Source organism: Saccharospirillum sp. (genome assembly GCF_039982735.1).
Classification (GTDB): domain Bacteria; phylum Pseudomonadota; class Gammaproteobacteria; order Pseudomonadales; family Natronospirillaceae; genus Saccharospirillum.
On the sequence record NZ_JBDWXV010000022.1, the window covers coordinates 56,524 to 99,678 of the forward strand.

Sequence of the window (43,155 nt, forward strand, 5' to 3'; positions counted from 1 at the left end):
GCCAGCGCGACCAACTGGTGCGACAGCTGCAGCAAGTGCAGGGCGAGCGCCGCAATGCCTTTATCGAGCGGTACCAGCCGATGATGGCGCAAGCTATAGAAACGGCCGTCGACGGCCAGGAATATGATGTGATCCTGGACAAGGGCGCCGTGGTCTACCATCGTAATTCACTGGATATTACCGAAGCGGTACTGGAAGAATTCAATGCGCTGTACCAGGCGCAACAATAAGCTGACGAGTCAGACGGATGATCACAGCCCGACAGTTGGCCGAACAGCTCGATGCGCAGCTGGGCGGTAATGAACAGGCCTGGGATATGCCTCTGGAGCGGGTGTCTGCTCTGGATAAGGCCCAGTCCGGGAGCCTGACGTTCCTGGCATCCCGACAGTATCTGGCAGACCTGCCAGACAGCCAGGCCACGGCCATCGTCCTGAAACCGGATATGGCCGACCAGGCTCCGGGTGTTGCCGCCCTGATTCTGGTGGCGGACCCCTACTTGAGCTATGCCCGTATATCCCACCACTTCAGCCGTGAGCCAGCACCAACCGGCCACATTGACCTCAGTGCCGTGGTGGCCGAAGATGCAGTGATCGGCGTGGGAGTGACCATTGGCCCCGGAGCGGTCATCGGCTCTGGCGTGAGCATTGGCGAGGGCAGTCAGATCGGTGCTGGGGCGGTACTCGATGCCGGTGCACGGGTTGGGCGGAACACCCTTATCATGGCGAACGTAACGCTTTGCCACGGGGTGGTGATGGGCGACGATTGTCGGGTGCAGCCGGGAACGGTAATCGGCTCCGATGGGTTCGGGTTTGCACCGGATCAGGGGCAATGGCAGCGTATTGCCCAGCTGGGCACTGTCCGTATCGGCAACCGGGTCGATATCGGTGCCAATGTGAGCATCGACCGCGGGGCCATCGAAGATACCTGCATTGAAGACGATGTCATCATCGATAATCTGGTTCAAGTTGCACACAATGTTGTGATCGGAAAAGCCACGGCACTGGCCGGGCAGGTCGGTATCGCTGGCAGTACCACCCTGGGCGCCGGCTGCACTGTAGGGGGACAGGCCGGGTTTGCCGGCCATATTGATATTGCTGCCGGCACCCATTTTACCGGCCAGACCATGGTGACTAAAAGCATCTCAGACGCTGGACTCTATTCCTCGGGCTGGCCGGCACAGCCCAGTCGGGAATGGCGTCGTACCGTTGCACGCTTGCGCCAGTTAGACCAGTATGAACAGCGATTGAAGTCATTGGAGAAGGCGCTGGCAATGCGTCCCGCCGCTCCGGAATCTGAGGACTCGGAATGAGCATTGAACTGCCCCTGGATCATGAAGCCATCAAGCAATTGTTGCCGCACCGGTATCCATTTTTGCTGGTTGACCGTATTACCGAACTGACCCCGGGTGAAGCTATTGCCGGGTTCAAGAATGTCACGGGCAATGAAGAGCTATTCAACGGGCACTTCCCGGGTCAATCCATCTTTCCCGGTGTGCTGATGTGTGAGGCCATGGCTCAGGTTTCGGCTATTCTGGGTTTTGCGACATCAGGCAACCGCCCAAGCGAAGGCTATCTGTATTTGTTTGCCGGGCTCGATAACGTTAAATTCAAGCGGCAGGTCGTGCCCGGTGACCGGCTGGATCTGTTCAGTACGCTGGTGTCTGAACGCCGGGGTATTTTTAAATTCAACTGCCGGGCGGAAGTGGACGGCCAGTTAGCGGCCACTGCCGATATTGTGTGCGCTGAGCGGAAGTCAACCTCGTGATTCACCCTACTGCACTGGTCGATCAAACAGCACGTATTGCCGATGGGGCCAGTATTGGTCCATTCACCGTTATTGGTCCGGATGTTGAAATTGGCGAAGGCTGCTGGATCGGGCCGCATGTGGTCATCAACGGACCAACAACCATTGGACGGCACAATAAGATTTACCAGTTTGCCAGCGTTGGTGAAGCGTGCCAGGACCTTAAGTACAAGGGTGAGCCTACGCGGCTGATCATCGGTGATCACAACACCATTCGTGAAGGTGCCACTCTGCATCGCGGCACCATTCAGGATAAGGGAGAGACCCGGGTAGGAAACCATTGCCTGTTGATGGCTTATACACATGTCGCCCACGACGTGGTTGTCGGAGATCATGTGATTCTCGCCAACTCTGCAGGATTGGCGGGCCACGTAAAGGTCGGTGATTACGCGATCGTCGGTGGACACTCCGGTGTTCATCAGTTTGTCTCTATCGGTGAACATACGTTTATTGGTGCTGGTTCCACGGTTCTGAAAGACGTGCCCGCTTTTGTGACCGTGCAAGGTTATCCGGCTGCACCCCATGGAATGAACACCGAAGGCCTGCGCCGGCGTGGCTTTTCTGCGGAGTCGATCAAGGCGCTGCGCAATGCTTACAAAACGGTTTATCGCCAGAGCAAAACCACCAAGGCTGCACTGGCTGAGCTGGCTCCGATTGCCGAGCAGTTTCCGGAAGTGGCCTTGTTTGTGCGCAGCATTGAAACCGCTAACCGGGGTATTGTGCGCTGATGTCCCGACCCTTGCGCGTGGCCGTGCTGGCCGGTGAAGCCAGCGGCGACATTCTTGGTGCCGGTCTGATGCGCGCGTTACGCGCACGCCACCCCAATATTGAATTTGGGGGTATTGGCGGTGAACGCATGATTGCCGAAGGGCTGGACAGCCGCGTTTCGATGGAACGGCTGTCGGTAATGGGGCTGACTGAAGTCGTAGGGCGGCTGCGCGAATTGTTCCGCATTCGGGCCGCTTACCGGGACTGGTGCATCCACTGGCAGCCGGATGTATTCGTCGGCATCGATGCTCCCGATTTTAACCTGGGCCTGGAGCGCCAGTTGCGCGATGCCGGCATCAAGGCCGTGCATTACGTCTCGCCCTCAGTCTGGGCCTGGCGGCGGGGCCGTATCAAGAAAATCCGCCGCAGTGTTGATCACATGCTGACCTTGCTGCCCTTTGAAGCCGATTTTTACCGCGAGCATCAGGTGCCGGTTACCTTTGTTGGCCATACCCTGGCTGACCAGTTGCCGATGGAACCAGACCGGTCGGCAGCGAGGCAACGTCTGGGCGTACCGGAGCAAGGCCTGTGTCTGGCGGTTTTGCCAGGCAGTCGGGGCAGTGAGGTTGGGCGCTTGGCGCCGCTGTTTCTGCAAGCGGCTACTCTGGCCCAGAAAACGCTGGGACCGCTCACGGTGCTTATACCGGCGGCCAATGAATTTCGCCGCGAGCAGATTGAAGCAGCCGTGCGTCAGCACGGCAATGGGCTGCACATCCAACTCTATGCGGGTCAGTCGACCGATGTCATGATTGCCAGCGACGGCGTCTTGCTGGCCTCCGGTACGGCGGCACTGGAAGCCATGCTGTTGAAGCGCCCCATGGTGGTTTCCTACCGGTTAACGGCGCTTACGTTCCGGATAATGCGGGCGATGGCGACCACACGCTGGGTCTCATTGCCCAACGTATTGACCCAGAGCGACTGGGTGCCGGAGCGACTGCAGGATGACGCGACGCCTGAACGCCTGGCGACCGATCTTGTTAAAATTCTCACTGACACCGATTACCGCGATCAGTTTGAACAGCGCTCTCGTTTCCTGCACCGTCAATTGGCGCGAGGCGCCGATTCGCAGGCCGCCGAAGCGGTGCTGAGCGTTGCCGGGTTCTCACCCCAATGACCCAGCAAGGTCTGGTCTTTCAGGGTGCTGCCGACCTTGTGGCGGGCGTCGATGAAGTCGGACGCGGGCCGCTGGCAGGCGACGTCGTAGCCGCCGCCGTCATACTGGACCCGAAACACCCCATTGCAGGTCTCACCGACTCCAAAGCGCTTACCGCAAAGCGCCGGGAACAGCTCAGTGAGGAAATCAAAGCCCGGGCACTGAGCTGGTGTATCGCCCGCGCCAGTGTCGCGGAAATTGACGAGCTGAATATTCTACAGGCCAGTCTGCTGGCCATGCGGAGGGCCGTTGAGGGTCTATCGGTGGCTCCGGGGTTTTGCCAGATCGATGGCAACAAACTGCCCAAAGGCCTGCCTTGCCCGGCGGAAGCCATTGTGAAAGGCGACAGCCTGATCCCTGCCATCGGCGCGGCGTCCATTCTCGCCAAAGTCCAGCGGGATGCCGAAATGGTCGAGCTCGACCAGCGCTACCCAGAGTATGGCTTCGCCCGCCATAAAGGCTACCCGACGCCGGTTCATTTGGCGGCTTTGAAGGCACACGGCGTCATAGCCGAGCACCGGCGCAGCTATGCGCCAGTTAAGGCCATACTCACCACAAACCGTTAAACCTGAATACACAATTCCCCTCATCAGTACCTGCCAACCGGCCGCTTCAAGTAGTACCATGGTCGCCGGTCAAGAAGGAGAAAGCCCAGCGTGTCCGCTCAATTTGTACATCTCAGAGTTCATACCGAATATTCACTGGTCGACGGCCTGATTCGCCCCAAGGCGTTGGTGCAGGCGGCGCTCAAGCAGGGGATGCCGGCGGTCGCGATCACAGACATCACCAACTTTTTCGGGCTGATCAAGTTTTACAATGCGGCACTGGGTGCGGGCATCAAGCCCTTACTGGGGGCTGATCTTTGGGTGGAGAACCCGGCAGATGCGACAGCGCCGTTCCGGATGACGGTGCTGTCACAAAACGCCCAGGGTTACCGCAACCTGACCGAGCTGATTTCCGAGGCGTATCAGACGCACCAGGTACATGACCGCGCTGTGATTAAAGCGGAGTGGATTAAGGCGAAAAACGAGGGGCTGATCCTGCTCAGCGGTGGTCGCTTTGGTGACGTCGGTGAGGCGCTGAGCCGTGGCAAGGCGGATGTTGCGGGAGAACTGGCCCGGCACTGGCAGGCGATCTTTGGCGATCGCTATTACCTGGAGCTGCAACGCACCGGGCGTGACCAGGACGAAGTCATCGTGCAGGGCAGTCTGTTGCTGGCGCGCGAGCTCGACATTGCCGTGGTGGCCACCAACGACGTCATGTTTCTGACTCAGGATGACTTCGACGCCCATGAAGCCCGGGTCTGTATCAACGACGGTGTGACGGTTGACGACCCCAAGCGGGCTCGCCGTTACTCCGACCAGCAATACCTGAAAAGTGCTGACGAGATGGCGGAGCTTTTCTCCGATCTGCCTGAAGCCATCGATAATAGCCTGCTGATTGCAGAGCGGTGTTCGACAACGGTAAAACTGGGCGAGTACTTCCTGCCGGATTACCCCATCCCCGATGGCATGACCATGGATGAGTACTTCCGCCAGCTGAGTTTTGAAGGCCTGGAGCGTCGTCTGTCGGTCAGCCTGAAGAAGGACGATCCTGAGTACGCCAGCAAGCACGCCGACTACGTCACCCGGCTCGAATTCGAACTGAATATCATCATTCAGATGGGCTTTCCCGGTTACTTTCTGATCGTGATGGACTTTATTCGCTGGGCCAAAGAGCACGATATTCCGGTTGGGCCGGGCCGGGGTTCGGGTGCCGGCTCACTGGTCGCCTATTCGCTCGATATTACCGACCTGGACCCGCTGGAATACGATCTGCTGTTCGAACGCTTCCTGAACCCGGAGCGGGTGTCGATGCCCGACTTCGACGTCGACTTTTGCATGGAAAAGCGCGATCGCGTTATTCAGTATGTGGCCGATCAGTATGGTCGCCAGGCGGTGTCCCAGATCGTTACTTTCGGTACCCTGGCTGCCAAGGCCGTGGTGCGCGACGTTGCCCGCGTGCAGGGCAAGGCCTATGGTCTGGCTGACCGAATATCCAAGCTGATTCCCGCTGACCCGGGTATGACGCTGACCAAGGCCATAGACGATGTCGCCGAGCTCAAGGAGTTTCTGGCTGATGACGAAGAAGGCATGGAAATCTGGGAGATGGCGCTCAAGCTCGAGGGCATAACCCGCCAGACCGGCAAGCACGCCGGGGGCGTGGTAATCGCGCCTACCAAGCTGACTGATTTCTCGCCTTTGTTGTGCGAAGAAGATGGTACCGGCCTGGTTACCCAGTACGATAAAAACGACGTTGAATCCGCTGGCCTGGTCAAGTTCGACTTTCTCGGGCTGCGCACCCTGACGATCATCGACTGGGCGCTGAAAATCATTAACCCCAGACTGGCCGCCAAGGGTCAGCCCGCCATCGACATCGCGCATATTCCGCTCGACGACGAACCCTCGTTTCAGTTGTTGCAGAAAGCCCACACCACGGCGGTGTTCCAGCTTGAATCGCGCGGTATGAAAGACCTGATTAAACGGCTGAAGCCCGACTGTCTGGAAGACATGATCGCCCTGGTGGCCCTGTTCCGGCCGGGCCCGCTGCAATCGGGCATGGTGGATAACTTCATCAACCGGAAACACGAACGCGAGGAAATGGCCTACCCGGATCCGCAGTATCAGCACGAATGGCTGAAGCCGATTCTTGCGCCAACCTACGGCATCATCCTGTATCAGGAGCAGGTGATGCAGATCGCCCAGGAACTGGCGGGCTATACACTCGGCGGCGCCGACTTGCTGCGCCGGGCGATGGGCAAGAAAAAGCCAGAGGAGATGGCGAAGCAGCGTGAAGTCTTCGCCGCTGGTGCAGCGTCCAAAGGTGTCGATGCGGAGCTGGCGACCAAGATTTTTGATCTGGTGGAAAAGTTTGCGGGTTACGGCTTCAACAAATCGCATTCGGCTGCCTATGCGTTGGTGTCTTATCAGACGCTCTGGCTCAAGGCGCATTACCCGGCCGCTTTTATGGCCGCGACCATGTCGTCGGAACTGGATAACACCGACAAAGTCGTTATCTTCATCGAAGACTGCCGGCAACTGGGCATCGACGTGCTGCCGCCAGATGTGAACGCCGGTGATTACATGTTCACGGTGAACGAAAACGACCAGATCATCTACGGCCTGGGGGCGATCAAGGGGGTCGGCGAAGGCCCGGTAGAGGCGATCGTCGCCGCCCGGTCAAACGGCGGGCCCTTTACCGACCTGTTCGACTTCTGCGAGCGCGTCGACAGTCGCAAGGTAAACAAGCGGTGCATCGAAGCGCTGATCAAGGCCGGCGCACTGGACCGGTTGGCCCCGCACCGGGCCATGCTGCTGGCCGCCATGGAAGATGCGGTACGCACGGCTGAGCAGTCGGCCAGCAATCAGGCCGCTGGCATGATCGATTTGTTCAACGACTTGCAGGTGGAAAGCCAGAAAGCGCCCTATGCGCCCTATGAGCAGGTGATGCAGCATTCGTTGAAAGAGCGTCTGATGGGCGAGAAAGAAACGCTTGGCCTGTACCTGACGGGCCACCCGATCGACGAATACGAATCGGAAGTCAACAAGATCGCCTCAATGCGCCTTGGCGAGCTCGATATGCCGCCGGAAGAGCTGCGTCGCTTGCGCAAGCAGACGAAAACCCTGGCTGGCCTGGTGCTCGGTGTTCGCACCCGCCAGACCCAGCGCGGCGATACCATGGCCATTGTCTCGCTGGACGACCGGACCGGACGCATCGAAATGACGCTGTTCGGAGAAGACTATCAGCGTTTCAAACCGTTGCTGGAGCCGGACCAGGTGATCTTCGTCGAAGCTGAGATTGGCTGGGACGATTACGCCGAACGGGCCCGAATCCGCGCACAAAACATATACACCCTGGCCCAGGCACGCCAGGAGCTGATTCGCGGCATTGAGTTTCGGGTCACTGAAGCTCAAACGCAGGATTTCCTCAAACGGTTGAACGATCTGGTACGCAGCGACCTGGAAGACGGGCAGGGCACACCGGTCTGGATCAGTTACGAATCCCGGGTGGCCCAGGGCCAGGTGCGGCTGAACCCGGCCCACCGGATTCCGTTGGAAGACGAGGTATTGCACCGCATTCGACAGACCTTTGATGATTCGGCCTACCGGTTTCGCTATCAGGACTGATTCGAGCGGTCGCGTGGAACAAAAATCTGTGGCTCAATTTCGGGAGGTTGGCAGTCCTTTGGTGCCATGAGTCCGTGTCAGGTACCCCCGGCACCTGACACTCAGTTTGTTGCATACTTCGAAACTTGAACCGGTAGTAAGCGGTAACTCTGCTGATTGTTTCCGTTTGTTCAAAGCTCAATGAGGTTTGATACGCTTGCTCAATGGCAGTCGGCCCATTAGGCTGATTGCAACATTGAATTGAACCGCCTGGGGTGTATGGCGGTCCTGAATGGCAAGGTCAGCCCTGATAGACGGTTGACGTTGCTGCCCAGCCTGCTTTACTTGGCGCTTGGCGGACACGCAGTACACCATTGACGGCACACTAGGGAAACGGCATGAATCCAGATTACTTGGAATTTGAACAACCCATTGCAGACCTGATTGCCAAAATCGAAGAATTGCGACTGGTTGGCAACCGCAATGATCTCAACATTTCAGGCGAAATCGAAAAGCTGAACGCCCAGTCGATCAAGCTGACCGAGCAGATCTTTTCCAACCTCACCTCCTGGCAGGTTTCCCAGCTGGCGCGTCATCCCAAGCGCCCTTACACGCTCGATTACATCAATCACGTCTTTACCGACTGGGATGAGCTCCATGGCGACCGTCATTACGGCGACGATGCTGCCATCGTATCCGGCGTTGCCCGGTTGAATGAAGAGCCGGTGCTGGTGGTTGGCCACCAGAAGGGCCGGGATGTCAAAGAAAAGGTACGCCGCAACTTCGGCATGCCCAAGCCTGAAGGCTATCGCAAGGCACTGCGCCTGATGCAAATGGCGGAGCGTTTCAAAATGCCGGTCCTGACCTTTATCGATACCCCGGGTGCCTACCCCGGTATTGGCGCTGAAGAGCGTGGTCAGAGTGAGGCGATTGCCTACAATCTGTTAAAACTGTCGTCCCTGAAAACGCCGATCATTTCAACGGTTGTTGGAGAGGGCGGTTCCGGCGGGGCACTGGCGATTGGGGTTTGCGATCACCTGAACATGCTGCAATACAGCACCTATTCGGTTATTTCCCCGGAAGGCTGTGCCTCTATTTTGTGGAAGACGGCGGAGCGGGCCTCCGATGCGGCCGAAGCCATGGGCATTACCGCGCCAAAATTGCGTGAACTGGGCTTGGTGGATACCGTTATCAAAGAACCTCTGGGCGGCGCGCACCGCAACCCCGAAGCCATGGCGGCCGACCTGCGCCACGCGCTCATCGGCCAGCTGGATAAGCTGCGCGGTGTTGCGCTGGACGACCTCCTGGAAAACCGTTACAAGCGCCTGATGTCGTTCGGGCTCGAAACGGCCTGACTCGAAACTGGCCTGCAAAGCAACTAAGCTGTCTAAGGCGGCGTCGGGCGACGCCGTTTTAGCTTTGGTCTGCTACCGGTCGCTATTCGTATTATCGGAACGGCTCCGGTCGCCAAAGCCCGGATGACAGATCCCAGCATGGCAGAAACAGATGACGGCGGCTTATTCCTTTGCGTTTCGACACTACGACCCTCTGGTCTCAGATGACATTGCGCTGTTGCTCAACCGTTATCTTGAGGGTGCGCGCGCGCTCGAAGGGGCGCCCGCGTACCTGTTTGACGTGGTGCTACACGATGGCACCCTGATTGGCCAGATTGACCTGCGTGTGGGCGACACACCCGCCCTGGTAACCTACGCCGGGCAAATCGGGTACGGCATCGATCGCCCCTACCGAGGGCATCATTACGCCGCCAAGGCCTGCGAGCTGATTCGAACGGTAGCACTCGATCACGGCATGGCTGAACTCTGGATAACCTGCAACCCCGACAACATCGCTTCTGTGCGCACCTGCGAACGCATTGGTGCCCGCTTCGTTGAGCGGGTGTCGGTGCCTCGTGGTACCGAACTGTGGCGTCGCGGAGACCGCGAGAAATTGCGCTATCGCTGGGGTCTGGCCGACACGGATATCGCATGACTGGCAGTGGCTACACCGCCGGCGAACGGTTCGATGCCTGGTTGGCCGGCTGTACTGAACGACCGGTCTTTGTTGGCTACAGTGGCGGTGTAGACTCGCATCTGGTCTTGCAAGAACTCTGTCTGCGCCTTCCTCCCGGAGACGTCATTGCCTTGCACATCAATCACGGACTTAGCACCCTTGCCGATGACTGGCAAGCACATTGCCAACAACAATGTGCTCAGCTTGGTTGTGGCTTTGAAGCCTATTCGGTGTCGGTAAATGCCAGTGGCGAGGGTCTGGAAGCGGCAGCCCGGCAGGAGCGCTATCGTATTTTTCTTGAGCGGGTACCCCGGGGCTGCAGCCTCTGGCTCGGGCATCACCTCGATGATCAACTCGAAACCTTTATGCTGCGATTGCTGCGGGGCAGTGGTCTGACTGGCCTGTCGGCCATGTCGGATCAAACGTATCGGCAACAGAGGCTGATCTTGCGCCCCCTGCTGACGACCTCTCGGGAAACCATCGAGAACCGGGCCCGGCAGCTGGGCTTGCACTGGATAACCGACGACAGCAACAGCGATGTAAGGTTTGATCGCAATTTTCTGCGTCAGCAGGTATTGCCGCTCATTGCCACACGCTGGCCCCATTACCGTCAGACGCTGGCAAGGTCACTCGGTCACCTCGATCAGGCTGCCCGTGAACAGCAACGCCAGCTTGACCTTGAGCTTGAGCATCGCCTGGCCCATGACGGCGCCCTGAAAGCCGTGCAGCTGGACGACTGGTCAGCGGAACAGATGCAGGCACTGATTCACCGTTGGCTGTACCGGCAGAATGTAAGATCGCCCAGCGAAGCAGCACTGCAACGCATCGTCAGCGAAGTGGTCAATGCCCGGGTGGATGCCCAACCTGAAGTCGCTCTGGGCAACGGCTCAGTCCGGCGTTTTCGAACGGCCTTGTACTGGGTTCCGAACCGGGTAGAGCCGTCTGACGCACCCTGCGATGTCAGTGAAGATTGGCAGCACTGGCCCGGTGTTGGTTGGCTGCGAGTACGACGCGCTGCAGACGGACCCGGACGGATCCGGGGCGATCCGGCCAGCTGGCGCTGGCAATTACGCCAGGGCGGTGAATCATTGTGGCCAGCCGGGCGCTCGGCGCGGCGGGATCTGAAACGCCTGTTGCAGGAATACCGGCTGCCCCCCTGGCAGCGCGACCGGGTGCCGCTGTTGTTTTCCGGCGACCAGCTCATTGCCGTTGCCAACCTGGCCGTGGACCTTGCCTGGCAGGCAGAGTCCGGAGAGGCTGGCTGGGTGGTAGACTGGCAATCATCCAAACCGCCGGGACTGTCCCTACACAGCGATGGCGACGATTAAAGATTGAGGCAGTGAGGCTTTTTTGCTAATCTGGCCTCCCATCTTAAGTCGCACAAATTCCCACACCCGCAACACGTCTTATGGCCAGTCAAAATGCCATCGGGCGGGCTTTTGCGTTGTGTTGGGGGGTTGCTTGCGGCAGACCAACTTTGCGACTATCGGATGGGATCTATTATGACGCGTTATATTTTTGTCACCGGCGGTGTGGTGTCTTCTCTTGGCAAGGGCATCGCTTCAGCCTCGCTGGGCGCCATCCTTCAGGCGCGGGGGCTGTCGGTGACGATGCTCAAGCTGGATCCCTACATCAACGTTGACCCGGGTACCATGAGCCCGTTTCAGCACGGTGAAGTCTTCGTGACCGAAGACGGCGCTGAAACCGACCTCGACCTTGGCCACTACGAACGCTTTGTGCGCACTACCATGACCCGGCGCAACAACTTCACCACCGGCCGAATCTATCAGGATGTACTGCGTAAAGAGCGCCGTGGCGATTACCTCGGCGGTACCGTTCAGGTTATTCCGCACATCACCGATGAAATCAAACGCCGCGTTATTGAAGGCGCCGGTGATGCCGATGTCGCCCTGGTGGAAGTGGGTGGCACCGTGGGCGATATCGAATCGCTGCCGTTTCTTGAAGCCGTGCGCCAGCTGAAGGTTGAACTGGGCAGTCGCCGGGCACTGTCGATGCACCTGACGCTCGTGCCTTACATCGCCACCGCCGGTGAAGTGAAAACCAAACCCACTCAGCATTCGGTAAAAGAGCTGCGCACCATCGGTCTGCAGCCCGACATCCTGGTGTGTCGCTCCGAACGCCCGATTGGCAAGAGCGAACTGCGCAAAATATCCCTGTTTACCAACGTCGAAGAGCGCGCCGTTATCCCCCTGCCGGATGCCGATACCATCTACCGCATTCCCGGTATGCTGCACCGTTCGGGACTGGACGATATTGTCGTTGAAAAATTCGGTCTGGAGTGCCCGCAGCCGGATTTAGCCGACTGGGAAGACGTCACCGATCGCAAACTCAACCCGGATGGTGAAGTCACTATCGCCATGGTCGGCAAGTACATGGAATTGCTGGATGCCTATAAATCGCTGATCGAAGCCATCGATCACGCCGGCATCCGGTCGCGGACCAAGGTCAACATCCGCTTTATCGACGCCGAAGAAGTCGAGAAACAAGGCACCGAGTGCCTGGCCGGTGTGCAGGGATTGCTGGTGCCGGGTGGCTTTGGTTACCGGGGCGTGGAAGGCAAGATTGCCACTGCGCAGTACGCCCGTGAGAACAAAATCCCTTACCTTGGCATCTGCCTGGGCATGCAAGTCGCCGTTATCGAATACGCCCGCAACGTCGCGGGATTCGACGGGGCGCATTCCACTGAATTTGATCGCCAGACCCGCCACCCTGTGGTCGGTCTGATTACCGAATGGATTGAAGCCGACGGCAAGAAAGTCGAACGCGATGACAAAACCGACCTTGGCGGCACCATGCGGCTGGGCGGACAGGAGTGCATGCTAACCGAAGGCTCCCGTTCAGAAGCCTGCTATGGCAAGCCGCGTATTGTTGAACGGCACCGCCATCGCTACGAAGTGAATAACCATTATGTAGAAGACTTACAAAAATCGGGTCTGATCATCGCCGGTCGTTCAGTTGACGGGGCCCTGGTTGAAATCATTGAAGTGCCCGATCATCCCTGGTTTGTAGCCTGCCAGTTTCACCCCGAATTTACCTCTACGCCCCGTGATGGCCACGGTTTGTTCAGTGGTTTCATTGGCGCCGTGCGCGCTATGGCGAAGTAATACAGGGTGGTGAGGGGTAGCATTTGGAGGGTTTTCCCCTATAATCCGGCGCTGTCCGTTTTGTAATAAAACTACATTTTTGAGCGGTCGAGACTTGGGTAAGGTCACAGCTGAAAGCCGGTGTGACTCTGCAGCAGTTAAGGCTCGGGCGCCACAACACGGCTTATTGAACAATCAGGAGAGTCACAGATGGCCAAGATTCTAGACATCAAAGCACGCGAAGTGCTCGATTCACGCGGTAATCCGACCGTTGAGGCAGACGTTATTGTTGAAGGCGGCATTCGTGGCCGTGCCTGCGCTCCCTCTGGAGCCTCTACCGGTTCCCGCGAAGCGTTGGAACTTCGTGATGGTGATAAAAGCCGTTACCTGGGCAAGGGCGTACTGAAAGCGGTGGCCGCCATTAACGGCCCGATTCGCGACGCGCTGCTCGGCTTTGACGCCCTGAATCAATCTGGTCTCGATGCCACCATGATTACGCTGGACGGTACCGAGAATAAGTCCAACTTCGGCGCCAACGCCATTCTGGCGGTCTCTCTCGCTGCTGCTAAGGCGGCAGCACTGTCTAAAGGCGTTGAACTGTACGTACACATCGCCGACCTGAACGGAACACCGGGCCAGTACAGCCTGCCAGTACCGATGATGAACATCATCAACGGCGGCGAGCATGCCGATAACAACGTCGACATTCAGGAATTCATGGTGCAGCCGGTGGGCGCGAAATCGTTCAGCGAAGCACTGCGCATGGGTGCTGAAATCTTCCATGCCCTGAAAAAAGTGCTGAGCGCCAAGGGTCAGAATACCGCTGTAGGCGATGAAGGCGGCTTCGCACCGAACCTCGAAAGCAATGCAGCCGCGCTGGCGGCTATTAAAGAAGCGGTTGAAGCGGCTGGCTACCAGTTGGGTAAAGACATCACTCTGGCGATGGATTGCGCTGCCTCCGAGTTTTATGAAAACGGACAGTACAACCTCAAGGGCGAAGGCAAGGTCTTCACCTCTGAAGAGTTCTCCAACTACCTGCAGCAATTGACCCGCGAATACCCCATCGTCTCGATCGAAGATGGTCTGGACGAGTCTGACTGGGACGGTTTTGCCTATCAGACCCGCCTGATGGGCGACAAGATTCAGCTGGTGGGTGACGACCTGTTCGTGACCAATACCAAAATTCTGCAGGAAGGCATCGACAAGGGAATCGCCAACTCGATTCTGATCAAGTTCAACCAGATTGGTTCACTGACCGAAACGCTGGCCGCCATTAAGATGGCCAAAGATGCCGGTTACACCGCGGTAATCTCGCATCGCTCAGGTGAAACCGAAGACGCCACCATTGCCGACCTGGCGGTCGGTACCGCGGCTGGTCAAATCAAGACAGGTTCATTGTGCCGTTCAGACCGTGTTGCCAAGTACAACCAGTTGCTGCGTATTGAAGAGGAACTGGGTGACAAGGCCATCTATAACGGTCTGAAAGAGATCAAAGGCCAGGGCTGAGCCCGTTTTAATGCCCGTTTTGGCGGAAATTGAGTGGTAAATGCAAAAAGGGGGCTTGGCCCCCTTTTTTGTTTGAGTCAGAATGCCGCCAGAGTTGTACAATGGTGCCCATTAGGTGCCTCCCCTGAAACCCTGGGGTCATTGCCCACTGCCGCTGCTGAGTGGCTAACAGAGAGAACCGGACCGTTGAAAGCCACGGCTGTGCCACAATTGCAACGCAAGAACCCGCTGCGCTGGCTGCAAATAGGCTTGCTGGTGTTGCTGGTGATGTTGCAATTTCGCTGGTGGTTGGGCGAAAACAGCTGGGTCGATGTGAGTCGGTTGGAAGCGGATGTGGCCGCCCAGGAAAGCATTAATGCCGAGCGACGGGCACGCAACGAGGTGTTGAGTGCCCGTGTTGCCGACCTGAAGTCCGGGCTTGATGCGGTCGAGGAACTGGGTCGAAGTGACCTCGGGCTGATCAGGCCGGGCGAGGTTTTCTACGTCATACCCGCCGAATAAAGCGGTGTGGCCGCTGATTTGGATGTTATGAACCTGACTGATCCCCCCCGAGTACACCTGATATTTCCTGCCGCTGGCGTTGGTCAGCGGTTTGGCCAGCCACATCCCAAGCAGTACACCCAACTGGCCGGCAAAACGCTGCTGGAATGGACGCTCGATGCCTGGAAGGATGTGCCGTTTCATGGCGAACGCATACTGGTCTTGTCTGGTAATGACGACCGGGGGCGGGCTTTGGCGGCGCGCTATCCGGGCCTGAGCTGTGTAAAGGGAGGGGCAGAGCGCGCCGATTCGGTTCTGGCCGGGCTGGCAGCCATGAGTGCAGCGGACGATGACTGGGTGATGGTGCATGATATTGCACGCCCATGCGTTCGCCGTGCAGATATTCTGGCGTTGCTCGATCTTTGCCAGTCTGAAGACTGCGGCGCCTTGCTGGCGCGCCCACTGACAGACACCATAAAACGCAAGCAGGGCGATCAGGTGTCAACGGTCGACCGCCGACAATTATGGGCCGCCCTGACCCCCCAGTGCTTTCGATACGGGCGCTTGTATCGCGCTTTGTCTCTTGGCCTGGCCAATGCCGTACCCCTGACCGATGAAGCCTCGGCGATGGAGTGGTTGGGTGACCCGGTGGGTCTGGTCAGTGGCAGTGGCGATAACATTAAGGTAACGCACCCGGACGATCTGGCACTGGTGGCGTTTTATCTGCAACAACAGGGTAGGCTGACGCCTACCTGAGCTTTTTATCAGCGATTACTCGGAGTGAAGCAGGGCATGCGAATAGGCCATGGTTTTGATGTACACCGGTTCGACCTGAATGCCGGTCCCATGGACATAACGCTGGGTGGCGTGCGAGTACCGGCGGAGCATCCTCTGTTGGCGCATTCCGACGGCGACGTCGTGTTGCATGCCATCGCCGACTCCCTGCTGGGCGCTGCCGCGCTGGGTGACATTGGCGAATGGTTTCCGGATACGGATGCACAATGGGCCGGGGCAGATAGCCGTGCCTTGCTGACTGATGTCTATCATCGCATTACCGGGTTGGGTTACCGGCTGGTGAATCTGGACGTCACCGTCATTGCCCAGGCCCCTCGCCTGGGTGACTACAAGGGCGCAATGAAACTGACCATTGCCGAAACGCTGCAGTGTGACCCGGGTCAGATAAACATCAAGGCGACGACCACCGAGAAGCTTGGCTTTACCGGCCGCAAGGAGGGTATCGCCACCGAGGCGGTATGCTTGCTGGAGGTGGTGTCCTGATGGATCTGCCGCAGTGGCCCAGAGCCTGGGGTGATGTTGTCGGGTCGGGACGGTTAAAAGCCGAACCGGCTGATTTTTACGTTGAGGAGGCCTTGCCAGAGACAGCCTCCGGCGAGGGTGAGCATTTATGGGTCACCCTGGAAAAAACCGGCCAGAATACCGCCTGGCTTGGCAAGCAGCTGGCCCGCTGGGCGGGCATTCCCCCCCGGGACGTCAGTTATGCCGGTTTGAAAGACCGCCATGCCGTAACTCGCCAGACATTCTCACTGCATCTTCCCGGTAAACCGGACCCCTCAGAACCGCTGATTATGGACGGTGTTCGGGTGCTGTCGCTCAAGCGACATGGTCGCAAACTGCGTACCGGTCAACTGATTGGCAATCATTTCGTGATCAGGCTGCGTGACTGGCAAGGGGACGCCGATGCTCTGGCACAACGCTGGCAAATACTGGTTGAGCAGGGGTTTCCGAATTACTTTGGTCCGCAACGGTTTGGTGATCAGGGTCAGAATCTGAGCCGGGCATTGGCCTGGATACGCGGTGAAGGCCGGTTACCCCGAGGGCAGCAGGGCATTCATGTGTCTGCGATGCGCAGCTTACTGTTCAATGACTTGTTGGCCGAGCGAGTGCAGCAGGGTAACTGGAACCAGGTGCTCCCCGGTGATTTCCTGCAATTCAAGGAAGGCAAACGGGGGTTTGAATGTCTGGAGCCGACCGAAAGTGAATGGTCCAGGGTAGCATCGGGTCAGTTATCGCCAAGCGCCAGTTTGCCCGGTGAGCAAACGGAAACCTTTTCTCTGCTCGATGAACGCGAAGCGCCTTTGCTGGCGCAGCAGTCAGAATGGACGCAGGCGCTGATACGGCTGCGCATTCAGCGCAGCTTGCGTAAATTGCGGGTCTATCCAGAGCAGGGTCAGCTTGAATGGCAGGGAACGGATCCGCAATTCCGGTTCTTTCTTCCGGCTGGCAGTTATGCCACGGCGGTGTTGCGTGAAGTGTCAGCCTGGCACGAGGAGGAGTCTCAGTGAACCTGTCCGGTATCGGCATGACGTCCCAGCGTACCCGCCAGCGCCTGATCGAGCGACTTTTTGCCAAAGGCATTCGTGATGCCCGGGTCATGGATTGCTTTATGAAGGTGCCGCGGCACATCTTTGTTGATGAAGCCCTGGGCCACAAAGCCTACGAAGACATGGCCGTGCCCATCGGTTACGGACAGACCTTATCGCAACCCTATATTGTTGCACGCATGAGTGAGCTGGTCTTGGCCGCTCCCCACCATGAGCGCATTCTTGAAATTGGCACCGGTTCCGGGTTTCAGACCTCGGTTCTGGCGCATCTGGTGGATGAAATCTATTCGGTAGAGCGCATCAAACCGCTGCAACTGAAAGCTCGGGAGCGGCTGCGTCTGCAAAAACTGTACAACGTGCGCCTGAAGCTCGATGACGGCTTCCTTGGCTGGCCCGATGCAGGGCCTTTTGATGTCATCATCGGGACGGCGGCTCCCGAAACGGCCCCGCAATCTTTACTGGATCAACTGGTCCCCGACGGCGGTCAGCTGATTTTACCGGTGGGTACCGAAGAGCAGTTTTTAACCGTGGTGGAGCGCCAGGGTGATGAATTTACCGAGCGCCGCATTGAAGCCGTGCGCTTCGTGCCTATGCTTGCGGGCATTCAGACTGGCGATTCCGATACGTTGAGACTCTGACGTGTCGCTACCTGGCCCGTCATTCTTAAGCCGGAAGGGACCCAGATTATGAGCAGGGAGATACTGCGTGATTAAGTTAGTTGTGAGCTGGTTTTTCAAAGGGGTCGTTATGGGGGCAGCCGATGCTGTGCCCGGTGTTTCTGGCGGTACCATGGCACTGATTACCGGCATCTATGAGCGGTTGATCAACGCGCTGGCGTCATTTCGGTTTGGTCTGCTGGGGCTGCTCAGACGAGGTGAATTCATTGCGGTCTGGCGTGAGGTTGATGGCGCCTTTCTGGTCAGCCTGGGCGCTGGCATTATTGTCAGCCTGGTAACGGTTCTAAATCTCGTTCAGTGGTTGTTAAGCACGGCACCCCCAGTATTGTGGGCATTCTTCTGCGGGTTGATTGTTGCCTCGCTGATCATGTTGCTGAAGGAGCACCGCTGGCGCAGAGTCGATATTGGCCTGTTCATCGCCGGAACGGCCATCGCCGCGAGTATTTCTTTTTTGGGCGAGATGGCGCTTGCGGTTACGCCTCTGACACTGGTTTTAGGCGGATCACTGGCCATATCGGCGATGTTGCTGCCTGGTATTTCCGGCAGCTTCGTTTTACTGCTATTGGGGCTGTACCCGGCGATCACTGCGGCGGTGCATGCCCGGGATCTGGTTACCATTGCCTGGGTGGCCCTGGGTTGCCTGATCGGGTTGCTGGTGTTCAGTCGTTTTCTGCAATGGGTGCTGGCACGCTGGCACGATCGGGTGATGGGGTTCATGCTGGGGTTTGTTCTGGGCGCTTTGTTGAAAGTCTGGCCCTGGCAGCACGATCAGCAATGGTTGACGCCGGAAAATTATGTGAACCTGTCTGGCCAGCCATCCTGGTTTTTTACGGCCCTGCTGGCAGCGATCATTGGAGCGGCACTGGTGACCTTATTGAGTCTTAAAACGGACGGTTCCGGGCTTGTCAAATCAGAAACATGAAGCACTACTCGGTTCGAGGCTTACGTCAGGCCGTTTTTAGATTAATTACACCTAATAAATTACCCTGTATTAAGGTTGGGCTATATTGCAGCTTTGTGAACGGCGTTTGAGGGGTGGATGAAACCTATTTTGAGAAGGGATCCAGCGTGACGAATCTCGTCCGGGGGGCGTCAATTTTCTGGGTATGCCTGTGCACTCTGTTGGTGCTGTCGGGCTGCACCAGTAGTGCCTACCGTTCGCTGGAGCCGGCTGGAAGTAACACCCGTGGTTCGAGCAGTAGCAATACCAGTTCGCCGGTGGTTCTTCAGTCCCGCCCTGCGAGTGCCGCACCGGCGTCAAACGCCCGCACGGCGACGCCCGAGTCACGTCCTGATCAGTATCAGGTTCGCCGGGGAGATACGCTTTACTCCATCGCTTTTCGGTTTGGTCTTGATTTTCGGCGACTGGCCGCAGCCAACAACATTGATAGTCGCTATACCATCTATCCCGGTCAGGTACTGGCGCTCAGGGAGGCAAGTACGCGGGTTGCAGCGCCTGCTCCGTCGGGCTCGTCCGCTTCGCCTTCGCCGTCCAGGCCTACAGTCAATAACACGTCTTCACAAACGGTTACAAACTCTGCGCCAAGGCCTGCAGCGGCAGCGTCTGCGTCGGGAAATGCCAGTAATAATAATCAGTTAACTTGGGTGTGGCCGCACAATGGGAAAATAGTGCGAACATTTGACTCTAATGTGTCCGATCGTAAAGGCGTTGATCTGACCGGTGAGATTGGAGATTCTGTGGTTGCGGCGGCAGCGGGTTCCGTTGTCTACGCAGGAAATGGTTTGCCTGGTTATGGCAACCTGATCATCCTGGAACATCAGGGTTCCTTGCTGAGTGCCTATGCATTCAATCAGGAATTGCTGGTGGCGGAGCAGGATCAGGTTAGCGCAGGGCAAGCTATTGCCCGAATGGGCAGGCAGGGTGACCAGCCCAGCCTGCACTTCGAGATACGGCAAGAGGGTAAGCCCGTCGATCCAATGAGGTTTTTGCCTCGGCGGTGACCGGGTTTTTTCCGGCCACTGGGCTCATGCCCGATATCGCACAGGTGAATGACTATGGCAGCACTCCGGGAACTCAATTCCGACATTGCGGAAGATACGTTCACTCCGTACACCAATTTACTCGATACCCCAAATGACGAAGTCAGCGCCGCTGAAAAGGCGGAGACGGATGACGCCACCGAGGCCGAGTATGAGGCCGATTCCGATACCGAATTTCGCGATGCCGTCAATAATCTCAGCGGCATGCAACGCTCGCTTGACGCGACGCAGATGTATCTGAACGAAATCGGTTTTTCACCACTGCTCAGCCCCGAAGAGGAAGTCTATTTCGCCCGTTTGGCGCAAAAAGGCGAACCGGCGGGGCGCAAGCGTATGATTGAGAGCAACCTGCGGCTGGTGGTAAAAATAGCGCGGCGCTATCTCAACCGCGGACTGACGCTGCTCGATCTGATTGAAGAGGGGAACCTCGGTCTTATTCGAGCGGTTGAAAAATTTGATCCGGAGCGCGGCTTCCGTTTTTCAACCTACGCGACCTGGTGGATCCGCCAGACCATAGAACGCGCTATCATGAACCAGACGCGCACCATTCGTTTACCCATTCATGTGGTTAAAGAGTTGAATGTGTATCTGCGCGCAGCCCGTGAATTGACGCAAAAACTCGATCACGAGCCAACGGCAGAAGACATTGCCGAGCTGCTTGAGCGGCCCATTGAAGACGTGAAGCGAATGCTGGCGCTGAACGAACGTGTGACTTCGGTAGATACACCCCTTGGGCCGTCTTCCGAGAAGAACTTGCTCGACACCATTGCCGATGAAAAATCGGTAGACCCGTCCGAAACCCTGCAAGACGATAACCTGCGGCTCAGTATCGATCACTGGCTCGATGAACTGTCCGAAAAACAGCGGGAAGTGGTCGCCCGGCGGTTTGGTCTGCGCGGTTTTGAAACCAGTACTCTGGAAGAGGTGGGTCGCGAAATTGGTCTCACCCGTGAACGCGTGCGGCAGATACAGGTAGAAGCCCTGCGGCGCTTGCGCGATATTATGGAAAAACAGGGTTTGTCGGCCACCGCACTGTTTGGAGCCTGAGTTTATCGACTCTGCGACCGGTTTTTCAGTAATAGTCAAAGCATAAAAAAAGCGCCTCAGGGCGCTTTTTTTATGGGGAGCAGTCAGCCGGTTATCGGGCCAGGGCTGCTCGCTTGCCAGGTACACCGTTTTGTTCGTCGGCATCGGCGGGCGGGTCTTTTCGCTCGGTAATATTGGGCCAGACTTCTGCCAGTTCGGCGTTCAGTTCTACAAATTCAATCTGATCTTCTGGTACCTCATCTTCCGAGAGGATGGCCTCGGCCGGACATTCCGGTTCACACAGCGCACAGTCGATGCACTCGTCCGGATGAATGACCAGAAAGTTCGGGCCTTCGTAGAAGCAATCCACCGGGCAGACTTCCACGCAGTCGGTGTATTTGCACTTGATGCAGTTCTCGAGAACAACGAATGTCATCGGGCCCTTCTCCCAATACCTGATGCTGAGTGTGTGCGTATTCTAGTGGCAGGTTCAGACCCCCTCAAGTGAGATCTAAGACCAAATACCCAAGGCTTTATAGCCAATTAGAATATAAATTGTGTTTTTAGATTTCAAAGGCTCTAAAACCGGCAGCTTACCGTTTTTCCTGCTGTTCGGCCAGCCAGTTCAGTGCCTGCAACGGCGTCATCCTGCTGAGATCAAGCTCGCGCAGTGCCTCCACCAGTGGGTGAGTCTCTGCGGCGAACAGGTCATTTTGCTGGGGTGCCTGTGCCGGCTTGGCTGTCCGGCCCGATCGAGGCTCCGGACGCGCGGGTGCGGGTGCCCGTTCCAGATCGCTCAGCTTGGCCCGGGCACTGGCGATAACCTGATCTGGAACGCCGGCCAGTCGTGCCACCTGAATACCAAAGCTCTGGCTCGCCGGGCCGGCTTGCACCCGATGCAGAAACACCAGTTTATCGTCGTGCTCGGTGGCATCCAGGTGCAGGTTGCTGGCCTGGCGGTTGTGCTCGGGCAGGGCCGTCATTTCAAAATAATGGGTCGCGAACAAGGTTAAGGCGTGAGTGTGTTGCACCAGGTGTTCGGCAGCGGCCCAGGCCAGCGATAAACCGTCGAAGGTGCTGGTGCCCCGGCCGACTTCGTCCATGATGACTAGGCTGTTGGGCGTGGCATTGTGCAGAATGTTGGCGGTTTCGGTCATTTCTACCATGAAGGTCGATCGCCCGCCGGCGATGTCATCTGATGAGCCCATGCGGGTAAAGATTCGGTCCAGTTTGCCGATGCGCGCTTCGCGGGCGGGTACAAAGCTGCCAATATGGGCTAGCAATGCAATGACAGCGGCCTGGCGCATGTAGGTGCTTTTACCACCCATGTTGGGGCCGGTAATTACCTTGAGGGTGATGTCGCTGTTCAGCTCCAGATCATTCGGTACAAAAGGCGTTTCAGTGACGGCCTCGACGACTGGGTGGCGACCTTCGTGGATGATCAGCTCGGCGTCGTCGGTCAGGGTCGGGGCTGTCCACTGAAACCGGTCAGCGCAGGAAGCCAGCGCCATCAGGGTATCCAGCTGAGCCAGAGCGCGACCCAGTTGCTGCAGGGTGAGCAGGTCGTCGGCCAGTGACCGGACCAGTTGTTCGTAGAGAAATTTCTCGCGCGACAGCGCCCGGCTTTTGGCACTGAGTGCCTTGTCTTCAAATTGTTTGAGTTCCGGGGTAATGAACCGCTCGGCGTTTTTCAGTGTCTGGCGCCGGCTGTAATCGACCGGTGCCTGTGCCGACTGTGCCTTACTGATCTCGATGTAGTAGCCATGGACGCGGTTGTAGCCAACTTTCAGGGTGCTCAGCCCGGTGCGTTCACGCTCCCGGGTTTCCAGCTGGATCAAAAAGTCGCTGGCATTGGTGTCGAGCCCGCGCAGTTCATCCAGCTCTTCATCAAATCCAGGCGCTATGACACCACCGTCACGAATCACCACGGGCGGGTTGTCGATCAGTGCGCGGTCAAGCGTATCGAGCCAGGCAGGCTGTTCCCTGAGATCGTCGCGCAGCAGTTGCAGGCGGGGCGAGTCGAGTGGGGTCAGTAACTGCTGCAGGTCGGGCAGTTGCGCCAGGGTGCTTCGCAGGCGTATCAGGTCACGGGGCCGGGCCGAGCCCAGGGCGATGCGAGACAGCACCCGTTCGATATCGCCAATGGGCTTGAGTGCCGATTTGATCTCTTCAAACACAAAGTCAGTCAGCAAGGTGGTGACGGCATGGTGTCGGTGTTGCAGCTCGGTCCGGTCACGCAGCGGGCGCCCCAGCCAGCGACGCAACAGTCGACTGCCCATGGTCGTGGCGCAGTGGTCCATTAACTGGAACAGCGTATTGTCTTCCTCGCCGCGGATATTGATGTCGATCTCAAGATTTCGGCGCGAGGCGGCATCCAGTATGACGGCCTCATCTTGTCGCTCGGGAACGATGGAGCGAATGTGCGGCAGGGCGCTTTTTTGTGTATCACTGGCGTAATTGAGCAGGCAACCGGCGGCCTGCAGCGCCAAAGGTATGTCTTCAACGCCGAACCCGCTCAGGTCGCGGGTCCCCATCTGCCGGGTCAGCGCCTGGCGGGCACTGTCCAGATCAAACAGCCAGACGGGCTGGTGACGAATAGCCGTGCGGGTAATGAGTTCAGGGGCCGGGTGGTCTTCGGGTAACAACAATTCGCTCGGGCGCAGGCGCTCCAGCTCTGCACTCAGCGCCTCCCCGTCTTTCAGTAGCTCGACGGTAAAGCGGCCGGAGGCCATGTCCAGCGCGGCCAGTCCGTAATCATCGCGTCCGGGCCATACCGCGACCAGCAAGCTTTCCTGGCGGTCGCTGAGAAAGGCTTCATCGCTCAGCGTGCCGGGGGTCAGTACCCGTACGACCTTGCGCTCCACCGGCCCCTTGCTGGTAGCCGGATCGCCGATTTGTTCGGCAATGGCCACAGTATGGCCCTGGCGCACCAGGCGGCCGATATACCCTTCGGCCGCATGGTAGGGAATACCCGCCATGGGGATGGGTTCGCCGGCGCTTTGTCCGCGCTGGGTCAGGGTGATGTCGAGCAGGCGCGCGGCCTGCTTGGCATCCTGATAAAACAGTTCGTAAAAGTCCCCCATGCGATAAAACACCAGATCGTTCGGGTGTGCCTGCTTTATTTGCAGGTACTGTTGCATCATGGGGGTGTGTTGCATTTTACTGGCACTGGTTGGCGGCATAGGGTCGGCTTGATGGCTGGCTTTAGATCGACCGCCCATGGTATTCGAATCACCGACAGGATGAAATGCATGACGACTTCTGAAATGCCCGCAGCGGAAAAACTGGTGACAGCTCTGGCGCAACAACTGATGTCATCGGGCTGGCGTATGGTGACCGTAGAGAGTTGTACCGGTGGTGGCATTGGCGGAATGATTACCGATCTTGCCGGTAGCTCCGACTGGTATGAAGGCGGCTGGATCACCTATTCGAATGCACTTAAGGAACAGTTGGGAGTGCCCCCCGAAGCGATAGAAGCGCACGGAGCCGTGAGCGAACCGGTGGCGCTGGCCATGGCCGAACAGGGCCGGTTGCGAGCCGGTGTTGACGTAGCTGTTGCGGTAACCGGGGTTGCCGGCCCGGCGGGAGGCAGTGCCGAAAAACCGGTAGGAACCGTCTGGATCGCCTGGGCCTGGCCCGGCGGGATTGAAGCGACGTTATTTCACTTTGACGGTGACCGCACCCGGGTGCGCAACCAGGCTGCGTTGCAGGCGTTACAGGGCCTGCAGCAAAGACTTTGAATTAATCGGGTCAACCGGCTTGTCAGGGTCGGTCACCCTGTGTAAGAATACTGGTCATTCATACAGGCTTTTGATGGGGGAACACCATGGACGCGAACAAAGAAAAAGCGCTAACGGCAGCACTTAGCCAGATTGAACGTCAGTTTGGCAAGGGCTCGGTCATGCGCATGGGGGATCAGAAGCACATCCAGATCCCGTCCATTTCAACCGGTTCTCTGGGGCTGGATATCGCGTTAGGCATTGGTGGTTTGCCCAAGGGCCGGGTTGTTGAAATCTATGGCCCTGAATCCTCCGGTAAAACGACGCTGACGCTGCAAGTAATTGCCGAAGCCCAAAAAGCGGGCGGAACCTGTGCCTTCGTCGATGCAGAGCACGCACTCGATCCGTCCTACGCCAACAAGCTGGGCGTGAATGTGGATGATCTGCTGGTTTCTCAGCCCGATACCGGCGAACAGGCTCTGGAAATTGCCGACATGCTGGTCCGTTCCAACGCGGTCGACGTGATCGTTATCGACTCCGTGGCAGCCCTGGTGCCCAAGGCTGAAATTGAAGGCGAAATGGGTGACATGCACGTAGGTTTGCAGGCTCGCCTGATGTCCCAGGCACTGCGCAAGATCACCGGTAACATCAAGACAGCCAATTGTCTCGTGATTTTCATTAACCAGATCCGTATGAAGATTGGCGTTATGTTCGGCAGCCCGGAAACCACAACCGGCGGTAATGCGCTGAAGTTCTACTCATCCGTTCGCCTCGATATTCGGCGCACCGGTACCATCAAGGAAGGCGATGAAGTCGTCGGTTCCGAGACCCGGGTTAAAGTCGTCAAGAACAAGATAGCCCCGCCATTCAAGCAAGCCGAGTTCCAGATTCACTACGGCAAGGGCATTTACCATATGGGCGAAGTGATTGATTTGGGCGTCAAGCTCGGGTTGATCGAGAAGGCTGGTGCCTGGTACAGCTATCAGGGCGACAAGATTGGCCAGGGCAAAGCCAATGCCGCCAAGTTCCTTGAAGACAACCTGGAAATTGCCAAGACCATTGAAGGCAAAATCCGCGATGCGTATCTGGTCAGCAACGCACCCAAGGAAGACCCTGCCAAGGCTGAAACTGAAGCCGCAGAAGCAGCCCCCGAGACGGCGGCTACTCCGGCTAAAAAAGGTAAGGCGGAAGTCTGATTGCATGATCTGCCTGCATTGCCTATCCCTGGCTGAAGGGCTCGCACTGGCGAGCCCGAAGTGCGCCTGGCATGGCTGAGAAAACACCCTGGAACACGGCGCTGAACATGCTGGCGCGCAGGGAATACAGCCAGTCCGAGCTACGAACCCGGTTAACTGAGCGGTTTCCAGAGCAGCCCGATGCCGTTGAAGCAGCTCTGTTGCGTCTGGTTGAGACCGGCCTGCAGAATGATGAACGCTACGCCGAGGCTTTTTTGCGCTCGCAGGTCAACCGGTCGAGAGGGCCGGTTCGGGTAAAGCACGAAGCCCGGCAAAAGGGGGTGGCGGAATTGGTCCTGCCGTTACTCGATGAGTGGGATATCGACTGGTTTGAGCTGGCCCTGGATGCGGCTCGTCGCAAGTTGGGTTCATCCGATCCTGCTGATCATAAAATCCGCGCGCGCCTCGCGCGCTTTCTGGCATACCGGGGTTTTAGTGGGGATCATGTTCGCTACTCTCTGGAGGCTTTGCGGAGCAAAGGCTCAACTGACACTGACGGATTTGACTGACCGTTCCAGCTCCCTGACCGCAGTGCAGGGCTAAGTGCCGAATAAGGGCTAATGGCCCAAGCGCTATTTCGCAGTCATAGCACGACCTGCTCCTCTTCCTATCTGCCTGTCCGCAGGCGTCCCTACTGGTGTCGGCCCCGGCATCTGTGTACTATTGCGCCCTTTAAACTCTGCTGGCAAGGCCCGAACCCTGCTGACAGAATTTTCGGGTTTTTCAGTCTGAAGGCAATCGTTCAGCTGGTGCACTGCGTAAGGCACTCTGTGTTGCATTTTTTGGACTAAACCCCACCCCAGCTATTGTTTATTCACGTGCGGAACAGGACGTCAGACTGACCATGAAAACCTCTGAAATACGCCGACGCTTCTTGGATTATTTTATCAGCCAAGGCCACAGCGAAGTCGACAGTGCCCCTCTGATACCGGGCAATGACCCTACGCTGTTGTTTACCAACGCGGGTATGGTGCAGTTTAAAGACGTTTTTCTGGGAACTGATAAGCGCGACTACTCGCGAGCCACGACGTCACAGCGTTGTGTCCGCGCTGGCGGCAAACACAATGACCTGGAGAATGTCGGCTATACCGCACGTCACCACACCTTTTTTGAGATGCTGGGCAACTTCAGTTTTGGCGACTATTTCAAGCGAGATGCCATCCGATTTGCCTGGACCTTCCTGACGCAAGAACTGGGTTTGCCAAAAGAGCGACTCTGGGTGACGGTATTTCACGACGATGATGAGGCCGCCGACATCTGGATCAATGAAATTGGCGTGCCGGCTGACCGCCTGTCGCGGCTCGGCGAAAAAGACAATTTCTGGATGATGGGCGATACCGGGCCCTGCGGTCCGTGCTCGGAAATCTTTTATGATCATGGCCCTGAGGTTCCCGGTGGTCCTCCGGGCAGTCCGGATGATGATCTTGATCGCTATATCGAGATCTGGAATCTGGTGTTCATGCAATTTGACCAACTGGAAGACGGTACTCGGGTGCCACTACCGAAGCCGTCTGTCGACACCGGCATGGGCCTTGAGCGTCTGGCGGCCGTATTGCAGTCGGTTCATTCAAATTATGAAATTGACCTGTTTCAGCAACTGATTCGCGCGACGATGGACGTGACCGGGTGCAATGATATTGAAAACCGGTCCTTGCGCGTTATCGCCGACCACATTCGATCCAGTGCCTTCCTGATTGTTGACGGTATTGTTCCGTCGAATGAAGGGCGTGGCTACGTGCTGCGCCGCATCATTCGCCGCGCCGTCCGGCATGGCCACAAGCTGGGACAGAACGAGCCGTTTTTCTTCCGACTGGTTGATGCGCTGGCTACCGAGATGGGCGGTGCCTACCCGGAGCTGGTGACATTGAAAGATCACGTCAAAAAGGTTCTGCGCCTGGAAGAAGAGCAGTTTGCGCGAACGCTCGAGCATGGCATGCAGGTCCTAGAAGACGGCATCGCAGGGCTTGACGGTAAGGTGTTGCCCGGCGAGCTGGTGTTCCGGCTTTATGATACCTATGGCTTCCCGGCGGATTTGACAGCCGATGTTGCTCGCGAGCGGGATCTTGAGATTGATCAGGCTGGGTTCGACCAGCACATGGAAGCCCAGCGCGATCGCGCCCGCTCAGCCAACAAGTTCAAAATGGATCGCAATCTCGACCTCGGCTTGCCGGGTCAAACCCGGTTTCTGGGTTACGACTCTCTGCTGGGTGAAGGTAAGGTCATCGTCCTGTTGCGTGACAATGAGCGTGTCGAGCGTCTTCATGCAGGCGAGTCGGGCGTTGTGATTCTGGATCAGACGCCATTCTATGGCGAATCCGGTGGCCAGGTGGGTGACCACGGGCAACTGAGTGCCGACGGCGTTGAGCTCAGGGTTGACGACTGCACCAAGTTGCAGGGGCATCATCTGCATCATGCCGAGGTTGTGCAGGGCAATATAGCCGTGGGCGACCGCTTGAATGCTACGGTAGCGCGTGAAGAGCGTAGCAACACGGCTCGTCACCACAGCGCCACTCATCTGCTCCATGCCGCCCTGCGAGAAATTCTGGGTGAGCACGTTCAGCAGAAAGGCTCGCTGGTCACCTTCGACAAGCTGCGTTTTGACTTTTCCAATCTGGAACCAGTCACTGCAGAGCAAATCACCGCGATTGAACAGCGTGTGAATGAGCAAATACTGGCCAATACTCCAGTACAGACCGAGCTGATGAGCATTGATGCTGCCAAGGCAGCCGGTGCCATGGCCCTGTTTGGTGAAAAATACGACAGCGAAGTTCGGGTGCTGAGCATGGGTACCGAAGGCTTCTCCAAAGAACTGTGCGGCGGTACTCACGTCAGCCGGACCGGCGATATTGGCTTGTTCCGCATCGTTTCTGAAAGCGGGATCGCTTCCGGGGTACGCCGCATTGAAGCGGTTACTGGCGCCTATGCGTTGGCGAGCATGCAACAGCAAGACGCCTTGTTGCAGCAATTGGCAGCGACGCTCAAGTGTGCACCGGATCAACTGGTTGATCGTACTCAGCAGTCTCAGCAGCGTATCCGTGAGCTTGAGAAGAGCCTGGAGCAGGTGAATAACAAGCTCGCGTCAGCCGCAGGCAGTGATCTGGCGGCCAGCGCCCAGAGCATCGGTGGCGTTAAGGTTCTGTCGGCCGAATTGGAAGGGGCTGATGCGAAAACACTGCGCTCCACCATGGATCAGCTCAAGGATAAGCTGGGTACGGCCGTTATCGTCCTTGCGGTAAAGGATGGTGCCAAAGTTCAGATCGCCGCTGGCGTGACCAAAGATACTCTGGGCAAGATCAAGGCTGGAGATCTGGTGAATCATGTTGCCGGCCAGGTGGGAGGCAAGGGCGGTGGTAAGCCGGATATGGCCATGGCCGGTGGCAATCAGCCCGAACACCTCGCTGCCGCACTGGCTAGCGTTGTGCCCTGGGTGACCGAGCATCTTGCCTGAGCATTAATTGCTGTCAGCACGCGGGGCTGTTGCATTCGCGGGGCTGACATTGAGGGGCAGGGTGCGATCAACCCTGTTTAACATACAGCTACTGTTTCGGAACGGGTCCCATGGCTCTGTACGTCCAGAAATACGGCGGCACATCGGTTGGTACGACTGACCGGATAGAGCATGTCGCTGATAAAGTGAAATCGTTTTGCGATAATGGCCACGATGTGGTGGTGGTTGTATCTGCCATGAGCGGTGAGACCAATCGCCTGCTGTCATTGGCTTCTGCCATTACCGATCAGCCCAACCCGCGCGAGATGGATGTTCTGGTCTCGACCGGCGAGCAGGTCACCATTGCCTTGTTGAGCATGGCGTTGCAGAAGCGGGGCTGTTCGGCCCGGTCCTACACCGGTGACCAGGTGCGGATAGTGACCGACAGTGCCCATACCAAGGCGCGCATCAAGCATATTGATGTCGAGGCAATACAGAACGACCTGAAGACCGGCCGTGTGGTCGTAGTGGCCGGTTTTCAGGGGGTTGATGAGCTGGGTAACACAACAACGCTGGGGCGTGGCGGGTCTGATACCACTGCCGTGGCACTGGCTGCGGCGCTGAAGGCCGATGAGTGCCAGATTTACACCGATGTCGACGGTGTTTACACGACCGACCCCAGAGTGGTCGACAGTGCCCGGCGCCTCGACAAAATTACTTTTGAAGAAATGCTGGAAATGGCCAGTCAGGGATCTAAGGTATTGCAGATCCGGTCGGTTGAATTTGCTGGCAAGTACAACGTTCCGCTGCGGGTTTTGTCGAGTTTCGTCGATGGCCCGGGCACTTTGATTACGCTGGAGGAAGAACAGCCAATGGAACAGCCGGTGATTTCAGGCATTGCCTTTAACCGCGATGAAGCCAAACTGACCGTGCTGGGTGTGCCGGATATCCCCGGAGTGGCCAGTCGCATTCTTGGGCCGGTTAGCGCAGCGAACATAGAAGTGGATATGATCGTGCAGAACGTGGCTGATGATAACACCACGGATTTCACGTTCACGGTGCACCGCAATGACTTTGAACGGGTCAAAAAGGTGCTCAACGAAGTTGGCAATGACCTGGGCGCCCGTGAAGTCCGCGGGGATGCCAACATTGCCAAGGTCTCTATTGTAGGGGTTGGCATGCGGTCTCACGCTGGCGTAGCGTCGAAAATGTTCGATACACTGGCGGCAGAGAACATCAATATACAAATGATTTCTACGTCTGAGATCAAGGTTGCCGTGGTTATTGCCGAGCGTTACCTTGAACTGGCAGTACGTGCGCTCCATTCTGCCTTTGAGCTGGATGCGCGTGAGCAGAATCGTTAAACCGGTCAGTTATCGGTTTCGATAGCGAAAGGCCTGCTTTCCACTGCCCGGAATCACAGGCTGTAAAGTGCGGATAAAGGCGGGTTATTGCAGAAATGTGGACGATCCGGCTTTATTTTTAATGTATGTGGTCAATACTCTGATGTGTATTTGTTAAAAGGATGTTGGTCCCCAGGAATGGGCCACCACTGACAAATGGCACAACCAGGAGCTGGATACTGGAAGTTTCCAGAACATTTAGGAGAGTTTAGATGCTTATTTTGACACGCCGTGTAGGCGAAACGCTCATGATCGGTGATGAAGTCACTGTGACTGTGTTGGGGGTCAAGGGTAATCAGGTTCGTATTGGTGTGAATGCCCCCAAGGACGTTGCTGTGCACCGTGAAGAAATCTATCAGCGCATTCAGCGGGAGATGGGCCACCCCGAAGGTGAGGATGACCTCTAGCCAGCCAGGGCAGAAGCGTGTTGATAAAATGGAGCTAATCGCTTCATTTTATTGAAGTTTTTCCTTTTCTTTTGCGAAAAACATGATAACATGCGCGCCGTTGTTTGGAGAGATGGCCGAGTGGCTGAAGGCGCACCCCTGCTAAGGGTGTATAGGAGAAATCCTATCGAGGGTTCGAATCCCTCTCTCTCCGCCATTGTTTTCCGTGAAGGCTGAAGGCGTTAAAGCCACAGGCCACAGACTGGAAGGCAAGGCGAAAACGGAGACGGTTTCGCCAATCTACGCGCCCGTAGCTCAGCTGGATAGAGTACCTGGCTACGAACCAGGCGGTCGCACGTTCGAATCGTGCCGGGCGCGCCATTACTACCGGTATCACCAACCTTGTGGTTGCTGATGCAGGCAGGGTGGAATGAGAAAGCAACAGAGTAAACGGCAAGGGCTACGCGCCAGCGTAACTTGCTTATAAGACCTCTCACACCGGTGAGGTAAAACTTCGGTGTTGTACGCGCCCGTAGCTCAGCTGGATAGAGTACCTGGCTACGAACCAGGCGGTCGCACGTTCGAATCGTGCCGGGCGCGCCATTTCTGCTTTCCTCTTGTCGTCAAGTCGTCTGTTTTCAAGTCAGTTGCAGCGCTTCACCCCTGTTTGTTCATTGCCCCTATGCTGCTGTTGCCAACGCGACAGGCCGTCAATCAATCAGTCTTCTGCCATGCCCTCAGGGTCTGCTTCCAAGGCTCGAATCAGGGTGTCCAGCGCTGGTAGGGAGCGTTCGGCGCGGACTTTGTGCCACAGACGTTCGGCATCCGGATGCACTGCCCTGAGATGATTAAGCCACTGCTTGAGGCGCCCGGCGCAGTATTTTTCTGGCATATCCCGCCGCACTTCACGCCAGAACTGACCAATCAACCCGGTTAAACGCGCCCACGCCATTGGCGTCTCGTCATTGTGGCGAATGCGCTGGGCCAGGTCAGGGTGCCGGATGGCGCCGCGGCCCAGCATGATGTCAGGGGTTCCTGCAATTTGACGACATGCGCGGTAGTCGGCCGGTGTCCAGACATCTCCGTTGGCGATCAGTGGTATGGTTATCGCGGCCCGTATGCGGGCGAGTTCGTGCCAATGAGCCGGGGGCGCATAGCCCTGGGCCCGGGTTCGTGCATGAACGGTCAGTTCAGTCGCGCCAGCGTCGGCAATGGCCCTGGCGTTGTCGAGCATCAGTTCAGTGTCGTCGTAGCCCAGGCGCATTTTAGCTGAAACAACAAGGTGTGCCGGCAGTGCTTCGCGCACAGCTTTGACCACCTGGTACAGGGTGTCTGGCTCGCGCAGCAGCACTGCGCCTCCCTGGCTGCGGTTTACCGTTTTGCTGGGGCAGCCGAAATTCAGATCAACCCCATCCGAGCCCAGCGCTATGGCGCGTTGGGCATTGGCTGCCAGGGCATCCAGGTGGTTGCCAAGAAGCTGAACCCGCACCGGGGTGCCACTGTCTGTCCGTCCGCCTTGCAAAAGCTCCGGACAAACGTTGTAAAAAACACTTTCCGGAAGCAATTGGTCTACAACGCGAACGAATTCGGAGACAACGCGATCGAAGCCGCCCTGAGCGGTTATCAGTCGACGCAGATAAACATCGGCAAGCCCTTCCATCGGGGCTAGAATCAGGCGCATCTCAGACTCGTAAACACGGTGTGGTACTCTCAAGTTGGTTGAAAAACAGCCGCGGAGTCTACCTGAGACCAAGGTCGAATCAAGGCTGAAAATCCCTGTCAATTCAGTATATTGCAACAGTTTGTTGCGAAAGTTGCTGAACTGGCTTCTGTTGCGCCAATTCTCGCATATGGGGTACCCTACCGTCGCTCGGCGCTTTGCCGCTACCGGCAAAATCAGCCACCATCAACCATTCAGAGACAGAACTCAGACCGGCGGTCAGGGTGCTGAACGCACCGTTTCAGCAGTGGTTTGAAGGGCAACGCTACGGCCCGCCAACAATAAGGATCTCCTGATGTCCGAATTGCTAACAGAAGGGTTTTCGCTCCTGATCATGGGAATGGGTACCGTCTTCGTATTCTTAACCGTTCTGGTGATTGGTACCACCCTGATGTCCAGGATCATAAACCGGTTTTTTGGTCAGCCTGAACCGGAACCCAAAGGCAAGCGGCGGACCTCCACCGCAGAGGACTTGTCTGAACTGGCGGCGGTTGCCGCTGCTGTGAAGGCCGTGCACGGCCACTGACCATTGCCAACCCATTTCACTGAACGCTAAGGGCGATTGCCATGAGTGCTAACAAGAATCCAATCAAGCTGACCGATGTCGTACTGCGCGATGCTCACCAGTCGCTGTTCGCAACGCGGCTGCGCATCGATGACATGCTGCCCATTTGTGAAAAGCTCGACAACATAGGCTACTGGTCTGTTGAATCCTGGGGCGGGGCGACCTTTGATGCCTGCATCCGTTACCTGGGTGAAGACCCCTGGGACCGCATCCGCGAACTGAAAAAGGCAATGCCCAATACCCGTCAGCAAATGCTGTTGCGGGGTCAGAATCTGCTCGGTTACCGTCATTATGCCGACGACGTTGTGGACCGCTTTGTCGAACGTGCTGTGACCAACGGTGTTGATGTGTTCCGGGTGTTCGATGCGATGAACGACCCGCGTAATCTCCAGCGCGCCATGGCCGCTGTGAAAGCCAATGGCGCTCATGCCCAGGGTACCATCTCGTACACCACCAGCCCGGTTCACAATACCGAGAACTGGGTTCAACTGGCCCGCGAAATCGAAGACATGGGCGCCGATTCACTGGCAATTAAAGACATGTCCGGCATTCTCACGCCTTACGATGCCTTTGAGCTGGTCACCAAGCTCAAAGCGGCGCTGGATATCCCGATCAGCCTGCATTGCCATGCAACCGCTGGTCTGTCATCGATGACGCTGCTGAAGGCCATAGAAGCCGGTATTGATCATGTCGATACCGCTATTTCTTCCATGTCGATGACCTACGGCCATTCGCCGACAGAGTCGATTGTGTCTGCCTTGCAAGGCACCGACCGCGACCCGGGGTTCGATCTGCTCAAACTGGAAGAAATTGCCGCTTATTTCCGCACCGTTCGCAAGAAATACGCCGCCTTCGAAGGTCAGTTGCGCGGTGTTGATTCGCGTATTCTGGTGGCTCAGGTGCCGGGGGGCATGCTGACCAATATGGAAAGTCAGCTGAAAGAGCAGGGCGCCGGCGACAAATTCGACGCCGTTCTCGATGAAATCCCAAAAGTGCGCAAAGACCTGGGGTACATCCCGCTGGTGACACCAACGTCCCAAATCGTGGGCACTCAGGCCGTGCTGAACGTCTTGACCGGTGAGCGTTACAAGTCCATCTCCAAGGAAACCCAAGCCATTCTCAAAGGCGAATACGGTTCTGCGCCGGCCCCCTTCGACAGCGACTTGCAGGCCAAAGTGCTTAATGGTGGCGAGGCCATTACCTGCCGTCCGGCCGACATGATTGATGACGAAATGGACAAGCTGACGGCCGAGTTGGAAGGCATCGCCAAAGAAAAAGATATTAAGCTCGCTGAGGCCGTAGTTGACGATGTACTGACTTACGCGCTGTTCCCGCAAATAGGACTGAAGTTCCTGCAGAATCGTGGCAATGCCGAAGCCTTTGAACCGGTGCCCACCGCTGCGGCGGCCAGCCCGGCAAAAGCAGGCAAGGCTGAGGCAGCAACCTATACCGTCGCAATCAATGGTAAGTCCTACGTTGCCCAGGTTGATGCGACCGGTGGCGTCAGTGTGTCGATCAACGGCAAAACCTATAAGACGGACATCAGTGAGGGCGGGGAAGTTTCCTCGGCGCCCGCTGCGCCCGCCGAAAGTGGAACCGAAGTGCCCGCCCCGCTGGCCGGCAATATTTTCAAGATTCTGGTTCAGCCAGGCGACACCGTTGAAGAAGGCCAGGTGGTGATGATTCTGGAAGCCATGAAAATGGAAACCGAAGTCAGCGCTCCCCAGGCCGGTACCGTTGGGACTATCCAGGTCAAAGAAGGCGACTCGGTGTCCGTTGGCGATACCCTGCTGACGTTGTGAGGGAATAGAGAATGGATAAGCTCACCGTATTATTGGGGCAGTCAGGGCTCGCCAACCTTGGCATCGGTCAGTTGACGATGATCATCATCGGGCTGGTGCTGTTGTACCTGGCGATCAACAAACGTTTTGAACCCTTGCTGCTGTTGCCGATTGGTTTTGGTGCCATTCTGGTCAACATCCCCGGGGCGGGCATGTATGCCGAACCCATCTACGCAGCCGATGGCCATCTGGAAGCGGCGGGTGGTCTGCTGTACTACGTTTACAGCATAGGTATTGAAAGCGGCGTCTTTCCGCTGCTTATCTTTATGGGCGTCGGTGCGATGACCGATTTTGGCCCCATGCTGGCCAATCCGAAGACGCTGTTTCTTGGCGCGGCGGCTCAATTTGGCATTTTCGGTACCATCATCGGCGCGGTCTGGATGTCATCGATGGGCTGGATGGACTTCTCGCTGGCTGATGCAGCCGCCATTGGGATCATCGGCGGGGCCGATGGGCCGACCTCAATCTTCGTCGCCAGTCAGCTGGCACCAGACCTACTGGGCGCGATTGCAGTTGCGGCATACAGCTACATGGCACTGGTCCCTCTGATCCAGCCACCCATTATGCGGGCGCTGACCACCAAGGCCGAACGCAAAATCACCATGACGCAACTGCGGGTGGTGAGCAAACGCGAGAAGATCGTTTTCCCGCTGATGGTACTAGTGCTGGTGGCCATGTTCCTGCCATCTGCGGCGCCACTGCTGGGCATGTTCTGTTTCGGCAACCTGATGAAGGAAAGTGGTGTCGTCGAGCGGCTGAGCGATACCGCCCAGAATGCGCTGATGAACATTGTCACCATCTTTCTGGGGCTGGCGGTTGGCTCGAAACTCAGTGCGGATGCGTTCCTGAACGTCGAGACACTGGGCATTCTGGTGTTGGGTCTGACAGCTTTCTGTGTCGGTACGGCTACTGGTGTGCTGATGGCCAAGCTGATGAACCTGATGAGCAAGACACCGATTAACCCTCTGATTGGCTCGGCCGGGGTATCAGCGGTGCCAATGGCTGCTCGGGTGTCTAACAAGGTAGGCCTGGAAAACAACAACCAGAACTTCCTGCTAATGCACGCCATGGGGCCCAATGTGGCCGGTGTTATTGGGTCTGCAGTAGCAGCCGGGGTGTTGCTCAGTTATCTTGGCTAACCCTGGAAAGCACTGAAAAGGCGGCCACGGGCCGCCTTTTTTTATTTGGGAAGGCCGTCGTGACGCCAGGTGGGCATTCAGCCTTTGAGGCAAGGGGCTGCCAGTGGCATACTGCCCATCGCTGTCTTTGGAATAGGTGTGGCATGGAGATAATCGCGTCATTTTCGACCCTGACCTGGGTGTTCATTGGTGTTATTAGCGTATTGCTGCTGTATTTTCATGGCCCGGTCTATTCCGCTCATACCGCCAACTACACACCCAGCATTCTCACCAGCATTGGCATCTTTGGCACCTTTCTGGGCGTCGCCCTCGGTCTGGCCGAGTTTGATACCGGGTCGATCCAGTCCAGCGTACCGGCGCTGCTGGAAGGGCTAAAAACCGCCTTCTGGACGTCTATCGCCGGGTTGCTCGGCGCGTTGACCATCAAGTTCCGCTATGCCGTGGCCAGTATGCGTGTGCGTGCCCATCGTGAGGCCAAACAAACCGCGACCATGGACGACCTGGCCTGGCATCTCGAGCGCATTTCCAATCATCTGGCCACAGAAGAAGCAGAGCCGGTCAGTTCTCTGCTCAAGCAACAGCACGATGCCCAGATGGCTCAGCAGAAACAGCTGGAAAACACCATTCGCAACTACCAGGCAGATATGACCGAAGCCAACCAGCAAGCCTTGCAGCAAGCGATTGGCCATGTGATGCGTGAGTTTAATACCCGAATTGAAGAGCAGTATGGCGAGAATTTCAGGCAATTGAATCAGGCTGTCGGGCAAATGGTTGCCTGGCAGAAAGAGCACCGGGAGTCCATAGAGGCGCTGGTAGAGAGTAATCGACAGAGTGCTGAAAGTGCCAAACTCGGTGCGGAGTCCTTCGAACGGCTGATTCAACAAACCCGATCCTTCACCAGTGTCGCCGAAGACATGGAGGCGTTGCTTTCGACGTTGCAAACGCAGAGCGAAAACCTGCGCGAGTATCTCTCGACTTTCTCCAATCTCGTGGTTGATGCCCAGCAGGGGTTGCCGCAGTTGGAAACCCGTATTCTGCAGCTCACCGAAGGTATGCAGCAACTGGTGGAAACCCAGGGAAAGCAGATGCGAACCCTGCTGGAAGGCTCGGCCACCGATATTCGCGATACCGTAAAAAACGTCAGTGATGTGCTGCTGGAAGGTACCGAGCGGGCCCAGCAGAACATGGGAGCACAGCTGACGCAGTTGCTGGAACGCAACGACAAGCAGATGCAACAGATGGATCAGGCGCTGGAGGCGGAACTGAACCGGGCCATGAAGTCCTTTGGTTACCAGCTGACTGCCTTGTCTGAGAAATTCGTCAACGACTACACCCCGTTGACCGACAAGTTACATGATCTGGTCAGGCTGGCCGAGCAATCGAAATGAGAGACGACGCCGAGCACATCGAACAGGAGGAGCACTGGGTCTCAGTCAGTGATCTGATGGCCGGCCTGATGATGGTGTTCTTGCTGGTGGCGATTGTCTTCATGGTCGATGCCGAAATAGAACGTAACAAAGTCAGTGAAGTAGCTGTGCTCTATGACAGACTGCGAACCCAGTTGTACCAGGATTTACTGGAAGAGTTTGAACCGGACCTGGAGCGCTGGGGGGCCGAGGTCAACCCGGACCTGAGCATTCGATTCAACCGTGAGTCGCTGATTTTCGGGCGGGGGGAGAGTGAGCTTAGCCCGGCCTTTGAATCCATTCTTGCCGAGTTTTTCCCGCGATACATGCGTATCATCACTGCGGACAGATACCGGGATGATATCGCCGAAGTAAGAATTGAAGGCCATACCTCCAGTGGCTGGCTGGGCCAAACTGAAGATGAAGCTTATATTCTGAACATGGGGCTCAGCCAGGAGCGAACGCGGTCAACGCTGGCTTATGTGCTCAACTTACCAGCGGTCAGCAATCAGCGCGACTGGTTAAAGGAGCACATGACGGCAAATGGATTGTCCTCATCCAAACCCATTACCGACAGTGCAGGCGACGAAGATGGTGAACGTTCACGTCGCGTCGAATTCCGGCTCAGAACCGATGCTGAGAGCCGCATTGCCACCATGCTCGAAGAGCAGGATTTGTAGCGTGGAACTGATTGATTTCCTCGAATTTGAACCCTTCAATCAGATGCGCGAGCGGATGGGAACAGATCAGCTCGGGCAATTTGAACTGTTCGACCCGGACCGCCACCTGACCGGTGACGAGCGCTCGGTATTGGCCCGGCAGGGAATGGCATTGCCCCGGCCTGTGCTGGGGCGTTTGCTTGATCATTGCCTGTGCTATAAAAATTCCCGGGTGGCGATCGCGGTAGACGACGTCCTGCATGTGGCACGTTGTGATCAATTCCCCGAGCGCGATCAGTACCGGGTGGGAACCAATGCGCGAGCCTTCGAAGGTCAGCCGCTGGTATGCCCGGCCTGCCTGCAGATTCTCAACTACAAGGGATATGACGAACACAAAGCCCGCAAGGAGCATTATAACCGTCAGGTCGTTGAGCGATTCACGCTGGATTCATTCTGGTCCGGCTATGTGCTGTACCCGCTGAACCGGGATCGCGAAAAAGTGAAACTGCTCGACCGTTCAGACGATGTGGGCGAACCACAAGGCGTCGCGGACGCCGTATAGAAACACACAACGGCAACAGAAATCTGTTACTACTGTAGCCGCTTTGCGGCGAACAGGTTGGTGCTCGGTTGCTGTAGCCGCCAACTTGTTTTTGTACAGCCGACTACAACCAATCTTTAGGGGAAAGTACCAATGCCCGTTACCCATTGTCACCGGATCCAACCAATCGCCTTACGAGGGTTTCTGGTGCTGCTCGCTGGCCTCGTGTTGAGCGGCTGTGCAACCCGGCAGCTCCCGTCCAATCTATCCAGCGCCATTCTAAACAGCGATGATCTGCAAACCGTCGAAGACGGGTTGCCCAGCTATCTGCTGATGATTGATGCATTGGTCGAGACTTACCCCGGCAGCGAGCAGATGCAATTGACGGCTGCGTCCCTGAACAGTGCCTATGCCGGTGTGTTTATTCCGCCAGAGCAAACTGAGCGCCGCCGTGCCATGTCGGCAAAGGCACTGGATTACGCCTTTTCGGCGTTTTGCACTTACGATGACGATGCCTGCGGCCTGCGTGAGGTAAAGCCGGATCAGATCGAAGCGGCACTGTCGCAATGGGATCATCCCGATGACTTACCTTACCTTTACACCCTGGGAACCGCTTGGGCCAGTTACATTCAAAACAACAGCGACGACTGGCTCGCCGTTGCTCAATTGGGCCAGGCCCAGGCGGTGCTTGAGCGCACGGTAACGATCGAACCGGGCTACGAGCGGGGTACCGCGCTGTTGTATCTGGGGGTGATGAACAGCATCCTGCCGCCGAGTCTGGGTGGCAAGCCAGATGTTGCTCAGGCGTATTATGAGCAGGCGCTTGACGCAGCTGATGGCCAGAACCTGATCATTCAGGTGTATTATGCGTCCCAGTTTGCCCGGTTGGTCTTTGACCGGGAGCTTCACGACCGGCTGCTTCAGGATGCGTTAAGCCGCGATCCGTATGTTGAAGGCCTGACATTGCAAAACCGATACGCCCAGCAACAAGCCGAGCGACTCCTGGCCAGCGCTGATGATTACTTTTAGTCCGTTACCGGCAGAGCGCCGGTCGCGGCGACTGATTCGGGGTGCACGCACCCCTGTGAGGACACCATGACACCCATTCGAATGCTGACTGCCAGCATCATCCTGGCCGTTACTGCCGTGATGGCACAGGCCGAAGAATTGAAAATTTCCACCCAGTACCCCGACGGTAATGCGGTATTGAATGAGTTGCGCCGGGCCGGGGCAGCCATTAAGACGCAAACCGATGGCCGGGTCGATATCCGCTATTACCCGGGTGGAGTCATGGGCGATGATCAGGCGGTCCAGCGCAAGATTCGCATTGGTCAGTTGCAGGGTGCTTTTGTGCAAAGTGGCGCGCTGGCCAGCGCTTTCCGGGATTCGCAGGTGCTTAATGCCCCCCTGTTGTTCCGCGATTACGATGAGGTCGATGCCGTTCGCGAGGAACTGGACAGTGACATTGAACAGGGGTTTGATGAGGGCGGCTGGAAAACTTTTGGTTTGATCGAGGCAGGCTTTGCCTACGGCATGAGCCAGCAGCCCATCAGCTCTATGGATACCTTGAAGGAGCAGAAGCTCTGGCTCCCTGCCAACGATCCATTTTCCGAACAGATAGCCCGGGCCTTTGGCATCAACCCTATTGTGCTGAACATTGGTGATGTGCTGACGGCATTGCAGACTGGCGCCATTGACGCCATTGTTGCGCCGCCCGTGGGCGCCATCACCTTGCAATGGTACAGCCGGGTAGATTACCTGACGGACGCGCCTTTTATGTATACCTACGGCGTACTGGCCCTGTCGGAGCGCGCGTACAGTCGGCTTTCAACGGAGGACCAGGCCATTGTTGAGGCCGAATTCCGCAAGGCCAGTGAGACCATTGATCAGCAGACGCGAGTCGACAACCTGCGGTCATTCGCGGCACTGGAGACACTGGGGATCGATATCGTCGAACCAAGTAGCGTCGACCGCGCTGCCCTTGAAGCAGAATCAGAAGCGGCCACCCGCCTGCTGATCGAACGCGATCAGTTCTCGGCCGATATCTATCGGAAAGTCAGTGACATCCTGACCCGTCACCGGGATGCGCTGTGACCGTCTGGCGTTTCCTGGACCGATGGATGGCCACGGCTGAGCGAGTCTTGCTGGCGGCCATACTGCTGACCATGATCAGTCTCAGTGTCCTGCAGATTGGTTTGCGTAACCTGGCGGATACCAGCTGGTACTGGATCGACCCATTTACACGCATGCTGGTGCTCTGGCTGGCCGTACTGGGGGCCATGGTCGCCACCCGAACCGGGGAGCACATTGCCATCGATGCGCTCGGGCATTTTCTGAAGCCGCGCACTGCGAGGCTGATAAATGCTCTGGCCAATGCCTTTGCGGCGCTGGTCACCGGCCTGATGGCCTGGCACGCCAGCCGTTTCGTACTGGATGAATTCCACTATGGGGGCACGACCTTTTCCGGGCTGCCCGTCTGGCCGTTTGAACTGATAATGCCACTGGGGTTCGCCTGGATGTGTTTCCGCTTTGGGCTCAATACCGTAAAACCACCGGTGAAACCTGCGATATGAATGCTCTAGTTTCGGCGCTGCTGGCACTGATTGCCGCTCTCGGCGCGCCTCTGTTTGTCATCATTCTGGCCGCAGCGGCCTGGGGCTTCTGGGTGAGCGGAATCGACCTGATGGTTCTGCCTATCGAGCTCTACCGGCTTACTGAAAATACCCTTCTGATGGCGTTGCCACTGTTCGCCTTTGCCGGATTCCTGCTCAGTGAGTCGCGCACGGCGGAACGTCTGGTTCGAGTTTCGAGAGCGGCGCTGGGTTGGCTGCCCGGTGGCATGATACTCATCGCCTTGCTGGCCTGTGCCTTTTTTACCATGCTGACCGGCGGCTCCGGGGTCACTATCGTCGCGCTTGGGGCGCTCTTGTTACCGGCGCTGACCCAGGCAGGGTATTCCGAGCGTTTCTCGCTGGGGCTGATCACCACCTCCGGCAGTCTGGGCTTGTTACTGCCACCCGCCATACCGTTGATCCTATACGGCATTGTCGCTCAGCAGATGGACGTACAGGGCGTTGATATCCAATCGTTATTTCTGGCTGGATTCATTCCCGCGGTGATCATGATCATCTCGCTCTGGTTACTGGGGCTTTGGCAGCAACGGCACCAGCCGGTGCCACTGACACCCTTCAACCTGCGCGAGCTGGGCAGTGCAGTATGGGAGTCGAAGTGGGAGCTGGGCATTCCGGCCATTGTAATGGGTGGCCTGTTCAGTGGTTGGCTGGTGGTATCGGACATCGCCGCGATCACCGCGCTCTATGTGTTGATTATAGAGGTCGCTGTCTACCGGGAGATTCCGTTGCGACGCCTGCCCGCCGTTGCGGCAGAATCGATGAAAATGGTGGGTGGCATTTTGCTGATTCTGGGCGTTGCCCTGGCGTTTACCAATCTACTCATTGATCTGCAGGTGCCCGCCCAGGTGTTTGACTGGGTCAGTACACACATCGACAGTCGTTGGGTGTTCTTGCTGTTCCTGAATGTGGGTTTGCTGGCGCTGGGCGCAGTGCTCGACATTTTTGCTGCCCTGATTATCATTGTGCCGTTGATACTGCCGGTTGCTCTGGAATACGGGATTGACCCTATTCATCTGGGCATTATCTTTGTGGCCAACATGCAGATCGGCTATTTTACACCACCGGTCGGAATGAACCTCTTTATTGCCAGCTACCGGTTCAAACGATCGATCACCGAGCTCTACGTGGCGACCTTGCCGATGATGCTGGTACTGATGGGCGTAGTACTACTGATTACCTATTGGCCCGACATGGTGCTATTTCTGGTAAAATAATCTGCGCTAAACGTTTGACTTAATTGGGAAAATCGCTAAAATGCGCTCCACTTTCGAGGATCACAGAGTGGTCTTTGGAAGGGGCCGGGAGGCATTGTATCCAAATTGGTGTGGGTGTGTAGCTCAGCTGGGAGAGCATCGCCCTTACAAGGCGAGGGTCAGCGGTTCGATCCCGTTCACACCCACCAATACCGTGGAGCGGTAGTTCAGTTGGTTAGAATACCGGCCTGTCACGCCGGGGGTCGCGAGTTC

General features: G+C 57.1%; 39 protein-coding genes and 4 tRNA genes (1 of these 43 only partly in view). 40 read left to right on the forward strand and 3 right to left on the reverse strand.

All coding sequences use genetic code 11. From position 1 onward, the window contains the following. The 20 genes from ABJT94_RS18695 to rpoS form a co-directional block, all read left to right on the forward strand. Window positions 1-230, forward strand: the final stretch of a protein-coding gene (locus tag ABJT94_RS18695; RefSeq protein WP_348477869.1) for an OmpH family outer membrane protein. Its footprint begins 343 nt before the window's first position; only the last 230 of its 573 coding nucleotides appear in the window; its start codon lies beyond the left edge, outside the window; its stop codon occupies window positions 228-230. Window positions 231-247: 17 nt separating this feature from the next. Next, on the forward strand, window positions 248-1,309 hold the full coding sequence (lpxD, locus tag ABJT94_RS18700; protein ID WP_348477870.1) for a UDP-3-O-(3-hydroxymyristoyl)glucosamine N-acyltransferase: 1,062 nt from the start codon (window positions 248-250) through the stop codon (window positions 1,307-1,309). Beyond that, on the forward strand, window positions 1,306-1,764 hold the full coding sequence (gene fabZ, locus ABJT94_RS18705) for a 3-hydroxyacyl-ACP dehydratase FabZ (protein WP_348477871.1): 459 nt from the start codon (window positions 1,306-1,308) through the stop codon (window positions 1,762-1,764). The genes lpxD and fabZ overlap by 4 nt, the downstream gene beginning before the upstream one ends. Next, entirely contained in the window at window positions 1,761-2,531 is a 771-nt protein-coding gene (gene lpxA, locus ABJT94_RS18710; RefSeq protein WP_348477872.1) for an acyl-ACP--UDP-N-acetylglucosamine O-acyltransferase, read from the forward strand. Before fabZ ends, lpxA begins: the two co-directional genes overlap by 4 nt. Next, a complete protein-coding gene (gene lpxB, locus ABJT94_RS18715; RefSeq protein WP_348477873.1) occupies window positions 2,531-3,685 on the forward strand; it encodes a lipid-A-disaccharide synthase in 1,155 nt (384 codons plus the stop codon). Before lpxA ends, lpxB begins: the two co-directional genes overlap by 1 nt. Beyond that, window positions 3,682-4,290, forward strand: coding sequence for a ribonuclease HII (gene rnhB, locus ABJT94_RS18720; protein WP_348477874.1), 609 nt, complete (start codon window positions 3,682-3,684; stop codon window positions 4,288-4,290). Before lpxB ends, rnhB begins: the two co-directional genes overlap by 4 nt. A gap of 90 nt (window positions 4,291-4,380) precedes the next feature. Further along, on the forward strand, window positions 4,381-7,890 hold the full coding sequence (gene dnaE, locus ABJT94_RS18725) for a DNA polymerase III subunit alpha (protein ID WP_348477875.1): 3,510 nt from the start codon (window positions 4,381-4,383) through the stop codon (window positions 7,888-7,890). 377 nt (window positions 7,891-8,267) lie between these two features. Then, window positions 8,268-9,224 (forward strand): acetyl-CoA carboxylase carboxyl transferase subunit alpha, encoded by a 957-nt coding sequence (gene accA, locus ABJT94_RS18730; RefSeq protein WP_348477876.1) that lies wholly within the window; start codon window positions 8,268-8,270, stop codon window positions 9,222-9,224. Window positions 9,225-9,375: 151 nt separating this feature from the next. Further along, window positions 9,376-9,858: a GNAT family N-acetyltransferase gene (locus ABJT94_RS18735; protein ID WP_348477877.1), complete on the forward strand. Its 483-nt coding sequence runs from the start codon at window positions 9,376-9,378 to the stop codon at window positions 9,856-9,858. After that, a complete protein-coding gene (gene tilS / locus ABJT94_RS18740) occupies window positions 9,855-11,207 on the forward strand; it encodes a tRNA lysidine(34) synthetase TilS (RefSeq protein WP_348477878.1) in 1,353 nt (450 codons plus the stop codon). The genes ABJT94_RS18735 and tilS overlap by 4 nt, the downstream gene beginning before the upstream one ends. Before the next feature lie 174 nt (window positions 11,208-11,381). Beyond that, a complete protein-coding gene (locus tag ABJT94_RS18745) occupies window positions 11,382-13,004 on the forward strand; it encodes a CTP synthase (protein ID WP_348477879.1) in 1,623 nt (540 codons plus the stop codon). A gap of 189 nt (window positions 13,005-13,193) precedes the next feature. After that, window positions 13,194-14,489 (forward strand): phosphopyruvate hydratase, encoded by a 1,296-nt coding sequence (gene eno / locus ABJT94_RS18750; RefSeq protein ID WP_348477880.1) that lies wholly within the window; start codon window positions 13,194-13,196, stop codon window positions 14,487-14,489. Window positions 14,490-14,675: 186 nt separating this feature from the next. Continuing rightward, on the forward strand, window positions 14,676-14,990 hold the full coding sequence (locus tag ABJT94_RS18755; protein ID WP_246026187.1) for a septum formation initiator family protein: 315 nt from the start codon (window positions 14,676-14,678) through the stop codon (window positions 14,988-14,990). A gap of 27 nt (window positions 14,991-15,017) precedes the next feature. Continuing rightward, window positions 15,018-15,725 (forward strand): 2-C-methyl-D-erythritol 4-phosphate cytidylyltransferase, encoded by a 708-nt coding sequence (gene ispD, locus ABJT94_RS18760; RefSeq protein ID WP_348477881.1) that lies wholly within the window; start codon window positions 15,018-15,020, stop codon window positions 15,723-15,725. Window positions 15,726-15,761: 36 nt separating this feature from the next. Beyond that, entirely contained in the window at window positions 15,762-16,247 is a 486-nt protein-coding gene (gene ispF / locus ABJT94_RS18765) for a 2-C-methyl-D-erythritol 2,4-cyclodiphosphate synthase (protein WP_127554845.1), read from the forward strand. After that, the gene (locus tag ABJT94_RS18770) at window positions 16,247-17,272 is read left to right on the forward strand and encodes a tRNA pseudouridine(13) synthase TruD (RefSeq protein ID WP_348477882.1); all 1,026 of its coding nucleotides are present in this window, start codon (window positions 16,247-16,249) and stop codon (window positions 17,270-17,272) included. Before ispF ends, ABJT94_RS18770 begins: the two co-directional genes overlap by 1 nt. Next, on the forward strand, window positions 17,269-17,949 hold the full coding sequence (locus ABJT94_RS18775; RefSeq protein WP_348477883.1) for a protein-L-isoaspartate(D-aspartate) O-methyltransferase: 681 nt from the start codon (window positions 17,269-17,271) through the stop codon (window positions 17,947-17,949). Before ABJT94_RS18770 ends, ABJT94_RS18775 begins: the two co-directional genes overlap by 4 nt. 67 nt (window positions 17,950-18,016) lie before the next feature. Beyond that, a complete protein-coding gene (locus ABJT94_RS18780; RefSeq protein WP_348477884.1) occupies window positions 18,017-18,910 on the forward strand; it encodes a DUF368 domain-containing protein in 894 nt (297 codons plus the stop codon). Between the two features lie 728 nt (window positions 18,911-19,638). Next, window positions 19,639-19,950: a peptidoglycan DD-metalloendopeptidase family protein gene (locus tag ABJT94_RS18785; protein WP_246026188.1), complete on the forward strand. Its 312-nt coding sequence runs from the start codon at window positions 19,639-19,641 to the stop codon at window positions 19,948-19,950. 54 nt (window positions 19,951-20,004) lie between these two features. Beyond that, the gene (rpoS, locus tag ABJT94_RS18790; protein WP_348477885.1) at window positions 20,005-21,036 is read left to right on the forward strand and encodes an RNA polymerase sigma factor RpoS; all 1,032 of its coding nucleotides are present in this window, start codon (window positions 20,005-20,007) and stop codon (window positions 21,034-21,036) included. 91 nt (window positions 21,037-21,127) lie between these two features. On the opposite strand, the gene fdxA is transcribed toward rpoS, so the two are convergent. Beyond that, window positions 21,128-21,451 carry a ferredoxin FdxA gene (gene fdxA / locus ABJT94_RS18795; protein ID WP_127554848.1) on the reverse strand — a complete coding sequence of 108 codons (324 nt, stop codon included), beginning with the start codon at window positions 21,449-21,451 and terminating at the stop codon, window positions 21,128-21,130. A gap of 157 nt (window positions 21,452-21,608) precedes the next feature. Further along, window positions 21,609-24,173: a DNA mismatch repair protein MutS gene (gene mutS, locus ABJT94_RS18800; protein ID WP_348477886.1), complete on the reverse strand. Its 2,565-nt coding sequence runs from the start codon at window positions 24,171-24,173 to the stop codon at window positions 21,609-21,611. Between the two features lie 93 nt (window positions 24,174-24,266). Here mutS and ABJT94_RS18805 point away from each other — a divergent pair, with 93 nt between their 5' ends. From ABJT94_RS18805 to ABJT94_RS18845, 9 genes are all read left to right on the forward strand, one after another. After that, the gene (locus ABJT94_RS18805) at window positions 24,267-24,755 is read left to right on the forward strand and encodes a CinA family protein (protein ID WP_348477887.1); all 489 of its coding nucleotides are present in this window, start codon (window positions 24,267-24,269) and stop codon (window positions 24,753-24,755) included. An 86-nt stretch (window positions 24,756-24,841) separates the two neighbouring features. Further along, the gene (recA, locus tag ABJT94_RS18810; protein ID WP_348477888.1) at window positions 24,842-25,930 is read left to right on the forward strand and encodes a recombinase RecA; all 1,089 of its coding nucleotides are present in this window, start codon (window positions 24,842-24,844) and stop codon (window positions 25,928-25,930) included. Between the two features lie 71 nt (window positions 25,931-26,001). Beyond that, a complete protein-coding gene (locus ABJT94_RS18815) occupies window positions 26,002-26,478 on the forward strand; it encodes a regulatory protein RecX (protein ID WP_348477889.1) in 477 nt (158 codons plus the stop codon). Window positions 26,479-26,813: 335 nt separating this feature from the next. Beyond that, window positions 26,814-29,417: an alanine--tRNA ligase gene (alaS, locus tag ABJT94_RS18820; protein WP_348477890.1), complete on the forward strand. Its 2,604-nt coding sequence runs from the start codon at window positions 26,814-26,816 to the stop codon at window positions 29,415-29,417. Between the two features lie 110 nt (window positions 29,418-29,527). Continuing rightward, window positions 29,528-30,760, forward strand: a complete 1,233-nt coding sequence (locus ABJT94_RS18825) for an aspartate kinase (protein ID WP_127554852.1) — start codon at window positions 29,528-29,530, stop codon at window positions 30,758-30,760. Between the two features lie 251 nt (window positions 30,761-31,011). Next, window positions 31,012-31,206, forward strand: coding sequence for a carbon storage regulator CsrA (gene csrA / locus ABJT94_RS18830; protein WP_028670139.1), 195 nt, complete (start codon window positions 31,012-31,014; stop codon window positions 31,204-31,206). 106 nt (window positions 31,207-31,312) lie between these two features. After that, window positions 31,313-31,402 (forward strand) — tRNA-Ser (locus tag ABJT94_RS18835). A gap of 87 nt (window positions 31,403-31,489) precedes the next feature. Beyond that, window positions 31,490-31,566 (forward strand) — tRNA-Arg (locus tag ABJT94_RS18840). A 145-nt stretch (window positions 31,567-31,711) separates the two neighbouring features. Then, window positions 31,712-31,788 (forward strand) — tRNA-Arg (locus tag ABJT94_RS18845). A gap of 115 nt (window positions 31,789-31,903) precedes the next feature. Here ABJT94_RS18845 and ABJT94_RS18850 read toward each other — a convergent pair. After that, a complete protein-coding gene (locus ABJT94_RS18850; protein WP_348477891.1) occupies window positions 31,904-32,866 on the reverse strand; it encodes a tRNA-dihydrouridine synthase in 963 nt (320 codons plus the stop codon). A 334-nt stretch (window positions 32,867-33,200) separates the two neighbouring features. Between ABJT94_RS18850 and ABJT94_RS18855 the strand changes: the two genes are divergently transcribed. The 11 genes from ABJT94_RS18855 to ABJT94_RS18905 all read left to right on the forward strand — a co-directional run bounded on the left by ABJT94_RS18855 (window position 33,201) and on the right by ABJT94_RS18905 (window position 43,091). Further along, entirely contained in the window at window positions 33,201-33,431 is a 231-nt protein-coding gene (locus ABJT94_RS18855; RefSeq protein ID WP_348477892.1) for an OadG family transporter subunit, read from the forward strand. Between the two features lie 41 nt (window positions 33,432-33,472). Next, window positions 33,473-35,272, forward strand: coding sequence for a sodium-extruding oxaloacetate decarboxylase subunit alpha (gene oadA / locus ABJT94_RS18860; protein WP_348477893.1), 1,800 nt, complete (start codon window positions 33,473-33,475; stop codon window positions 35,270-35,272). Between the two features lie 11 nt (window positions 35,273-35,283). Further along, window positions 35,284-36,450, forward strand: coding sequence for a sodium ion-translocating decarboxylase subunit beta (locus ABJT94_RS18865; protein ID WP_348477894.1), 1,167 nt, complete (start codon window positions 35,284-35,286; stop codon window positions 36,448-36,450). A 143-nt stretch (window positions 36,451-36,593) separates the two neighbouring features. Beyond that, window positions 36,594-37,838: a hypothetical protein gene (locus ABJT94_RS18870; RefSeq protein ID WP_348477895.1), complete on the forward strand. Its 1,245-nt coding sequence runs from the start codon at window positions 36,594-36,596 to the stop codon at window positions 37,836-37,838. Next, complete coding sequence (locus tag ABJT94_RS18875) at window positions 37,835-38,536, forward strand: OmpA family protein (RefSeq protein ID WP_348477896.1); 702 nt, start codon at window positions 37,835-37,837, stop codon at window positions 38,534-38,536. The genes ABJT94_RS18870 and ABJT94_RS18875 overlap by 4 nt, the downstream gene beginning before the upstream one ends. Window position 38,537: 1 nt before the next feature. Further along, on the forward strand, window positions 38,538-39,077 hold the full coding sequence (locus tag ABJT94_RS18880; RefSeq protein ID WP_348477897.1) for a hypothetical protein: 540 nt from the start codon (window positions 38,538-38,540) through the stop codon (window positions 39,075-39,077). A 132-nt stretch (window positions 39,078-39,209) separates the two neighbouring features. Then, the gene (locus ABJT94_RS18885; RefSeq protein ID WP_348477898.1) at window positions 39,210-40,085 is read left to right on the forward strand and encodes a TRAP transporter TatT component family protein; all 876 of its coding nucleotides are present in this window, start codon (window positions 39,210-39,212) and stop codon (window positions 40,083-40,085) included. A 66-nt stretch (window positions 40,086-40,151) separates the two neighbouring features. Next, complete coding sequence (dctP, locus tag ABJT94_RS18890) at window positions 40,152-41,150, forward strand: TRAP transporter substrate-binding protein DctP (RefSeq protein ID WP_348477899.1); 999 nt, start codon at window positions 40,152-40,154, stop codon at window positions 41,148-41,150. Then, entirely contained in the window at window positions 41,147-41,629 is a 483-nt protein-coding gene (locus ABJT94_RS18895) for a TRAP transporter small permease (RefSeq protein ID WP_348477900.1), read from the forward strand. Before dctP ends, ABJT94_RS18895 begins: the two co-directional genes overlap by 4 nt. Next, on the forward strand, window positions 41,626-42,903 hold the full coding sequence (locus ABJT94_RS18900; protein WP_348477901.1) for a TRAP transporter large permease subunit: 1,278 nt from the start codon (window positions 41,626-41,628) through the stop codon (window positions 42,901-42,903). The genes ABJT94_RS18895 and ABJT94_RS18900 overlap by 4 nt, the downstream gene beginning before the upstream one ends. A gap of 112 nt (window positions 42,904-43,015) precedes the next feature. Continuing rightward, window positions 43,016-43,091, forward strand: a tRNA-Val gene (locus ABJT94_RS18905). The last annotated feature ends 64 nt before the right edge of the window (window positions 43,092-43,155 follow it).

What these genes read in the sequence shown, in the direction of transcription:
- lpxD (WP_348477870.1), top strand. Translation starts at nt 248, where the DNA reads ATGATCACAGCCCGACAGTTGGCCGAACAGCTCGATGCGCAGCTGGGC.
- fabZ (WP_348477871.1), top strand. Translation starts at nt 1,306, where the DNA reads ATGAGCATTGAACTGCCCCTGGATCATGAAGCCATCAAGCAATTGTTG.
- lpxB (WP_348477873.1), top strand. Translation starts at nt 2,531, where the DNA reads ATGTCCCGACCCTTGCGCGTGGCCGTGCTGGCCGGTGAAGCCAGCGGC.
- rnhB (WP_348477874.1), top strand. Translation starts at nt 3,682, where the DNA reads ATGACCCAGCAAGGTCTGGTCTTTCAGGGTGCTGCCGACCTTGTGGCG.
- accA (WP_348477876.1), top strand. Translation starts at nt 8,268, where the DNA reads ATGAATCCAGATTACTTGGAATTTGAACAACCCATTGCAGACCTGATT.
- ABJT94_RS18735 (WP_348477877.1), top strand. Translation starts at nt 9,376, where the DNA reads ATGACGGCGGCTTATTCCTTTGCGTTTCGACACTACGACCCTCTGGTC.
- tilS (WP_348477878.1), top strand. Translation starts at nt 9,855, where the DNA reads ATGACTGGCAGTGGCTACACCGCCGGCGAACGGTTCGATGCCTGGTTG.
- ABJT94_RS18745 (WP_348477879.1), top strand. Translation starts at nt 11,382, where the DNA reads ATGACGCGTTATATTTTTGTCACCGGCGGTGTGGTGTCTTCTCTTGGC.
- eno (WP_348477880.1), top strand. Translation starts at nt 13,194, where the DNA reads ATGGCCAAGATTCTAGACATCAAAGCACGCGAAGTGCTCGATTCACGC.
- ispD (WP_348477881.1), top strand. Translation starts at nt 15,018, where the DNA reads ATGAACCTGACTGATCCCCCCCGAGTACACCTGATATTTCCTGCCGCT.
- ispF (WP_127554845.1), top strand. Translation starts at nt 15,762, where the DNA reads ATGCGAATAGGCCATGGTTTTGATGTACACCGGTTCGACCTGAATGCC.
- ABJT94_RS18770 (WP_348477882.1), top strand. Translation starts at nt 16,247, where the DNA reads ATGGATCTGCCGCAGTGGCCCAGAGCCTGGGGTGATGTTGTCGGGTCG.
- rpoS (WP_348477885.1), top strand. Translation starts at nt 20,005, where the DNA reads ATGGCAGCACTCCGGGAACTCAATTCCGACATTGCGGAAGATACGTTC.
- fdxA (WP_127554848.1), bottom strand. Translation starts at nt 21,451, where the DNA reads ATGACATTCGTTGTTCTCGAGAACTGCATCAAGTGCAAATACACCGAC.
- mutS (WP_348477886.1), bottom strand. Translation starts at nt 24,173, where the DNA reads ATGCAACACACCCCCATGATGCAACAGTACCTGCAAATAAAGCAGGCA.
- ABJT94_RS18805 (WP_348477887.1), top strand. Translation starts at nt 24,267, where the DNA reads ATGACGACTTCTGAAATGCCCGCAGCGGAAAAACTGGTGACAGCTCTG.
- recA (WP_348477888.1), top strand. Translation starts at nt 24,842, where the DNA reads ATGGACGCGAACAAAGAAAAAGCGCTAACGGCAGCACTTAGCCAGATT.
- ABJT94_RS18815 (WP_348477889.1), top strand. Translation starts at nt 26,002, where the DNA reads ATGGCTGAGAAAACACCCTGGAACACGGCGCTGAACATGCTGGCGCGC.
- alaS (WP_348477890.1), top strand. Translation starts at nt 26,814, where the DNA reads ATGAAAACCTCTGAAATACGCCGACGCTTCTTGGATTATTTTATCAGC.
- ABJT94_RS18825 (WP_127554852.1), top strand. Translation starts at nt 29,528, where the DNA reads ATGGCTCTGTACGTCCAGAAATACGGCGGCACATCGGTTGGTACGACT.
- csrA (WP_028670139.1), top strand. Translation starts at nt 31,012, where the DNA reads ATGCTTATTTTGACACGCCGTGTAGGCGAAACGCTCATGATCGGTGAT.
- ABJT94_RS18850 (WP_348477891.1), bottom strand. Translation starts at nt 32,866, where the DNA reads ATGCGCCTGATTCTAGCCCCGATGGAAGGGCTTGCCGATGTTTATCTG.
- ABJT94_RS18855 (WP_348477892.1), top strand. Translation starts at nt 33,201, where the DNA reads ATGTCCGAATTGCTAACAGAAGGGTTTTCGCTCCTGATCATGGGAATG.
- oadA (WP_348477893.1), top strand. Translation starts at nt 33,473, where the DNA reads ATGAGTGCTAACAAGAATCCAATCAAGCTGACCGATGTCGTACTGCGC.
- ABJT94_RS18865 (WP_348477894.1), top strand. Translation starts at nt 35,284, where the DNA reads ATGGATAAGCTCACCGTATTATTGGGGCAGTCAGGGCTCGCCAACCTT.
- ABJT94_RS18870 (WP_348477895.1), top strand. Translation starts at nt 36,594, where the DNA reads ATGGAGATAATCGCGTCATTTTCGACCCTGACCTGGGTGTTCATTGGT.
- ABJT94_RS18875 (WP_348477896.1), top strand. Translation starts at nt 37,835, where the DNA reads ATGAGAGACGACGCCGAGCACATCGAACAGGAGGAGCACTGGGTCTCA.
- ABJT94_RS18885 (WP_348477898.1), top strand. Translation starts at nt 39,210, where the DNA reads ATGCCCGTTACCCATTGTCACCGGATCCAACCAATCGCCTTACGAGGG.
- dctP (WP_348477899.1), top strand. Translation starts at nt 40,152, where the DNA reads ATGACACCCATTCGAATGCTGACTGCCAGCATCATCCTGGCCGTTACT.
- ABJT94_RS18900 (WP_348477901.1), top strand. Translation starts at nt 41,626, where the DNA reads ATGAATGCTCTAGTTTCGGCGCTGCTGGCACTGATTGCCGCTCTCGGC.